Annotated in this window: 49 protein-coding genes and 2 pseudogenes (2 of these 51 running past the window's edge); 26 read left to right on the top strand and 25 right to left on the bottom strand. The window is 66.4% G+C overall.

Annotation, left to right across the window (positions count from 1 at the left end):
• The 4 genes and pseudogenes from ACIP1U_RS17210 to ACIP1U_RS17195 all read left to right on the top strand — a co-directional run.
• Window positions 1-73, top strand: partial view of an NAD(P)/FAD-dependent oxidoreductase gene (locus ACIP1U_RS17210; protein ID WP_400316954.1) — the 3' end only. It extends 1,370 nt beyond the left edge of the window; the window shows 73 of its 1,443 coding nt (coding positions 1,371-1,443); its start codon lies off the left edge, out of view; its stop codon occupies window positions 71-73.
• 302 nt (window positions 74-375) lie between these two features.
• Window positions 376-1,521: a ligase-associated DNA damage response exonuclease gene (locus ACIP1U_RS17205; protein ID WP_400317026.1), complete on the top strand. Its 1,146-nt coding sequence runs from the start codon at window positions 376-378 to the stop codon at window positions 1,519-1,521.
• A complete protein-coding gene (locus tag ACIP1U_RS17200; protein WP_400316952.1) occupies window positions 1,518-3,200 on the top strand; it encodes an ATP-dependent DNA ligase in 1,683 nt (560 codons plus the stop codon). Before ACIP1U_RS17205 ends, ACIP1U_RS17200 begins: the two co-directional genes overlap by 4 nt.
• A 167-nt stretch (window positions 3,201-3,367) precedes the next feature.
• Window positions 3,368-3,622, top strand: a pseudogene (locus ACIP1U_RS17195) (hypothetical protein); the annotation flags it as partial.
• A 116-nt stretch (window positions 3,623-3,738) separates the two neighbouring features.
• Here the strand turns inward: ACIP1U_RS17195 and ACIP1U_RS17190 are convergent.
• Window positions 3,739-4,509 (bottom strand): SDR family NAD(P)-dependent oxidoreductase, encoded by a 771-nt coding sequence (locus tag ACIP1U_RS17190; RefSeq protein ID WP_400316950.1) that lies wholly within the window; start codon window positions 4,507-4,509, stop codon window positions 3,739-3,741.
• Between the two features lie 294 nt (window positions 4,510-4,803).
• On the opposite strand from ACIP1U_RS17190, the gene tauA reads away from it, so the two are divergent.
• The 4 genes from tauA (at window position 4,804) to fusA (ending at window position 9,914) form a co-directional block, all read left to right on the top strand.
• Window positions 4,804-5,802, top strand: coding sequence for a taurine ABC transporter substrate-binding protein (gene tauA, locus ACIP1U_RS17185; protein WP_400316949.1), 999 nt, complete (start codon window positions 4,804-4,806; stop codon window positions 5,800-5,802).
• A gap of 41 nt (window positions 5,803-5,843) precedes the next feature.
• A complete protein-coding gene (locus tag ACIP1U_RS17180) occupies window positions 5,844-6,620 on the top strand; it encodes a taurine ABC transporter ATP-binding protein (protein ID WP_400316947.1) in 777 nt (258 codons plus the stop codon).
• 10 nt (window positions 6,621-6,630) lie between these two features.
• Complete coding sequence (locus ACIP1U_RS17175) at window positions 6,631-7,503, top strand: ABC transporter permease subunit (protein ID WP_400316945.1); 873 nt, start codon at window positions 6,631-6,633, stop codon at window positions 7,501-7,503.
• Between the two features lie 347 nt (window positions 7,504-7,850).
• Complete coding sequence (gene fusA / locus ACIP1U_RS17170) at window positions 7,851-9,914, top strand: elongation factor G (protein WP_400316943.1); 2,064 nt, start codon at window positions 7,851-7,853, stop codon at window positions 9,912-9,914.
• A gap of 12 nt (window positions 9,915-9,926) precedes the next feature.
• Here the strand turns inward: fusA and ACIP1U_RS17165 are convergent, their stop codons facing one another.
• From ACIP1U_RS17165 to paaA, 9 genes are all read right to left on the bottom strand, one after another.
• Complete coding sequence (locus tag ACIP1U_RS17165; protein ID WP_400316941.1) at window positions 9,927-11,591, bottom strand: cation acetate symporter; 1,665 nt, start codon at window positions 11,589-11,591, stop codon at window positions 9,927-9,929.
• On the bottom strand, window positions 11,588-11,896 hold the full coding sequence (locus tag ACIP1U_RS17160) for a DUF485 domain-containing protein (RefSeq protein ID WP_400316940.1): 309 nt from the start codon (window positions 11,894-11,896) through the stop codon (window positions 11,588-11,590). Before ACIP1U_RS17160 ends, ACIP1U_RS17165 begins: the two co-directional genes overlap by 4 nt.
• 612 nt (window positions 11,897-12,508) lie before the next feature.
• Entirely contained in the window at window positions 12,509-13,858 is a 1,350-nt protein-coding gene (paaK, locus tag ACIP1U_RS17155; RefSeq protein WP_400316938.1) for a phenylacetate--CoA ligase PaaK, read from the bottom strand.
• 72 nt (window positions 13,859-13,930) lie between these two features.
• Window positions 13,931-15,595 (bottom strand): phenylacetic acid degradation protein PaaN, encoded by a 1,665-nt coding sequence (paaN, locus tag ACIP1U_RS17150; RefSeq protein WP_400316937.1) that lies wholly within the window; start codon window positions 15,593-15,595, stop codon window positions 13,931-13,933.
• A gap of 70 nt (window positions 15,596-15,665) precedes the next feature.
• Complete coding sequence (gene paaE / locus ACIP1U_RS17145) at window positions 15,666-16,742, bottom strand: 1,2-phenylacetyl-CoA epoxidase subunit PaaE (RefSeq protein ID WP_400316935.1); 1,077 nt, start codon at window positions 16,740-16,742, stop codon at window positions 15,666-15,668.
• 18 nt (window positions 16,743-16,760) lie between these two features.
• On the bottom strand, window positions 16,761-17,294 hold the full coding sequence (gene paaD, locus ACIP1U_RS17140) for a 1,2-phenylacetyl-CoA epoxidase subunit PaaD (RefSeq protein WP_400316933.1): 534 nt from the start codon (window positions 17,292-17,294) through the stop codon (window positions 16,761-16,763).
• Window positions 17,291-18,055, bottom strand: a complete 765-nt coding sequence (paaC, locus tag ACIP1U_RS17135; protein WP_400316931.1) for a 1,2-phenylacetyl-CoA epoxidase subunit PaaC — start codon at window positions 18,053-18,055, stop codon at window positions 17,291-17,293. Before paaC ends, paaD begins: the two co-directional genes overlap by 4 nt.
• A gap of 13 nt (window positions 18,056-18,068) precedes the next feature.
• The gene (gene paaB, locus ACIP1U_RS17130; protein ID WP_400316930.1) at window positions 18,069-18,350 is read right to left on the bottom strand and encodes a 1,2-phenylacetyl-CoA epoxidase subunit PaaB; all 282 of its coding nucleotides are present in this window, start codon (window positions 18,348-18,350) and stop codon (window positions 18,069-18,071) included.
• A 56-nt stretch (window positions 18,351-18,406) separates the two neighbouring features.
• Window positions 18,407-19,402 (bottom strand): 1,2-phenylacetyl-CoA epoxidase subunit PaaA, encoded by a 996-nt coding sequence (gene paaA / locus ACIP1U_RS17125; RefSeq protein WP_400316928.1) that lies wholly within the window; start codon window positions 19,400-19,402, stop codon window positions 18,407-18,409.
• Window positions 19,403-19,517: 115 nt separating this feature from the next.
• Here paaA and paaX point away from each other — a divergent pair, with 115 nt between their 5' ends.
• A complete protein-coding gene (paaX, locus tag ACIP1U_RS17120; RefSeq protein ID WP_400317024.1) occupies window positions 19,518-20,441 on the top strand; it encodes a phenylacetic acid degradation operon negative regulatory protein PaaX in 924 nt (307 codons plus the stop codon).
• 190 nt (window positions 20,442-20,631) lie between these two features.
• Here paaX and boxA read toward each other — a convergent pair whose 3' ends face one another.
• The 4 genes from boxA to ACIP1U_RS17100 form a co-directional block, all read right to left on the bottom strand.
• On the bottom strand, window positions 20,632-21,912 hold the full coding sequence (gene boxA, locus ACIP1U_RS17115) for a benzoyl-CoA 2,3-epoxidase subunit BoxA (protein ID WP_400316926.1): 1,281 nt from the start codon (window positions 21,910-21,912) through the stop codon (window positions 20,632-20,634).
• 226 nt (window positions 21,913-22,138) lie between these two features.
• Window positions 22,139-23,566 carry a benzoyl-CoA 2,3-epoxidase subunit BoxB gene (gene boxB / locus ACIP1U_RS17110; RefSeq protein WP_400316924.1) on the bottom strand — a complete coding sequence of 476 codons (1,428 nt, stop codon included), beginning with the start codon at window positions 23,564-23,566 and terminating at the stop codon, window positions 22,139-22,141.
• A 50-nt stretch (window positions 23,567-23,616) separates the two neighbouring features.
• Window positions 23,617-25,275, bottom strand: coding sequence for a 2,3-epoxybenzoyl-CoA dihydrolase (gene boxC, locus ACIP1U_RS17105; RefSeq protein ID WP_400316923.1), 1,659 nt, complete (start codon window positions 25,273-25,275; stop codon window positions 23,617-23,619).
• 226 nt (window positions 25,276-25,501) lie between these two features.
• Window positions 25,502-26,464: a helix-turn-helix transcriptional regulator gene (locus ACIP1U_RS17100; protein WP_400316921.1), complete on the bottom strand. Its 963-nt coding sequence runs from the start codon at window positions 26,462-26,464 to the stop codon at window positions 25,502-25,504.
• An 86-nt stretch (window positions 26,465-26,550) separates the two neighbouring features.
• Between ACIP1U_RS17100 and ACIP1U_RS17095 the strand changes: the two genes are divergently transcribed.
• From ACIP1U_RS17095 to ACIP1U_RS17080, 4 genes are all read left to right on the top strand, one after another.
• A complete protein-coding gene (locus ACIP1U_RS17095) occupies window positions 26,551-27,027 on the top strand; it encodes a DUF4863 family protein (protein WP_400316919.1) in 477 nt (158 codons plus the stop codon).
• 8 nt (window positions 27,028-27,035) lie between these two features.
• Window positions 27,036-28,592: a 3,4-dehydroadipyl-CoA semialdehyde dehydrogenase gene (locus tag ACIP1U_RS17090; RefSeq protein WP_400316917.1), complete on the top strand. Its 1,557-nt coding sequence runs from the start codon at window positions 27,036-27,038 to the stop codon at window positions 28,590-28,592.
• Window positions 28,593-28,692: 100 nt separating this feature from the next.
• A complete protein-coding gene (locus ACIP1U_RS17085) occupies window positions 28,693-30,297 on the top strand; it encodes a benzoate-CoA ligase family protein (protein WP_400316915.1) in 1,605 nt (534 codons plus the stop codon).
• Between the two features lie 32 nt (window positions 30,298-30,329).
• A complete protein-coding gene (locus ACIP1U_RS17080) occupies window positions 30,330-31,688 on the top strand; it encodes an MFS transporter (protein WP_400316913.1) in 1,359 nt (452 codons plus the stop codon).
• A gap of 122 nt (window positions 31,689-31,810) precedes the next feature.
• Here the strand turns inward: ACIP1U_RS17080 and ycaC are convergent, their stop codons facing one another.
• Window positions 31,811-32,437, bottom strand: coding sequence for an isochorismate family cysteine hydrolase YcaC (ycaC, locus tag ACIP1U_RS17075; RefSeq protein WP_400316912.1), 627 nt, complete (start codon window positions 32,435-32,437; stop codon window positions 31,811-31,813).
• A 192-nt stretch (window positions 32,438-32,629) separates the two neighbouring features.
• Here ycaC and ACIP1U_RS17070 point away from each other — a divergent pair, with 192 nt between their 5' ends.
• From ACIP1U_RS17070 to ACIP1U_RS17055, 4 genes are all read left to right on the top strand, one after another.
• Window positions 32,630-33,538 carry a LysR family transcriptional regulator gene (locus ACIP1U_RS17070; protein ID WP_400316910.1) on the top strand — a complete coding sequence of 303 codons (909 nt, stop codon included), beginning with the start codon at window positions 32,630-32,632 and terminating at the stop codon, window positions 33,536-33,538.
• Window positions 33,539-33,955: 417 nt separating this feature from the next.
• Window positions 33,956-34,216 carry an isochorismatase gene (locus ACIP1U_RS17065; RefSeq protein WP_400316908.1) on the top strand — a complete coding sequence of 87 codons (261 nt, stop codon included), beginning with the start codon at window positions 33,956-33,958 and terminating at the stop codon, window positions 34,214-34,216.
• A gap of 72 nt (window positions 34,217-34,288) precedes the next feature.
• Window positions 34,289-34,510 (top strand): translation initiation factor IF-1, encoded by a 222-nt coding sequence (infA, locus tag ACIP1U_RS17060; protein WP_008646230.1) that lies wholly within the window; start codon window positions 34,289-34,291, stop codon window positions 34,508-34,510.
• Between the two features lie 81 nt (window positions 34,511-34,591).
• Window positions 34,592-34,846, top strand: coding sequence for a translation initiation factor 1 (locus ACIP1U_RS17055; protein ID WP_342916990.1), 255 nt, complete (start codon window positions 34,592-34,594; stop codon window positions 34,844-34,846).
• Between the two features lie 54 nt (window positions 34,847-34,900).
• Here ACIP1U_RS17055 and ACIP1U_RS17050 read toward each other — a convergent pair whose 3' ends face one another.
• The 3 genes from ACIP1U_RS17050 to ACIP1U_RS17040 form a co-directional block, all read right to left on the bottom strand.
• Window positions 34,901-35,275, bottom strand: coding sequence for a hypothetical protein (locus ACIP1U_RS17050; RefSeq protein ID WP_400316904.1), 375 nt, complete (start codon window positions 35,273-35,275; stop codon window positions 34,901-34,903).
• A gap of 85 nt (window positions 35,276-35,360) precedes the next feature.
• Window positions 35,361-35,648, bottom strand: coding sequence for a hypothetical protein (locus ACIP1U_RS17045; protein WP_400316902.1), 288 nt, complete (start codon window positions 35,646-35,648; stop codon window positions 35,361-35,363).
• Window positions 35,649-35,825: 177 nt separating this feature from the next.
• Window positions 35,826-36,029 (bottom strand): cold-shock protein, encoded by a 204-nt coding sequence (locus ACIP1U_RS17040; protein ID WP_020202065.1) that lies wholly within the window; start codon window positions 36,027-36,029, stop codon window positions 35,826-35,828.
• A gap of 282 nt (window positions 36,030-36,311) precedes the next feature.
• On the opposite strand from ACIP1U_RS17040, the gene ACIP1U_RS17035 reads away from it, so the two are divergent.
• Complete coding sequence (locus ACIP1U_RS17035) at window positions 36,312-36,530, top strand: hypothetical protein (RefSeq protein ID WP_400316900.1); 219 nt, start codon at window positions 36,312-36,314, stop codon at window positions 36,528-36,530.
• Between the two features lie 82 nt (window positions 36,531-36,612).
• On the opposite strand, the gene ACIP1U_RS17030 is transcribed toward ACIP1U_RS17035, so the two are convergent.
• Window positions 36,613-38,850 (bottom strand): NADP-dependent isocitrate dehydrogenase, encoded by a 2,238-nt coding sequence (locus tag ACIP1U_RS17030; RefSeq protein WP_400316898.1) that lies wholly within the window; start codon window positions 38,848-38,850, stop codon window positions 36,613-36,615.
• A gap of 346 nt (window positions 38,851-39,196) precedes the next feature.
• On the opposite strand from ACIP1U_RS17030, the pseudogene ACIP1U_RS17025 reads away from it, so the two are divergent.
• Window positions 39,197-40,557 (top strand): annotated as a pseudogene (locus tag ACIP1U_RS17025) (esterase-like activity of phytase family protein).
• Between the two features lie 368 nt (window positions 40,558-40,925).
• On the opposite strand, the gene ACIP1U_RS17020 reads toward ACIP1U_RS17025, so the two are convergent.
• A complete protein-coding gene (locus ACIP1U_RS17020; RefSeq protein ID WP_400316896.1) occupies window positions 40,926-42,467 on the bottom strand; it encodes a methyl-accepting chemotaxis protein in 1,542 nt (513 codons plus the stop codon).
• 273 nt (window positions 42,468-42,740) lie between these two features.
• On the opposite strand from ACIP1U_RS17020, the gene ACIP1U_RS17015 reads away from it, so the two are divergent.
• Both ACIP1U_RS17015 and ACIP1U_RS17010 read left to right on the top strand, forming a co-directional pair.
• Window positions 42,741-43,172, top strand: coding sequence for a phasin family protein (locus ACIP1U_RS17015; protein WP_400316894.1), 432 nt, complete (start codon window positions 42,741-42,743; stop codon window positions 43,170-43,172).
• Window positions 43,173-43,196: 24 nt separating this feature from the next.
• Complete coding sequence (locus ACIP1U_RS17010; RefSeq protein WP_400316892.1) at window positions 43,197-44,954, top strand: SulP family inorganic anion transporter; 1,758 nt, start codon at window positions 43,197-43,199, stop codon at window positions 44,952-44,954.
• Between the two features lie 42 nt (window positions 44,955-44,996).
• On the opposite strand, the gene gdhA is transcribed toward ACIP1U_RS17010, so the two are convergent.
• The 5 genes from gdhA to ACIP1U_RS16985 form a co-directional block, all read right to left on the bottom strand.
• Window positions 44,997-46,340, bottom strand: coding sequence for an NADP-specific glutamate dehydrogenase (gene gdhA, locus ACIP1U_RS17005; protein ID WP_400316890.1), 1,344 nt, complete (start codon window positions 46,338-46,340; stop codon window positions 44,997-44,999).
• A gap of 290 nt (window positions 46,341-46,630) precedes the next feature.
• On the bottom strand, window positions 46,631-47,386 hold the full coding sequence (locus tag ACIP1U_RS17000; protein WP_400316888.1) for a DeoR/GlpR family DNA-binding transcription regulator: 756 nt from the start codon (window positions 47,384-47,386) through the stop codon (window positions 46,631-46,633).
• A 265-nt stretch (window positions 47,387-47,651) separates the two neighbouring features.
• Window positions 47,652-49,115: a phosphonoacetaldehyde dehydrogenase gene (gene phnY / locus ACIP1U_RS16995; protein ID WP_400316886.1), complete on the bottom strand. Its 1,464-nt coding sequence runs from the start codon at window positions 49,113-49,115 to the stop codon at window positions 47,652-47,654.
• Between the two features lie 82 nt (window positions 49,116-49,197).
• Window positions 49,198-50,466, bottom strand: coding sequence for a phosphonoacetate hydrolase (gene phnA / locus ACIP1U_RS16990; protein ID WP_400316884.1), 1,269 nt, complete (start codon window positions 50,464-50,466; stop codon window positions 49,198-49,200).
• Between the two features lie 68 nt (window positions 50,467-50,534).
• A complete protein-coding gene (locus ACIP1U_RS16985) occupies window positions 50,535-51,239 on the bottom strand; it encodes a phosphonate utilization associated transcriptional regulator (RefSeq protein WP_400316882.1) in 705 nt (234 codons plus the stop codon).
• Window positions 51,240-51,506: 267 nt separating this feature from the next.
• On the opposite strand from ACIP1U_RS16985, the gene ACIP1U_RS16980 reads away from it, so the two are divergent.
• The 5 genes from ACIP1U_RS16980 to ACIP1U_RS16960 all read left to right on the top strand — a co-directional run.
• Complete coding sequence (locus ACIP1U_RS16980; protein ID WP_400316881.1) at window positions 51,507-52,538, top strand: putative 2-aminoethylphosphonate ABC transporter substrate-binding protein; 1,032 nt, start codon at window positions 51,507-51,509, stop codon at window positions 52,536-52,538.
• 73 nt (window positions 52,539-52,611) lie between these two features.
• Window positions 52,612-53,724 (top strand): putative 2-aminoethylphosphonate ABC transporter ATP-binding protein, encoded by a 1,113-nt coding sequence (locus ACIP1U_RS16975; protein WP_400316879.1) that lies wholly within the window; start codon window positions 52,612-52,614, stop codon window positions 53,722-53,724.
• Complete coding sequence (locus ACIP1U_RS16970) at window positions 53,715-55,523, top strand: putative 2-aminoethylphosphonate ABC transporter permease subunit (protein WP_400316877.1); 1,809 nt, start codon at window positions 53,715-53,717, stop codon at window positions 55,521-55,523. The genes ACIP1U_RS16975 and ACIP1U_RS16970 overlap by 10 nt, the downstream gene beginning before the upstream one ends.
• 55 nt (window positions 55,524-55,578) lie before the next feature.
• The gene (locus ACIP1U_RS16965; protein WP_400316875.1) at window positions 55,579-56,712 is read left to right on the top strand and encodes a 2-aminoethylphosphonate--pyruvate transaminase; all 1,134 of its coding nucleotides are present in this window, start codon (window positions 55,579-55,581) and stop codon (window positions 56,710-56,712) included.
• Window positions 56,713-56,818: 106 nt separating this feature from the next.
• Window positions 56,819-56,921: the 5' portion of an EamA family transporter gene (locus ACIP1U_RS16960; protein WP_400316873.1), read on the top strand. The gene runs 749 nt beyond the window's last position; 103 of the gene's 852 nt are visible here — the first part of the coding sequence; the start codon lies at window positions 56,819-56,821; its stop codon lies beyond the right edge, outside the window.

Below are 56,921 nucleotides of genomic sequence, written 5' to 3'. Positions count from 1 at the left end.
GTTCGCGCCGTTCCGCCGGATGGGGCAGCGGGTGCTGTATCACTGGTATCACTGGAAGGATGATGTGTTTTGAGGTGGCTGCCGCGGCATCGATGACGCCGGTTTGCTCCCCTCTCCCGCTTGCGGGAGAGGGGCTGGGGGAGAGGGCCGGCGTGTGGCAAGCATGATGACCTTTCACTTCGTGGAGACGCCTGCCCTCTCCCCCGCCCCTCTCCCATAAATGGGAGAGGGGAGACAACCGACCCGCAGTGCATCGCGTGTCGGCCCCCCACCGACACCCAAACCGGACCCCGCCGCCTCCTCACCGCGCGCGCCGCCGCAGTATGATGCCCAAGTCTCCCGCCCCGGGAGCATCGCGGCCGCATGCCGGCCGCACTGCATCAGGAGGCACGCTTGGACCAACCCCGGCCGTTCCCGTCCGAACCCGCGCGCCCCGGCGACCTCGTCGTCGCCCGGCCTGAAGGCTTGTACTGCCCGCCCGGCGACTTCTATATCGATCCGTGGCGCCCGGTCGAGCGCGCCGTCATTACCCACGCCCACTCCGACCACGCCCGCTTCGGACACGCGCACTACCTCTGTTCGGAACCCGGCCGCGGCGTGCTGCTGGCACGCCTGCCCGGCATCCACCTGAACACCCTGCCCTACGGCGAACGAATCACCCATCACGGCGTCACGCTGAGCCTGCACCCGGCGGGGCACGTGCTCGGTTCGTCCCAGGTACGGCTGGAATACGGCGGCCAGGTCTGGGTCGCCTCCGGCGATTACAAGCTGGAGGCCGACGGCACCTGTGACCCGTTCGAGCCGGTGCCGTGCGATACCTTCATCACCGAAAGCACTTTCGGCCTGCCGATCTACCGCTGGCCGTCGCAGGCAACGCTGATGGCGGAAATCTTCCACTGGTGGCATGCCAATGCGCAGGCCGGCCGCGCCAGCGTGGTCTATGCCTACAGCTTCGGCAAGGCGCAGCGCATCCTGCATGGCCTGCTGCACCATGCCGGCATCGATGGCCTGCCCGGCCCGGTGATTGTGCACGGCGCGCTGACCACGCTCAACGCGGCCTACGCCGACGCCGGCGTGGCGCTGCCGCCGATGGCGCTCGCGTCCGAGCTGCCGCCGCGCAGTCCGCTGCTGCGCCAGGCGCTGGTGGTGGCGCCGCCGTCGGCGCAACGCTCGCCCTGGCTGCGGCGCTTCGGCGATGCGTCCGACGCGTTTGCCAGCGGCTGGATGCAGCTGCGCGGCACGCGCCGGCGTCGCGGGGTCGATCGCGGCTTTGCGCTCTCCGACCATGCCGACTGGCCGGGGCTGCTGCAGGCAATCAGTGCCACGGGCGCCGGCCGCGTCATCGTGACCCACGGCAACGTGCCGGTGATGGTGCGCTACCTGAACGAACGCGGCTGGCAGGCGCAGGCATTCGAGACCGAGTACGGCGACGACGATGAATCGGTGCGCGCCGAGGCGCAGACGGCTGAGTCCGGTGGCGAATCCCGCGGCGAAGCCAGCGAAGAAAAGGCCGCTCCATGAAAGCCTTCGCCGACCTCTACGCCGCGCTCGACGGCACCACGTCGACTAACGCCCGGCTGGCCGCACTGGTCGGCTACCTGCGCGTCGCGCCGCCGCAGGACGCCGCGTGGGCCGTGTACTTCCTGGCCGGCGGCAAGCCACGGCAGATCGTCCCGGTGTCGGTACTGCGAGAACTCGCACGCGAAGCCGCCGGCCTGCCCGACTGGCTGTTCGAGGAGAGCTACCAGGCCGTCGGCGACCTCGCCGAAACCATCGCCCTGCTGCTGCCCGAACCCATGGACGCCGACCATGCCGGCCTGGCCGAATGGGTCGAGCAGCGCCTGCTGCCGCTGCGCGGGTTGCCGCCGGAAGACCTGATGCCGCGGCTCGATGCGCTGTGGCGGCCACTCGACGCGCATGGCCGGCTGGTGCTGTTCAAGCTGATCACCGGCGCCTTTCGCGTCGGCGTGTCGCGCCTGCTGGTCACGCGCGCGCTGGGCGAGGTGGCTGGCATCGATCCCAAGCGCGTGGCCGAGCGCATGGTCGGCTACATGGACCTGTCGGCGCGTCCCGATGCCGCGCGCCTTCTCGCCCTGCTGGCGCCGGAGAGCGACGACGACCGCCAGCTGCGCGCCGGCGGCCAGCCCTACCCGTTCTTCCTCGCGCATCCGCTGCAGGCACCCGTCGAGCAGTTCGGCGACGTGCTCGGCGCCCCTGGCGGCTGGCTGGTCGAATGGAAATGGGACGGCATCCGCGCGCAGCTGGTACGGCGCGGCGGGCAGACCTGGCTGTGGTCGCGCGGCGAGGAGCTGATCACCGAGCGCTTCCCGGAGATCATCGACGCCGCGGCGGCGCTGCCCGATGGTACCGTGCTCGACGGCGAGATCGTGATCTGGCAGCACGGCAGCGTGCAGCCGTTCGCGCTGCTGCAGCAGCGCATCGGCCGCAAGACACTGAGCGCCAGGCTGCTGCGCGATGCCCCGGCGATCCTGATGGCGTACGACCTGCTCGAATGGCAGGGCGAGGACTGGCGCACCCGGCCGCAGGCGGAACGCCGGGCGCGGCTGGAACAGGTGGTCGCCGGCCACGTCCATCCCGCGCTGGAACTGAGCCCTCTGGTCGACGCCGACAGCTGGGCGCACTACGCGCGGCTGCGCGATGCCTCGCGCGACCTTGGCGTGGAAGGCTTCATGCTGAAGGCCGCGGATGCGGCCTACGGCGCGGGCCGCACCAAGGACGTGGGCGTCTGGTGGAAATGGAAGATCGACCCCTATTCGGTCGATGCGGTGCTGATCTACGCGCAGCGCGGACATGGCCGCCGCGCCAGCCTCTATACCGACTTCACCTTCGCGGTGTGGAACGCGCCGCAGGGTACGCCGGGCCGTACGCTCGTGCCGTTCGCCAAGGCCTATTCCGGGCTGACCGACCAGGAGATGCGCGCGGTCGATGCGATCATCCGCCGCACCACCGTCGAGAAATTCGGCCCGGTGCGCAGCGTCGAGCCCACGCAGGTGTTCGAGCTGGGCTTCGAAGGCATCGCCCGCAGCGGCCGCCACAAGAGCGGCATCGCGGTGCGCTTCCCGCGCATGCTGCGCTGGCGCACCGACAAGCCCATCGAAGAAGCCGACACCCTGGCCGCGCTGGAAGCCATGCTGCCTGGCGCTCAGGGAGCGACGCCGGCGCGGGAGGATGCCGCATGACCCCGCCGCGTGCCGCGCGCAAGCCGGCGGATGACGCCACCGGGCCGCTGACCGTCGCGCAGGGCCTGCAGGCGCTGTTCGATGCGCGCGGCTGGCAGCCGTTCGCGTTCCAGCGCGAAGTCTGGACCGCGATCGCACGCGGCCAGAGCGGCCTGCTGCATGCCACCCGTCGCGCAATACCCGACGAGGAAGGCGTCTGGCGCGTGCCCGACGTGGGGCTGGCGCGGCGCCACCGCATGATCGTGGGCACCATCGTCAGCGAAGCCACCATGCAGGTGCGCTAATGGCGCCGCGCCGGCAGCGGCGGCGCCTCGCTGGGATCGGTCGAGGAAGGCTTTATCGCGCGGCTGGCGCCGGGCGACTGCTTCCTGTTCGGCGGCCGCCTGCTGGAACTGGTGCGCGTGCAGGAGATGACCGCCTTCAGCGCCTTCAGCGCCTTCACCGGCCACGCCACAGTGCGGCCGCAGCCGGACGAACGCGTCTACGTCGTCGGCGGCGGCCGCGTCTGGCCGGTTGGCCACGCGCCTCAGAACAGCGCTCAGAACAGGGTATAGCCGCCGTCGATGACGAAGGTGTCGCCGGTGTGGTAGGCCGACGCCGGGCTCATCAGGTAGACCGCAATGCCGGCAAAGTCGCTGCCTTCGCCCCAGCGGCGCATCGGCACGCGCTTGTGCACCATCTCCTGGAAGGCATCGTTGGCCTGCGCAGCGCCAGTCATCTCGGTCTTGATCCAGCCCGGCAGGATCGAATGCGCGCGGATGCCCTTGCGCGCATATTCGACAGCCAGGCCGCGCATCATCGAGATCACGCCGCCCTTGGTCGCGGCATAGTGCTCGGTCCGCGGCGCGCCTTCGATGGCCGCGACCGAAGCGGTGCTGCACAGCACGCCGCCATCGCCCTGCACCAGCATCTGCCGCACCGCCGCGCGCAGCGTGAAGAAGGCGCCATCCAGGTTGACGCGCATGGTCTTGCGCCAGACCTCCGCCGTCATCGCATCGAACGGCGCCTTGTTGCCGCCGATGCCGGCGTTGGCAAAGCAGCCATCGATCCGGCCCAGCGCCGCCACGGTTCGTTGCATCGCAGCATCGACCGCCTGCTCGTCGCCCACGTCGCACACCTCGGTGTGCACGCGCCGGCCATGCTGCGCCAGCCGGTCGACGGCGGCGGCGTTCTTGTCCGCGTTGGTGCCCCAGATCGCGATATCCGCGCCGGCCGCGGCCAGGCCCTCGGCAATGCCCAGTCCGATGCCGCCGTTGCCGCCGGTCACCAGGGCCACTTTTCCTGCCAGGTCGAAGGGGTGCTTGCTCATGTCTGTCTCCTCGGATGGTGGGTCGCTGCCTCGACCGGACATTGTTGACTCGTCACGGCACAAAGCTCGTCGTCGGAACCGATGAGTTTGGATGCGTGCGGGCGCACTTTCGGGCCGCTAAGGATTTCCATGATTGACGCTTGCCCTTGCCACCGCTCCGCCCGGCCTGTCGCCATTTCCCGCCCCGCGACGAGGCTGGCCCCAGCGAATCCGGCCAACTGGCCCTATAGCGCCGGATCGGCGCTCACCTATAAAGCCGTGACCTTCAACCCTTTCCTTTCGAGGAGCAGAACCATGCGGTGGATCAAGCGACTTGCGACGTATTTCGCCCTGGCAGCAGCACTGGTGCCAGCCGCCCACGCGCAAAGCAAGGATGTAGTCATTGCTTACCAGGACATGGTGGTGCCCTGGCGTTATGCGCAAGACATGAAGGAGCTGGAGAAGCAGACCGGCTACAAGGTGTCGTTCCGCCAGTTCGGCGGCGGCGGCGACGTGATCCGCGCGATGGCATCGGGCCAGATCGCCATCGGCGAGGCGGGCACTTCGCCGATCGCCTCGGCGCTGTCGCAAGGGCTGGACGTGGAGCTGTTCTGGATCCTGGATGACATCAATGCGGCCGAGGCCATGGTCGCGCGCAACGGCAGCAAGATCGCCAGCATCGCAGACCTGAGGGGCAAGCGCGTGGGCGTGCCGTTCGTGTCGACCACGCACTATCACACGCTGGTCGCGCTGGAGCGCGCCAAGGTCAATCCCAAGGACGTGCGCATCGTCAACATGCGCCCGCCGGAAGTCGCCGCCGCGTGGGAGCGGGGCGACATCGACGCGACCTTTATCTGGGATCCGGTGCTGGCCAAGCTCAAGCAGTCGGGCACGGTGCTGACGACCTCGGGGCAGATCGCCGCCGATACCGGCAAGGCAACCTTCGACGGGATGATCGCCAACAAGAAGTTCGCGCGGGAAAACCCGGAATTCATGGTCAAGCTGGTGCGCGTGCTGGCTGCCGCGGATGACAACTACCGCAAGAACAAGGCGTCATGGACCCCCGACTCTCCGATGGTCAAGGCGGTGGCCAAGGTCTCCGGCGCCAAGGCCGAGACGGTGCCCGCCAGCATGGCGCTGTATGCCTTCCCGACGCTGGAAGAACAGGTCTCGGAGCGCTGGCTCGGTGGCGGCGCGGCGCGCGCGCTGCAGTCGGCGGCGCAGTTCCTGAAGGAGCAAGGGACGATCCAGACGGTGTTGCCGGACTACGGCAAGGGCGTCAATGCGGAATGGGCCAAACGTGCGCTGCGGTAACGCGCGCTGTGTGTGGAACGGCAAGAGCAGCGGAAATCGTCATGAACAAACTTGAAATCGATAACCTCAGCGTGAACTACGGCGCCGCCGGCGGCGCCCGCACGCTGGCCCTGTCGCAGGTCAATCTCACCATGGAGCGCGGCGATTTCGTGGTCGCGCTGGGGGCCTCGGGCTGCGGCAAGACCACGCTGCTGTCGTGCATCGCCGGCTTCATGGAGCCCTCGGAAGGCGAGATCCGGCTGAACGGCAAGGCAGTGCGCGGGCCCGGTGCCGAGCGCGGCGTGGTGTTCCAGAAGCACGCGCTGATGCCGTGGCTGAGCGTGGCCGACAACGTGGCGCTGGGCCTGCGCCTGCGCGGCGTGCCGCGCGCCGAACGCCTGCGCATCGCGCACGAAAAGCTGGCCGCGGTGGGACTGGAAGCGGCGGCGGCCAAGCCCGTCTACCAGCTCTCCGGCGGCATGCAGCAGCGCGTGGGGATCGCGCGCGCGCTGGCGTGCGATCCGGCAGTGATGTTGATGGACGAACCGCTCGGCGCGCTCGACGCACTGACGCGCGAGTCGATCCAGGCGCTGATCCTCAGGCTGTGGGCGAAGGAGCAGAAGATCGTATTCTTCATCACCCACAGCGTGGAAGAGGCGCTGTTCCTGGCGACGCGGCTGATCGTGATGACGCCCTCGCCGGGCCGCATCGCGCATACCTATGAACTGCCCTTCGCGCGCCGCTTCATCGAATGCGGCGATGCCCGCCAGGTCAAGTCCGACCCGGAGTTCATCCGCTACCGCGAAGAGATCGTCGACCTGATCCATGCCACCGCCTGAGGAATTCAAGATGCCCGCTTCCGCTCAACGCATCGAACCCGCGCCGCGCGCCGCGCCTGCCGCCGCGCCTGCCAGCAAGCCGATGAAAGCCGTCTCCGGCTACCGTCTGCCCGGCGAGGGATCAAGCTCGCGCATCTCCACCGTGACCGTGGTAAGCCTGCTGGCGCTGTGGTGGATCGCCAGCCACCTGCGCTGGCTGCCGCCGCTGTTCCTGCCCACGCCGGAGTCGATCGTCACCGCCTTCATCGATGCCTGGCAGGGCAACCTGCAAGGCGGCCAGCCGCTCACCGAGCATTTCGCCGCGAGCATGGTGCGCGTGTTCGGCGCGTTCGGGCTGGCGGTGGTCACGGCGGTGCCGATCGGCGTGCTGATGGGCGTGTCGCGCATCGCGCGCGGCATCTTCGATCCGCCCATCGAGTTCTATCGCCCGCTGCCGCCGCTGGCCTACCTGCCGCTAATCGTGATCTGGTTCGGCATCGACGAGACCTCGAAGGTGCTGCTGATCTTCCTGGCGTGCTTCGCCCCGCTGGCGATGTCGGCGCAGGCTGGGGTGCGCTCGGTGACCATCGAGCAGATCAACGCCGCCTACTCGATGGGCGCCACGCCGTGGCAGGTGGTGCGCCACGTGGTGCTGCCCGCCGCGCTGCCTGACATCCTGACCGGCATGCGCATTGCGATCGGCTTCGGCTGGACCACGCTGGTGGCCGCGGAGATGGTGGCGGCGACAGCCGGCCTGGGGCAGATGGTGCTGAACGCTTCCAACTTCCTGCGTACCGACGTGGTGATCATGGGGATCGTGCTGATCGGGCTGATTGCGTATGTGTTTGATCTGCTGATGCGCAAGATGGCCAAGTGGCTGGTGCCCTGGAAGGGAAGGATGTAAGGCCACCGCGCGGGTTGCACTTCTGCCTAAAAACTGCCGAAGTGCAGGCGCGTCGTTGTCCCGCCGATAGACGCACTCCACATCAACGATGCCAGGTGTTGCGTCAGAGAGAGCCGAACTGATAGTTCGGCTCTCGGTCAGCCGGCCCCTGTTGCAGCGCAACAGTACGCGTATTGCTGCGCTGCAGCCAAGCGTGAAGGAGACTTGTCGGCCGGCCAAGCGCCGGCCGAACCACTTTGCGTGGGCGCAAACGCAAGCTTTGTCACGACGCCGACGCTGGCATATGTCGCTTCCCGCGAATTTCGCCAATAATGCCCTGACAGCCATTGCCGGACGAGAGAGCCACCATGCACGACAGTCCCGATGCCATCCGCACCGTTGCCCTGCTCGGGCATGCAGGTTGCGGCAAGACCTCGCTGGTTGAAGCGCTGCTGCACAAGGGAGGTGCGCTGCACACCCCAGGCAGCGTGGAGCGCGGCTCCACGGTCAGCGACAGCGATCCCCTGGAGCGCAAGTACAAGCGCTCGCTCAGTTCCGCCATCACCCACGTCGACTTCCGCGACACACGCATCTACCTGCTGGACACACCGGGCTACCCCGACTTCTCCGGGCTTGCGATCAGCGCGCTGGCAGCGGTCGAGACCGCCGCCATCGTCATCAATGCGCAGAACGGAATCGAGATGACCACGCGCCGTGCGATGGCGTGGGCGCAGTCCCGGCAGCTATGCCGGATGATCATCATCAACGGCATCGACGGCGAGAAGGTCAACCTGCCGGGGCTGCTGGCCGATATCCAGGAGGCGTTCGGCAAGGAGTGCTTGCCCATCAACCTGCCGGCCGGCAACGGCGGCAAGGTCGTAGACTGCTTCTTCAATCCGGCCGGCGAGTCGGATTTTTTATCGGTGGCGTCGGCGCATGAAGCGCTGATCGACCAGGTCATCGAGATCGATCCGCAGTTGATGGAGCTGTACCTGGAGCAAGGCGAAGCCATCACGCCCGAGCAATTGCACGCCCCGTTCGAGCGCGCACTGCGCGAGGGCCACCTGGTCCCGATCTGCTTTACCTCTGCCGCCACCGGGGCTGGCATCGAGGAACTGCTCGATGTCTTCGTGCGGCTGCTGCCCAATCCCACCGAAGGCAACCCGCCGCTGTACTACCGCGCCACCGGCCAGGACGCCGAAGGCACTGAAAAACGCAAGGCGGTGCGCGCCGAGCCGGTGCCGGACAAGCACGTACTGGCGCATGTGTTCAAGGTGGTGATCGATCCCTATGTCGGCAAGCTGGCGGTGTTCCGCATCCACCAGGGCACGGTTACGCGCGACAGCCAGCTTTATATCGGCGAAGGCCGCCAGCCGTTCAAGGTGGCGCACCTGCTGTTGCTGCAGGGCAAAGAGACGCAGGAAGTGCCGCGCGCCGGCCCGGGCAATATCTGCGCGGTGGCCAAGATCGATGAACTGGGTTTCGACGCGGTGCTGCACGACGCCACCGAGGATGGCGACATCCACCTGACGCCGCTGGAATTCCCTACCCCAATCTACGGCCTGGCGATCGAGCCGGCGCGGCGCGGCAACGAGCAGCGGCTGGCCGAGGTGCTGCACAAGCTGAGCGCCGAAGACCCCTGCCTGCGCGTCGAGCATCCCGCCGGCACCAACGAGACCGTGGTGTTCGGACTGGGCGAGTTCCACCTGCGTTGCGCGCTGGAGCGGCTGACCGAGCAGTACAAGCTGGAAGTCGCCACGCGGCCGCCGAAGATCGCGTATCGCGAGACCATCGCCGGCAAGGCCGAAGGCCACCACCGCCACAAGAAGCAGACCGGCGGCGCCGGCCAGTTCGGCGAAGTGATGCTGCGCGTGGAACCGCTGCCGCGGGGCGCGGGCTTCGATTTTGTCGATGCGGTCAAGGGCGGCGCGATTCCCGGCCAGTTCATTCCCGCGGTGGAAAAAGGCATCCGGCAGGTGCTGGAAAGCGGGCCGCTGGCCGGCTTTGCGATGCAGGACGTGCGCGTGACCGTGTACGACGGCAAGAGCCATCCGGTCGATTCCAAGGAAGTCGCGTTCGCGGCCGCGGGGCGCAAGGCCTTCGTCGACGCGGTGATGAAGGCGCGCCCCAGCGTGCTGGAGCCGATCGTCGATATCGAGGTCACGGTGCCGGGCACCGCGATGGGCGACGTCATCGGCGACCTGTCCGCCAAGCGCGGCCAGGTGCATGGCACCCGCACCGGCGCCGGCAACAGCGTGATCGTTGCCGGCCAGGTGCCGCTGTCGGAGCTGAACGACTACCAGTCGCGGCTGAACAGCATGACCGGCGGACACGGCAGCTACACCATCCAGTTCAGCCACTACGACAACGTGCCGCCGGGGCAGCAAGAGAAGATGGCGTCCCGCCACAAGGCGCAGCAGGACACCGACTGAGCGCGTGCTGGCTCAGTGCTGGCTGGCACCGGCCGCGCCGATGCCGGTCATGGCGCGCACGAACTGCGCGCCGTAGCGCTGGCGTTCGGCGCTCGCCTGCGCCGAACGGTCCAGCACCGACACCAGCCAGGCGGCGGCAAAGGCCAGCGTCATCGAGAACAGCGCGGGGTTGGCATACGGGAAGATCGCCTGCTGGTGCTTGAGGATCCCCACCCACACGGTCGGGCCCAGCACCAGCAGCACCACCGCCGATACCAGCCCCGCCAGGCTGCCGGCCACCGCGCCACGCGTGGTCAGCCCCTTCCAGAACATCGACAGGAACAGCACGGGGAAATTGACCGACGCGGCGATCGCCAGCACCAGCCCGGACAGGAAGGCGATGTTCTGCTTCTCGAACATGACGCCCAGCACCATCGCCAGCAGGCCGATCACCAGCGTGGCGATCTTCGACACACGGATTTCGTCCTTCTCGCTGGCCTGGCCACGGCGGAACACGTTGGCGTAGAGGTCATGCGACACCGCCGAGGCGCCGGACAGCGCCAGGCCCGCCACCACCGCGAGGATGGTCGCGAACGCCACCGCCGAGATAAAGCCGAGGAACAGGTCACCGCCGATCACATGCGACAGGTGCACGGCTACCATGTTGCTGCCGCCAATCAGCTTGCCCGCTGCGTCGCGATAGGCCGGTTCCGCGCCCACCATCACGATCGCGCCGAAGCCCACCACCAGGATCAACACGTAGAAGTAGCCGATGAAGCCGGTGGCGTAGAGCACGGACTTGCGCGCTTCCCTCGCATCCGCCACGGTGAAGAAGCGCATCAGGATGTGCGGCAGGCCGGCGGTGCCGAACATCATGCCGACGCCCAGCGAGATCGCATCGATCGGGTTGGACACCAGCCCGCCCGGCGACAGGATCGCGGCGCCCTTGTCATGCACCTTCGCCGCGCTGGCAAACATGGCCTCGGGGCTGAAGCCGAAATAGGCCAGCACCATCACCGCCATGAAGGTCACGCCGCCAAGCAACAGCAGCGCCTTGATGATCTGCACCCAGGTCGTCGCCAGCATACCGCCGAACATCACATACAGCACCATCAGCGCACCGACGATGACCACCGCCGATTCATAGCTGGTGCCGAACAGCAGCTCGATCAGCTTGCCGGCGCCAACCATCTGCGCGACGAGGTACATGATGACCACGGTCAGCGTGCCGCAGGCGGCGGTGATGCGCACCGGCTTTTGCGCCAGCCGGTACGAGACCACGTCGGCAAACGTGTAGCGGCCCAGGTTGCGCAGGCGTTCGGCGACGATGAACAGGATGATCGGCCAGCCCGCCACCACGCCGAGCGCGTAGATCAGGCCGTCGTAGCCCTTGTCGAACATCATGGCCGAGATGCCGAGGAACGACGCCGCAGACACCATGTCTCCGGCGATTGCCAGGCCGTTCTGGAAGCCGGTGAGACCGCCGCCGGCCGCATAGAAGTCCGACGCCGAGCGCGTGCGCCGCGCGGCCCAGCGCGTGATGCCGAGCGTGAGCAGGACGAACAGCATGAACATCACGATGGCGCTCCAGTTCAGCGGCCGCTGCGCGGCCTCTCCCTGGATTGCGGGGGCCGCGGTGGCGGCGGTGCTGGCGAGCGCGCAGAGGGCCGCGCAGAGGAAACGGTGTACCGGCTTCATGCTTCGCACTCCTTGCGCACGCGTTCGTTGAGCGGGTCCAGGTCGCGGTTGGCGCGGTGGACGTAGATGGCGGTCAGCAGCACGGCGGCGAAGATCACCGCAATGCCGACGGGAATGCCAATCGTCATGACACCTCCGGCGATCGGCGTGCCGAGCGTGGCGGGCGAGAAGGCCAGCAGCAGGATGAAGCCGAAGTAGATCGCCAGCATGACCAGCGTCAGCGACCAGCCCAGGCGCGTGCGGCCGTGGATCAGGCGGATGAAGTCGGGGTGGTTCTGGATGGCTTCCAGTTGTCGCGCGTCCATGGTGTCTCCTTTGGCGCAGGGGGGTGTGGCGGCTCTGGGTGGCCGCCATCGGTTGAGTTTCGTTCGTTACGTCTTAAATGACGCCGGTTTGCTCCCCTCTACCGCTCGCGGGAGAGGGGCCGGGGGTGAGGGCCGGCGTGTGGCAAGCACGATGCGACTACACTTCGTGGAAATTCCCGCCCTCTCCCCCACCCCTCTCCCGCAGGAGGGAGAGGGGAGCGTTTGCCAGGGGCGTTGGTACTGAGCACCGCTGAGCTCCACCGTGCCGGCGGTTTGCTCCCCTCTCCCGCTTGCGGGAGAGGGGAGCGTTTGCCAGGGGCGTTGGTACTAAGCACCGCTGAGCTCCACCATGCCGGCGGTTTGCTCCCCTCTCCCGCTTGCGGGAGAGGGGAGCGTTTGCCAGGGGCGTTGGTACTAAGCACCACAGAGCTCCACCATGCCGGCGGTTTGCTCCCCTCTCCCGCTTGCGGGAGAGGGGCCGGGGGAGAGGGCAGGCCTGTGGCAAGCACGATGCCGTGTCACGCCGTGGATACTCCGGCCCTCTCCCCCACCCCTCTCCCGCGCGCGGGAGAGGGGTGCCTATGCTGGCGATGGTAGTGAAGCGCAGCGCTGTCAGATCGCGCCCACCGGCTGCTCGTGCACGACCTTCGGCCGCATATCCAGCACGCGCCGTGCCTTGCCAACCGTCGTGCGCTCGATCCCCTCGGCCGCCACCACCTGCACCCGCGTGGTCACGCCGACATAGGTCTTGATCTGGTCCTTCAGGTCACGCTCCAGCGCCGCCCGGTCATCCGCCGACAGCGATGCGGACCGCTCCGGCCGCGCCTCGACCCGCACCTCCAGCTTGTCGAGGTGCCCGTCGCGAGTCACCACCAGCTGGTACTGCGGCGCCAGCGCCGGCGCCTTCAGGATCAGTTCCTCGATCTGCGACGGGAACACGTTGACGCCACGGATGATCAGCATGTCATCCGAGCGCCCGGTGATCTTGCCGATGCGGCGCATCGAACGCGAAGTCGGCGGCAGCAGACGCGTCAGGTCGCGCGTGCGGTAGCGGATCACCGGCAGCGCTTCCTTGGTCAGCGAGGTGAACACCAGCTCGCCCTCGGAGCCATCGGGCAACACTTCGCCAGTCACCGGGTCGATGATCTCGGCATAGAAATGGTCTTCCCAGATCACCGGGCCGTCCTTGCTCTCGATGCATTCGCAAGCCACGCCCGGCCCCATCACCTCTGACAGCCCGTAGATGTCCACCGCGTCGATGCCCGCACGCGCCTCGATCTCCGCGCGCATCGCGTCGGTCCAGGGCTCGGCGCCGAAGATGCCGATTTTCAGCGAGCTTTCCGACGGGTCCATCCCCTGGCGCTCCATCTCCTCGATCAGGTTCAGCATGTATGACGGCGTCACCATGATGATATTGGGCTGGAACTCGCGGATCAGCTGTACCTGCTTTTCGGTCTGGCCGCCCGACATCGGGATCACCGTGCAGCCCGCCTTCTCCGCGCCGTAGTGCGCGCCCAGCCCGCCGGTGAACAGCCCGTAGCCATAGCTGACATGGACCAGGTCGCCGGCGCGCCCGCCCGCGGCGCGGATCGATCGCGCCACCACGCTTGCCCAGGTATCGATGTCCTTCGCCGTATAGCCGACCACGGTCGGCTTGCCCGTGGTGCCGCTCGACGCATGCACGCGCGCCACCTGCTCGCGCGGCACCGCGAACATGCCGAACGGATAGTTGTCGCGCAGGTCCTGCTTGGTCAGGAACGGGAATTTCGACAGGTCGGACAGCGACTTCAGGTCGTCCGGATGCCCCCCCGCCGCCTGGAACGCCTTGCGGTAATGCGGCACGTTGTCATAGGCATGGCGCACGCTCCATTTGAGCCGTTGCAACTGCAGCGCCTGCAGTTCGTCGCGGCTGGCGCGCTCGATCGGCTCCAGCTCATTGGGTTGGGGGTTGCGTTGCACCATTGTCTACTCCATCTCGTTATGATGGCGCCGCGTGCGAGGGGGGCTGGCGCCGGGGTACTGCAAGCCTTGCGATCAGATATGCGAACGGCTCTGGACGACGCGGAAGCGGTTGGCAACGAACGCGGCGTCCGACAGCGAGGCATTCGCGGCCGGGTTGGCGCCCGTGGCATGGAAATCGCTGAACGCCGCCGACTGGTTGACGAAGACGCCGCCGGTCAGGTTGAGCGACAGCGCCACCCCGGCGTCTTCCGCGGCATCGCGGATGCTTTCGGTCACGCCGGCATCGGTGGTGTAGGCCGACAGCGTCAGCGCACCGTGCGTCTTCGCGCCGCGGTGCGCCAGTTCAATGCTGTGCGCGGTGCTGTCGGTCGCCACGACGAAGGAGATCGGGCCGAACAGTTCCTGCATGAGCTTCGCTTCGTCGCTGGCATCGACCTTCAGCACCAGCGGCGTGCGGATGCGCGCGCCAGGAAACTCGGGATGCGCCAGCGCGCGGCTGTCGGCAACGATCTCTCCCAGCGCGCGCGACGCTTCGATCCGTTCCACCACGCCGTCGTTCTGGATCGCACCGATCAGTTCCACCGCCTTGGCGGGATCGCCGGTCAGCTTGCTGACGGCTTCGCCGACCGCCGCGGCCACCTGGTCGAAGCTGACGTGCCCTTCCGGCGTATCGATGCCGTCCTTCGGCACGTAGATGTTCTGCGGCGCGGTACACATCTGGCCCGAGTACAGCGACAGCGAGAAGGCGATATTGCGCACCATGCCCTTGAAGTCGGCGGTTGAGTCGATCACGATCTGGTTGACGCCGGCCTTCTCCGTGTACACCTGCGCCTGGTGCGCGTTGCGCTCCAGCCAGTCGCCGTTGGCAGTGCTACCGGTGAAGTCGATCAGGCGCACTTCCGGGCGCAGTGCCAGCTTCGACGCCATGCGCTCGCTTGGGTCGTTGGCCACCAGCGTGACGATATTCGGATCGAAGCCGGCTTCTTCCAGCACTTCACGCGCCACCTCGACGGTGATCGCCAGCGGCAGGATCGCGCCCGGGTGCGGCTTGACCACCACCGCATTGCCGGTCGCCAGGCTGGCGAACAGGCCGGGATATCCGTTCCAGGTCGGGAAGGTGCAGCAGCCGATCACCAGGCCCACGCCGCGCGGAACCACGCTGTAGCGCTTTTCCATGCGCAGCGGTTCATTCTTGCCTTGCGGCTTCTCCCACGTGGCATTCTTGGGGATGCGACGCAGTTCGTCCCAGGCGTAGGCCACGGCTTCCAGGCCGCGGTCCTGCGCGTGCGGGCCGCCAGCCTGGAAGGCCATCATGAAGGCCTGGCCGGTGGTGTGCATGACGGCGTGGGCGATCTCGAAGCTGCGGCGGTTCAGGCGCTGCAGGATTTCCAGCGACACGCCGACCCACGCTTCCGGGCCTGCCTTGCGCCAGGCGGGCATGCCCTTGGCAACGCCGGCAAAGAGCCGGTCGAGGTCAGGCCTGGGATAGGTGACGCCAAGTTCCGGGCCGTACGGCGAGACTTCCTTGCCAGCCTGGCCAATGGTGCCCGGCTGCGACAGCGCAAACGGATGGTTCAGGCGCGCCTCAAAAGCAGCCTTGCCGTCGGTGTTGGCGGATTCGCCATAGACCTTCGGGCTCGGCATTTCCGCGAACGGACTCCAATAGCCGCGCGTGGCGATGGCTTGGGTGGCTTGTTCCAGCAGCGCCTGATGGCGTTCGAAAAACGGATGGGACACGGCTTGCTCCGGGGGCGAGAGTGAATCTGGGTAGTTTGGGTGGCAGGAAGCTTCAGGTGCTTCAGGTGCTTCAGGTTTCCTGGTCGAAATCGATCACCAGCTTGTCGCTGACGGCGTAGCTCTGGCAGCTCAGGATGAAGCCGCGCGCGATTTCGTAGTCTTCCAGCGCGAAGTTGACGTCCATGTCGACCTCGCCTTCGATGCGCTTGCAGCGGCAGGTCGAGCAGACGCCGCCCTTGCATGAGTACGGCAGTTCAATGCCCTGCGCCAGCGCGGCGTCGAGCACGGTTTCCTTGTTCTTTTCCAGCGTGAAGGACCGAGTGCGGCCGTCCTGGATCACGGTCACTTCGCACTGCTGCTGGCCGATCTGCTTGTGCGCATGCGCGGCGGGCCGCGCCGATGGGATGCTGGTGGCGAACAGCTCGCGCTTGATGCGGGTTTTGTCGACGCCGTGGTCGAGCAGCGCCTGCGAGACCTCTTCCATCATCGAGTGCGGGCCGCAGATAAAGGCGACGTCGATGTCCTGCGGCCTGACCCAGTGCTTCAGCAGCGCGTTGACCTTCTCGCCGTCGATGCGGCCATTGAACAGGTCGATGTCGAGCTGCTCGCGGCTGAGTACAAACACCAGGTTGAAGCGCTGCAGGTAGGTGTCCTTCAGGTCTTCCAGTTCTTCCTTGAACAACACCGACGACGACGCACGGTTGCCGTAGAACAGCGTGAAGCGGCTATCCGGCTCCGCCTGCAACGTGGTCTTGATGATCGACAGCATCGGCGTGATGCCGCTGCCGGCGGCGAACGCGACGTAGTGCTTCGCGTGCGTGGCGGACAGCGGCACGTGGAAATGGCCGGATGGCGGCATCACTTCCAGCTTCATGCCCGGCCGCAGTTGCTCGTTGGCCCAGTTGGAGAACAGCCCGCCGTCGACGCGCTTGATCGCCACGCGCAGCTGCGCGTCCTGCACCGCCGAGCAGATCGAATACGAGCGGCGCACGTCCTCGCCATCGATGCCGGTGCGCAGCGTCAGGTGCTGGCCCTGCACGTAGCGGTAGGCGTCGGCCAGTTCGTCGGGCACTGCGAAAGTCACGGCGACCGCATCGCGGGTTTCACGCGTGACCGAGGCTACCGTCAGTTCATGGAATTTGCTCATCTCCCCACCTTCTCTTTCTCAGTGAGCCTTGAAGTAGTCGAACGGCTCCTTGCAGTCGCCGCAGCGGTACAGCGCCTTGCACGCGGTCGAGCCGAACTGGCTGACCAGCCGCGTATGACGCGAGCCGCAGTGTGGGCAGGCCACCACCAGCGCCGCCGGTCCCCTGCCTGCCTTGCGGCTGATGCCGCTGATGTCGATCACCTGCTGCGCCGGCGGCGCGATGCCGTAGCCAGTGAGGCTGGCCTTGCCGCTCGGGGTCATCCAGTCCGTGGTCCATGCGGGCGCCAGCTGGGTCTGCACGCGCACCTTGGCCACGCCCCGCGCGGCGAGCGCGCTTTCAATACCCTCGCGGATCACGGTCATGGCCGGGCAGCCGGAATAGGTCGGCGTGATCGTGACGACGCAGGCGTCACCATCCCATGCAACGTCGCGCACGATGCCAAGATCCACCACGGAAATCACGGGGATTTCCGGGTCCGGCACCGTGTCGAGCCAGGTCCAGACTTGCTCCACTGCGGGACGGTCCAACGCTTGCGCGGTCAAGATGCTCACCACTGCGCGCCGGGATAGGCGCGCTGCAGGAACTGCATCTCGGCCAACAGGCAGCCGAGGTGTTCGGTATGACGGCCGTGGCGGCCGCCGCTCTGCGCCCACTGGTTCGCAGGCACGCGCAACGTGGCTTCTTCCAGCACCTCGCCGACATGGCGCTGCCAGGGCTCGGCGAGCGTCGCGGGATCGGGGATCACGCCTTCGCGTGCCAGCGCGGCCTCGGCCGCATCGGCTTCAAACAGTTCGCCGGTGAACATCCACAGGTCGTCGAACGCATCCTGCATGCGGCGGTGGCTTTCCTCGCTGCCATCGCCCAGGCGCACCACTAGGTCGGCGCTGCGGCGCACGTGGTAGGTCACTTCCTTTAGCGACTTGGCGGCGATTTCAGCAATGCGCGCATCGGTGGAGCGCTGCAGCGCTTCGAGCTGGAAGTAGTGCCACGTATCGAACAGGAACTGGCGCGCCAGCGTATCGGCATAGCTGCCGTTGGGCTGTTCCACCAGCAGCAGGTTGCGGAACTGGTGCGCGTCGCGCAGGAAGGCGAGCTGGTCGGCGGTGCGGCCGGCGCCCTCCACTTCCGCGGCATAGCCCAGCCACAGGCGGGTCTGGCCGACCAGGTCGAGCGCGACGTTGGTCAGCGCGATGTCCTCTTCCAGCGCAGGGCCGCGGCCACACCATTCCGACAGGCGCTGGCCGAGCACCAGCGTGGAATCGCCCAGGCGCAGCAAGGCCTCGTGAAGATGAGCGAGCTTGTGGTTGTCCATGATCCGCGCCGCCTCAGATGTGCTTGACGGCTTCCGGCATCGGGAAGAACGTCGGGTGGCGGTAGACCTTGCTGTTGGCGGGCTCGAACAGCGGACCCTTGTCGCCAGGGCTGCTGGCCATCACGTCGCAGGCCCTGACCACCCACACGCTGACGCCCTCATTACGGCGCGTGTAGACATCGCGAGCGTTGTTGATCGCCATTTCGCCGTCCGGCGCGTGCAGGCTGCCCACGTGCTTGTGGGCCAGGCCGTGCTGGCTGCGGATAAAGATCTCCCAAAGCGGCCACTCTTTCATGGCAACCTCCTGTGTAAAGCGATTCGATGTGGGGGCGGCGCGCCGCGCCGCGGGGATCAGGCGGCGGCTTGCTGCGCCTGCGGGTCTTGCTTTTGGGCGTGGGCGACCAGTGCGTCGCGGAACCACGCGCCGTCATCCCAGGCCTTCACGCGAGTGCGCAGGCGGTCGCGGTTGCACGGGCCGTTGCCCTGAATCACGTTGTAGAACTCGGACCAGTCGATCTCGCCGAAGTCATAGTGGCCGCGTTCCTCGTTCCACTTCAGTTCGGGATCGGGAATGGTCAGGCCCAGGTACTCGGCCTGCGGCACGGTCTGGTCGACCATCTTCTGACGCAGCTCGTCGTTGGAGAACAGCTTGATGCGCCATTGCATCGACTGCGCGCTGTTGGGCGAATCGCCGTCGGATGGGCCGAACATCATCAGCGCGGGCCACCACCAGCGGTTGAGCGCGTCCTGCGCCATCTGCTTCTGCCCGGGCGTGCCGTTGCACAGCTTCAGCAGGATGTCGTAGCCCTGGCGCTGGTGGAACGACTCTTCCTTGCACACGCGCACCATGGCGCGCGCATACGGACCGTACGAGCAGCGGCACAGCGGCACCTGGTTGATGATGGCCGAGCCGTCGACCAGCCAGCCGATCATGCCGATATCGGCCCAGGACAGCGTGGGGTAGTTGAAGATGCTGGAATACTTGGCCTTGCCCGAATGCAGGTCGCCCAGCATCTGGTCGCGCGATACGCCCAGCGTTTCGGCGGCGCTGTACAGGTACAGGCCGTGGCCGGCTTCATCCTGGATCTTGGCCAGCAATACCGCCTTGCGCTCCAGCGTGGGCGCGCGGGTGACCCAGTTGCCTTCCGGCAACTGCCCGACGATTTCCGAGTGCGCGTGCTGCGAGATCTGGCGGACCAGGGTCTTGCGGTAAGCCTCGGGCATCCAGTCCTTGGCCTCGATCTTGATGCCGTCATCCACGCGGGACTGGAACGCGCGCTCCTGCGGGTCCATCTCTTCCATCGCGCGGAGCCTTGTTGCTCCTGTCTCCACCAGCTGTGCGTACATGCCTGCTCCGCTTTTGTTAGGGCTTGATCTGCATCAAGCTCGTCAGTTGCAATGGATGGTAGTGATACAATTTGATTCAAGCAATCAACGTTTGTGTATCACTTTGAGGACCGCGATGGCGACTTCCCGCGACGCAGAACTGCCCTCTGCGCGCATTACCCGGCTGGCGCGCGGGCTCAAGCTGGGCGCCAACTCCCTGCTGGTGACGCTGTACGGCGACGTGGTGGCGCCGCGGCCACAGGCGGTGTGGCTGGGGAGCCTGATCCGCCTCGCGGCACCGTTCGGCATCAATGACCGGCTGGTTCGCACGGCCACGTTCCGGCTGACTGCCGACGATTGGCTGAGCACCACCAGGATCGGACGGCGCAGCTACTACGGGCTGTCTGAAGCCGGCCTGCAACGCGTGCTGCATGCAGGCAAGCGCATCTATGCGGGCGAAGCGCAGGAATGGGATGGCCGCTGGACCCTCGTGATGGTGCGCGGTGACGTACGCGCCACGGTGCGGCAGAAGCTGAAGCGGGAATTGCTGTGGGAGGGCTTCGGCGCGATCGCGCCGGGGGTGATGGCGCATCCCAATGCGGACCTTGGGTCGCTGCGCGAGATCATCGGCGCAGCGCGTGCGCAGGAGTACGTGGCGGTGATGGAGGCAAGCAGCCTGGAAGCGTTCTCGATCCGGCCGTTGCAGGCACTGATGCACCAAACCTTCAAGCTGGGCGATGTGGCGGACGCGTGGCAGGCGCTGCTGCGGCGCTTTTCACCGCTGGCGGAAGAAGCGGCGAAACTACCGCCGGCCGATGCCTATTTCGTCCGGACACTGCTGGTACATGAATACCGGCGCGTGCTGCTGCGCGATCCCAACCTGCCGGAAGCGCTACTGCCGCAGGACTGGCCCGGGCGCACGGCGCGGAAGATGTGCAGCGCGATGTATGGTGCGCTGTTGGCGGCGAGCGAGGATTACCTGCAGCGCACGGTGGAGGTGGCGGAGGGGAAATTGGTGGATGCGGGGAAGGTGTTGCGCAGGCGGTTTGCGCATGGCTGAGCGTTTCGCCTCGCGCCTGTTTGCTCCCCTCTCCCGCTAGCGGGAGAGGGGCCGGGGGAGAGGGCCGGCGTACGTCAAGCACGATGCCGCGCCACTTCGTGGAGATTCCGGCCCTCTCCCCCACCCCTCTCCCGCGCGCGGGCGAGGGGAGCCTGTGCCAGCGGCGATGGCACTGATTGCAGCATCGCGTTTAATACGTCTCCAAATGCAGCCGCCCGTCTCGCTTCAACCCTTCCGCCAGCGTCTCCCAATTCAGTCCCGCCTGCTGCGCCACGTCCCGCAACGCCAGCACCACGCCCTCCTCCATGCTCTTCAGCCCGCAGACATAGAAGTACGTATCCGGTGAAGCCAGCAGCGCCGCCAGGTCCGCCGCGCGCTCGCGCATCAGGTCCTGCACGTACCGCTTGGGCTGCCCCGGCGTGCGCGAAAACGCCAGGTTGATGTCGATGAAATCCTTCGGCAGGTTCTGCAGCGGCCCGAAGTACGGCAGCTCTTCCTTGCTGCGCGCGCCGAAGAACAGCATCAGCTTGCCGCCATCGAACTTGCCGGCCTTGCGCAGCCGCCGGCGCCATTCCGTCATTGCCCGCATCGGTGCGCTGCCGGTGCCCGTGCAGATCATCACGATATTCGAGCGCGGGTGGTTGGGCATCAGGAAGCTGGCGCCAAACGGTCCGATGACTTCCACCTTGTCGCCAACCTTCAGGTCGCACATGTAGTTCGAGCCAACGCCACGCACGGGATTGCCGTCGTGGTCCTGCAGCACGCGCTTGATCGTCAGCGACAGGTTGTTGTAGCCCGGCCGCTCGCCGTTGCGCGCGCTGGCGATGGAGTACTGGCGCGCGTGGTGCGGGCGGCCGCTGGTGTCGGTGCCCGGCGGCACGATGCCGATCGACTGGCCTTCGAGCACCGGGAATGGCGTCGTGCCGAAGTCCAGCACGATGTGGTGCGTGTCGTATTCACGTCCGACATCGGTCACGCGCACATTGCCGGTCACCGTGGCGGTGATGGTCTTGTGCGCGGACTTGGCGCCATAGACGTTGGTGTAGGCATGCGCGGCGGACCAGGGCGGCACGGTGGCGCCGTAGCGCGCGCTGTTGAAGGTCTCTTCGCCGGTGCCGGCGAGCGGTGACGTGGCTGGAATCTCCGGCGCGGCGGTCTGCGTCCCGGCGCCGGGCGCCAGGTCGGCCAGCTGCGCGGGCGAGAGTTCTTCTGGCAGCGTGTCCCAGGTCAGTTGCTCTTCAACGCTGTAGGCGCGCAGTTTCGGCATGTCGCGCCAGTTGTCGATCGAGCCGGTCGGACACGGGGAAATGCAGGCCATGCACAGGTTGCACTTGTCGGCATCGACCACGTAGTTGCGTGAGTCGTGCGTGATCGCGCCAACCGGGCAGGTGGCTTCGCAGGTGTTGCAGCGGATGCAGATCTCGGGATCGATCAGGTGCTGCTTGATGACTTGAATTTCTGCCATGTCCATGGCGGTCTCCAGAATCAGAGTGCTTCGCGGGCACTGCGCTTGAGCTTGCCGAGGCCCGTCGCGGACGCTCCCCTCTCCCGCGCAGTGGGAGAGGGGTGGGGGAGAGGGCCGGAGCTTCAATGAAGTGCAACTCGCCGGTATGCCGGCCACCGCCTGCCCTCTCCCCCGGCCCCTCTCCCGCAAGCGGGAGAGGGGAGCAAACCGGCAGCGTTCGACAGGCAGACGATCAGTTAAACCGCACGTACTCGAAATCCACCGGCTGGCGGTTGATGCCCATGACCGGGGGCGCGATCCAGTTGGCGAACTTGCCCGGCTCGACCACGCGGCCCATCAGGCTGGCGACGAAGGCGCGGTCGCCTTCGGTGGGCAGCCACTGGTCGCGGAAGTCGCGCCATTCGGCGTCAGAGACTACGCGGCCGTCGGGCGATACCTTCACGCCGGCCAGTGCGCCGATATTGCGGTGGAAGGCCTTGTGCGGCACCTTCAGGCGGAACGGGATGCCGGCCTTCTCGATGACCTTGTTCCAGCGCTCGACGCCGCCCATGCTGTCCTTGATGTAGTCGTCGCGCAGCACTTCGTTGAGCGCGTTGAGCATCGGCACTTCCTTCTCGGTCAGCTGGCCGTTCTGCGCCTGCAGGATGCGGTAGGTCTGGCCCTTGAGCACGTGGTCGTCCATGCGCTTGCCTTCTTCATAGCGGCCCTTCAGGCCGGTGCTGTAGAAGGTGGCGGCGTTGCTCGACTCATCGGCGCCGAACAGGTCGATGGTGACGCTGTAGTGGAAGTTCAGGTAGCGCTGCAGGGTCGGCAGGTCGATCACGCCGGCCGCGCGCAGCTTCGCCGGATCTTCGGTCTTCAGTTCGTTCATCACCTGGCAGGTGCGCTGGATCACGCGCGACACGCCGGACTCGCCCACGAACATGTGGTGCGCCTCCTCGGTCAGCATGAACCTGGTGGTGCGTGCCAGCGGATCGAAGGCGCTTTCCGCCAGCGCGCACAGCTGGAACTTGCCGTCGCGGTCGGTGAAGTAGGTGAACATGAAGAACGACAACCAGTCCGGCGTCTGCTCGTTGAACGCCTGCAGGATGCGGGGATTGTCCTCCTGGCCGCTGCGGCGCTCCAGCAGCGCCTCGCCTTCTTCGCGGCCGTCGCGGCCGAAGTACTTGTGCAGCAGGTACACCATCGCCCACAGGTGGCGGCCCTCTTCCACGTTCACCTGAAACAGGTTGCGCAGGTCGTACATGCTGGGCGCGGTCAGGCCCAGGTGGCGCTGCTGCTCCACCGATGCCGGCTCGGTATCGCCCTGGGTCACGATGATGCGGCGCAGGTTGGCGCGATATTCCCCGGGAATGTCCTGCCACGCGTCCTCGCCCTTGTGGTCGCCGAAGTGGATCTTGCGGTTGGCCTCGGCCGGGTTCAGGAAGATGCCCCAGCGGTAGTCCGGCATCTTGACGTGGCCGAAGTGGGCCCAGCCCTGCGGATCGACGCTGATCGCGGTGCGCAGGTAGATGTCATGGGTGTGCGAGCCTTCCGGGCCCATGTCGTTCCACCAGCTCAGGTAGTTGGGCTGCCACTGCTCGAGCGCGCGCTGCAGGGTGCGGTCTTCGCTCAGGTTGACGTTGTTGGGGATCTTGTCGCTGTAGTTGATGCCGGACATGGTGGTCTCCTTCGGGGGACAATTCGGTTGTCGTTTGACGTGGTGGCGGATCAGACGCGGTTCCAGTCGAAGGCGGCCTTGTCGCCCTTGCCGTAGACCTTGAGCGCACCCTTGTCGCCGACGGCGTTGGGGCGCTGGAAGATCCAGTTCTGCCACGCGGTCAGGCGGCCGAAAATGCGGGTGAACATGTTTTCCTGGCCGTTGAAGCGCAGGTTGGCTTCCATGCCGGTGAGCGCGTCGGGCGACATCGCCACGCGTTCTTCCAGCGCGATGCGGACTTCGTCGGTCCAGTCGATATCGTCCGGGTTGGCGGTGACCAGGCCCAGCGCATAGGCGGCATCGGCATCGAGCGGTTGGCCTGCCCTGGCGCGCACCGCATCCAGCGCGGGCTGCTCGTCGTAGAAGCGGCGGCCCAGGCGGCTCTGGCCGGTGGCCATCGGGTACAGGCCGAAGTTGACTTCCGCCACGGTGATCTTCGGCGCGCGCGCCTCGTCGTCGGGCAGCGCCAGGTGGTAGCTGCGGTCGCACGCCAGCGCCAGTTCCAGGAAGGTGCCGGCAAAGCAGGAGTCCGGCTCGATCAGCGCGAACAGGCTGCGCGAGGACACGTCCAGTCGGCTCAGCGTGCGGCGCAGCAGGCCGATGGTCTCGCGCACTAACCAGTGGTCCTTGTGCGCCAGCAGCGTAGCATCGGTGGCCAGCACCGCGGCGGCGTCGCCGCTGGTCTTGATCAGCCAGGTGCCGATATCCAGCTCGTTGGTGCGCATCGACAGGATCGCGTCCTCCAGTTCGCGCGCCAGTTGCAGCGGGTACCAGTTGGCGCCGGCTTGCACGATATCTTCCATGTTCTGCGGCTGCGTGCCCGTCGGCGCCTTCACCGTGAAGGTAGCGGTGCGGCCAGCACGGTCGATTTCCACCGTCACATGCGTGTAGCGCAGCGCATCCGCTTCGAGGGTCCGCTCGATCGGCGCGAGCGCCACGCCCTGTGCATCGGCCGGCCGGTCGCTCTGCGCGGCCAGCGCCAGCGCGCGCTCCTGCACCTTCTGCGCGAACACGGCCGGCTTGGCGATATCGTCGACCAGGCGCCAGTCCTTGGCGCGCTGGCCGCGCACGCCTTCGGTGGTGGTGCAGAAGATGTCGGCCAGGTCATGGCGCACATGGCGCTTGTCGGTCACGCGGGTCAGGCCGCCTGTGCCCGGCAGCACGCCCAGCAGCGGCACTTCCGGCAGGCTCACCGCGGATGAGCGGTCGTCTACCAGCAGGATCTCGTCGCAGGCCAGCGCCAGTTCATAGCCGCCGCCGGCGCAGGCGCCGTTGACCGCGGCCAGGAACTTCAGGCCGCTGTGCTGCGAAGAGTCCTCGATGCCATTGCGGGTCTCGTTGGTGAACTTGCAGAAGTTGACCTTCCACGCGTGGCTGCTGACGCCGAGCATGAAGATATTGGCGCCCGAGCAGAACACCTTGTCCTTGCCGCTGGTGACGACCACGGTACGCACTTCCGGGTGTTCGAAGCGAATGCGGTTGAGCGCATCGTTCAGCTCGATATCGACGCCGAGATCGTAGCTGTTCAGCTTGAGCTTGTAGCCGGGACGCAGGCCGGCGTTCTCGTCGATATCCACCGCCAGCGTGGCGACAGGGCCTTCGAACTTCAGCTTCAGGTGCTTGTACTGGGCGGGGGTGGTCTGGTATTCGACGCGGGGGGCGGTGGTCACGGCGGTGTCTCCTCGATGGAACTGCACCATAGTGCATGAGCTGGAATCTGCTGAAACGAACTATAGTTCATAAAACAGATTTGTATCAAGCATTATTGTGCAGATTTTTGAGGATGCGGCGATCCCATCGCCTTTCCAGTTCATGCGGCGCCTTTGGCGCCATCTGGCAAATGAAAACGGCGGCACCGGAGTGCCGCCGCAGGCGGGAGACTCGGATCAGGCCGGCTCAGCCTTGCATCTGCAGCGCCGTGCGCACCAGCTCGCGCAGCGCCGCGAAGGTTGGCTCCAGCGGCTGCGCACTGGTATTCAGCGAGAACTCCGCCTTGGAATAGAAGGCGGCGCGGCCGGCCAGGATATGGCGCAGGTCTTCCATCGCCTCCTTGCTGGCCGCCATCGGGCGGAAGTCGCCCTGGGCGCGCACCCGCTCCATATGGTCTTCAGCATCGGCCTGCAACCAGACCGTGGTGCAATGGGCCAGCAGCAGGTTGAAGGTGGCGGGGTCGGACACCAGGCCGCCAGGCGTGGCAATGACGGCTTCGGGATAGATCTGGATAGCCTCTTCCACTGCCCGGCGCTCGTAGCGGCGATACGCATTCATGCCGTACAGGCCCTGGATCTCGGCAATGCTGCAGCCGGCGAACTTCTCGATTTCCCGGCTCAGCTCGACGAACGGGAAATCCAGGTCCTCCGCCAGCATGCCGCCCAGCGTGGTCTTGCCGGCGCCGCGCAGGCCGATCAGCGCCACGCGCGGGCTGCGCGCCGCCTGCGCGGCATTCTCGCCGCCGGTGCCGAGCATCTCGCCCACGGCAATGCGCACGCGCCGCAGCGAGGCTTCGTCGCGGTGCTCCAGCAGCTCGCGCAGCAGGACCCATTCCGGCGACGACGTGGTGACGTCGCCCAGCAGCCCGGCCAGCGAACACTGCAGCGCGTCGGCAATGTGCTGCAGCACCAGGATCGAGGCGTTGCCGCTGCCATATTCCAGGTTGGCCAGGTGCCGCTCCGATACCCCGGCGGCCTGCGCCGCGGCCTTGCGGGTCAGGCCACGGCGTGCGCGCAGGTCGCGCACGCGCTCGCCCAGCGCCACCAGGAAGGGGTTCTTTTCCGCGCCGTTGGCGGCGGCCACGCCTGAATCATCTTGCAGGCGCTCATCCCGGGTTAACCCAGATTCATGCAATATAGTGCTTGACATGATTTCCCGGTGGTCCTATTTTTCATACATGCACAATAATGCATGAAGCCTTCGATAGCAATGGCTGAATCAGACGGAGCCCCTGGATGTCCCCCACCCTGTCCCCAATGCAGTTCCGCGAGCAGATTGCGCAACTTACCGCCCAACTTGCCGGCCGGCCGCTCGATGCCGCACTGGACGCCTGGCTCAATGCCGAGCATGGCCCCGGCGGCCCCACCTACCAACAACTGAAGGCAAGCTGCCAGGCTGGCGTGGCCGAAGGCTGGCTGTGCGACCGCGAAGGCGGCGGCATCCGTTACGGCCGCATCCTCAAGCCCGCCGTCGACCTGCACGGCTTTTCGGTCGACGTGGTCGACATGCAGGACATTGCCGGTCCGCACCATACGCATCCCAACGGCGAGATCGACCTGATCATGCCGCTGGATGGCGACGCGCAATTCGATGGCCGCCCTGCCGGCTGGCTGGTCTGCCCGCCGGGCAGCGCGCACCGGCCCACCGTCAGCAACGGCCGCGCGCTGGTGCTCTACCTGCTGCCGGAAGGCCGCATCGACTTCACCCGCTGAGGACTGCCATGACCGAACTGCTTTCCAACTACCTCGGCGGCAAGTGGCAGGCCGGCAGCGGTGCCGGCACGCCGCTGTTCGATCCCGTACTGGGCGATGAACTCGTGCGTGTCGATGCGACCGGCATGGACCTCGCCGCCGGCTTTGCCTTCGCGCGCGAACAGGGCGGCGCCGCGCTGCGCGCGCTCACCTATCGCCAGCGTGCCGCGCTGCTTGGTGAAATCGTCAAGGTGCTGCAGGCCAACCGCGATGCCTATTACGAAATCGCGACCGCGAACAGCGGCACCGTGAAAAATGACTCTGCCGTCGATATCGATGGCGGCATCTTTACGCTCGGCACGTATGCGAAGCTGGGCGATTCGCTCGGCGATCGCCGCTACCTCCTCGACGGCGAGGCCGCGCGGCTGGGCAAGGACCCGCTGTTCCAGTCGCAGCATGTGCTGGTGCCGACGCGCGGCGTGGCGCTGTTCATCAATGCCTTCAACTTCCCGAGCTGGGGACTGTGGGAGAAGGCTGCCCCTGCGCTGCTGGCGGGCGTGCCGGTCATCGTCAAACCCGCCACCGCCACGGCCTGGCTGACCCAGCGCATGGTGCGCAACGTGATCGAGGCCGGCGTGCTGCCGGCGGGCGCGCTGTCCGTCATCTGCGGCAGTTCGGCGGGATTGCTGGATCAGCTGCAGCCATTCGACGTGGTGTCGTTCACCGGCTCGGCCGATACCGCGGCGGTGATCCGCTCGCATGCGGCCATCGCGCAACGCTCGGTGCGCGTGAATATCGAAGCGGACAGCATCAACAGCGCGTTGCTGCTGCCGCAGGCGGGGCCCGACTCCGCCGCGTTCGACCTGCTGGTGAAGGAAGTGGTGCGCGAAATGACGGTCAAGTCCGGGCAGAAATGCACCGCGATCCGCCGCGTGTTCGTGCCCGAGGCGCTCTACGGGCAGGCCGCCGAAGCGATCGGCGCACGGCTGTCCAAAATCACTGTCGGCAATCCGCGCAACGACTCCGTGCGCATGGGCGCGCTGGTCAGCCGCGCGCAGTTCGATGCGGTCACCGAAGGGCTTGCGGCATTGCGCCGGCACGCGCAGGTGCTGCACGACGGCACGCAGCAGCCGCTGGTCGACGCCGATCCGGCCGTGGCCTGCTGCATCGGGCCGACGCTGCTCGGCGTCAGCGATGCCGATGCCGCCGCGTCGGTGCACGACACCGAGGTGTTCGGCCCCGTGGCAACGCTGCTGCCTTACCGCCCGGACGACAATTGCGAGCACGCCCTGGCGCTGGTGCGCCGCGGCCAGGGTTCGCTGGTGACTTCGCTCTATGGCAGCGATGCCGCCGCGCTCGGCGCCGCCGCGATCGAACTGGCCGACAGTCACGGCCGCGTCCACGTGATCTCTCCCGACGTCGCGCAGCTGCACACCGGCCACGGCAACGTCATGCCGCAATCGCTGCATGGCGGCCCAGGCCGCGCCGGCGGCGGCGAGGAACTGGGCGGCCTGCGCGCGCTGCATTTTTACCATCGCCGCAGCGCGGTCCAGGCCAGCACCGAGGTACTCGGCACGCTGGCCTGACTGCCGGCCGCTCCGGCCGCTCCGGTCGATTCGCACTTACCGCGCCGCCCTCGCATGGACGGCGCGCAGCACACCGTACACCAGTCACGGGGAGACAAGCATGACCGCCACCACCACAGACGTCCCGGTGCAGCCGCCGGGCGCGTCCTTCAACTTTGCCGCGCACCTGCTGGCGTGCAATGCCGGGCGCCCGGACAAGATCGCTTATATCGATGACGATGGCCGCCTCACCTACGGCGAGCTGGCACAGCAGGCGCGGCGCGTGGCCGCCGCGCTGCTCGGCGCCGGCGTGCGCCGCGAGGAACGCGTGCTGCTGCTGATGCACGATTGCACCGACTGGCCAGTGAGTTTCCTGGGTGCGATGTACGCCGGCATCGTGCCGGTGGCCGTCAACACGCTGCTGACCACGGATGACTACGTCTACATGCTGCAGCACAGCCGCGCGCAGGCGGTGCTGGTGTCGGCAGCGCTGCTGCCGGTGCTGCAGGACGCGCTCGCGCGGCCCGGGCATGAGGTGGGCAAGGTGTTCGTGTCGCGCACGCAAGGCCCGTTGCCTGAAGGCATGGTGTCGCTCGATACGGTGCTCGCCGCGCAAACCCCGCTCGCCGTGCCCGCCGCAACCGGTTGCGACGATCCGGGCTTCTGGCTGTATTCGTCAGGCTCGACCGGACAGCCCAAGGGCGTGGTGCACAGCCACGGCAACCCGTACTGGACCGCCGCGCTCTACGCCGGTCCGGTGCTGGGCCTGCGCGAGGACGACATCTGCTTCTCCGCGGCCAAGCTGTACTTCGCCTACGGTCTCGGCAATGGCCTGAGCTTTCCGTTGAGCGTTGGCGCAACGGTGGTGCTGATGGCCGAGCGGCCCACGCCCGAGGCCACCTTCCGCCGCTGGCTGGATCACAAACCCACGGTGTTCTTCGGTGCGCCCACCGGCTACGCCGGCATGCTCGCCAATCCTGCACTGCCCGCGCGCGCGGACGTGGCGCTGCGGCTGTGCTCGTCGGCCGGCGAAGCGTTGCCCGCCGAGATCGGCCAGCGCTTCACCGCGCATTTCGGCTGCGAGATCATCGACGGCATCGGCTCCACCGAAATGCTGCATATCTTCCTCTCCAACCGCCCCGGCCAGGTGCGCTACGGCACCACGGGCTGGCCGGTGCCGGGCTACTCGATTGAGTTGCGCGACGAATCCGGCCAGCCCGTTCGCGACGGCGAGATCGGCGACCTCTATATCCAGGGCCCAAGCGCCGCCATGATGTACTGGGCCAACCGCGAGAAATCGCGCGAGACCTTCCGCGGTGGCTGGACCAAGAGCGGCGACAAGTACGTACGCAACGCGGACGGCACCTACAGCTACGCCGGGCGCAGCGACGACATGCTCAAGGTGAGCGGCATCTATGTCTCGCCGTTCGAGGTCGAGGCCACGCTGGTGCAGCATCCCGCCGTGCTGGAAGCAGCGGTGGTCGGCGTGCCGGACCAGGAGGGACTGGTCAAGACCAAGGCCTTCGTGGTGCTGAAGTCCGGCGCGCACCTGGGCGACGCCGAGCTGAAGGCCTTCGTCAAGGAGCGGCTGGCCGCGTACAAATACCCGCGTGCGATCGAGTTCGTCGACACGCTGCCCAAGACCGCCACGGGCAAGATCCAGCGCTTCGTGCTGCGCGAGCGCGAACTGAAGGCCGCCGCAGAGCGCGCCGTTGCAGTGGCGTAAGCACGCGCCATCCCACCCTACCGGAGACAACCATGCGTCAGATCGATGTCCACCAGCTGGCCGACGAGGCCCGCTTCAACCGCTTCCATGCGCAGATCCTGTTCTGGTGCGCCCTGATCATCATCTTCGACGGCTACGATCTGGCCGTCGCTGGCATCGCGCTGCCGTCGATCATGAAGGAGATGGGCGTGACCGCCACCAGCGCGGGCTTCATGGTCAGTTCGGCGCTGTTCGGCATGATGTTCGGCGCGATCTTCCTTGGCACCGTGGCCGACCGCATCGGCCGCCGGCGCGCCATCGCCATCTGCATCGGGCTGTTTAGCGTGTTCACGGCGGCGGCTGGTTTTACCAGCGATCCGGTCACGTTCAGCGTCACGCGCTTCCTGGCAGGGCTGGGCATCGGCGGCGTAATGCCCAACGTGGTGGCACAGATGACCGAGTACTCGCCGCGCAAGCTGCGCGGCACGCTGGTGACGTTGATGTTCAGCGGCTATTCGGTCGGCGGCATGCTGGCGGCGCTGCTGGGCAAGGGCCTGATCGAGAGCTACGGGTGGCAGTCGGTGTTCCTGGCCGCCGGGTTGCCGGTGCTGCTGATCCCGCTGGTGCTGCGCGCGCTGCCGGAATCGATGCCCTATCTCATTCGCACCAATCAGACCGCCACGCTGCAGGCCGTGGTATCGCGGCTGGTGCCGTCGCACCGCCCGCAGGCCGGCGACCTTTTCATGCTGCCCGCCGACGACAAAGCCGGAAGCGCGCCGATCCGCCGCCTGTTCCAGGACGGCCGCGGCTTCAGCACCGCCATGTTCTGGGTCGCGTTCTTCATGTGCCTGTTTATGGTGTATGCGCTCAGCTCGTGGCTGACCAAGCTGATGGCCGCCGCCGGCTACAGCCTGGGCTCCGCGCTGACCTTCGTGCTGGTGCTGAACTTCGGCGCGATGATCGGCGCCGTCGGCGGCGGCTGGCTGGCTGACCGCCTGCCGATCAAGCATGTGCTGATCGGCATGTACACGCTGGCCGCGATCTCGATCACGCTGCTGGGCTACCCGATGCCGACCGCCGCGCTGTTCGTGGTGGTGGGGCTGGCCGGCGCCTCGACCATCGGCACGCAGATCGTCACCTATGCCTACGCTGGCCAGTTCTACCCGATGGCGGTGCGCGGCACCGGCATCGGCTGGGCCTCGGGCGTGGGCCGCAGCGGCGCGATCCTGGCGCCGATCGTGATCGGCGTGCTGGTGGGGATGTCGCTGCCGCTGCAGCAGAACTTCATGGCCATGGCGATCCCCGCGGTGGTCGCGGTGCTGGCGGTGTCGCTGATCAACCACCGCCGGTCGGCCTCGGCGCAGGGCGAGGTTGAGCGGGCGGCTGTGGGGGCTGCGGTCAAGCAGGCTTGAGTTTGCTTTCGCTCGCCGGCATAACCACGCCTTGCCCTCTCTCCCTGCCCCTCTCCCGCAAACGGGAGAGGGGCGCAAACCGAGGGAAGCAAGCCGTCGGCACGCCCGGCGTGCATTGCGGATTATTTCCCGCCCTTCACCGTCGTATATGCCGTAATCAGGTTGCGGTAATCCGGGATATGGTTCGAGAACAGCGTCCCCAGCCCTTCGATATCGTTGCGCCAGTCGCGGTGCAGCTCGCATGCCACGCCGAACCACGTCATCAGTTGCGCACCGGCCTCTGACATGCGGCGCCACGCGGAATCGCGGGTGATTTCGTTGAAGGTGCCGGAAGCATCGGTCACGACAAAGACCTCGAAGCCTTCTTCGATCGCCGACAGCGCCGGGAATGCCACGCAGACTTCGGTGACCACGCCCGCGATCAGCAACTGCTTCTTGCCGGTGGCGCGCACCGCCGCAACAAAGTCTTCGTTGTCCCAGGCATTGATCTGGCCCGGCCGCGGGATGAACGGCGCGTCGGGAAACATCTGCTTCAGCTCAGGCACCAGCGGACCGTTGGGGCCGTCTTCGAAGCTGGTGGTCAGGATGGTCGGCAGTTTGAAATACTTGGCCAGGTCCGCCAATGCCAGCACGTTGTTCTTGAACTTGTCGGGCTCGATATCCCGGACCAGCGACAGCAGGCCAGCCTGGTGGTCGACCATCAGGACGGCTGCCTGGTTCTTGTCCAGGCGCTTGTAGGTCTTGCTCATGGCGTGCTCCTGTGAAAACGGGCACGGCCGGAGGATTGCTCACGGCCGTTCCCAGGGTTGAAAAGCCCTTAGCCGTGGCGCCAGCGCCGCGGACCCCAACTGTGTGGCAAAAGCATAGGTCTTGGCAGATGGCCCCGGTAGGCTCGAAAATCTGCCCTCAGCGTCCTATTGGCAGGACGACAGGAGCCGCCGTTGCATCCAGACCTCAATGACCTGTACTACTTCGCGCAGGTAGTCGACCACCAGGGCTTTGCGCCAGCGGGGCGCGTGCTCGGCATCCCCAAGTCCAAGCTGAGCCGGCGCGTGGCCGTGCTGGAGGAGCGGCTGGGCGTGCGCCTGATCCAGCGCTCGACGCGCCGCTTTTCCGTGACCGAACTCGGCCAGACCTACTACGCGCACTGCAAGGCGATGCTGGTCGAAGCGGAGGCAGCCGAGAGCGCGATCGAGCGCACGCGCGCCGAACCCAGCGGCCTGGTGCGCATGACTTGCCCGGTGGCGTTGCTGCATGCCCGCGTGGGCGAAATGCTTGCGGATTTCATGGCCGCCAACCCGAAGGTCACGGTGCACCTGGAGGCCACCAACCGCCGCGTGGACGTGGTCGCCGAAGGCGTGGACCTGGCCATCCGCGTGCGCGTGCCACCGCTGGAAGACAGTGACCTGGTGATGCGCGTGCTGGCCGAGCGTGCGTGGTGCATCGTGGCCAGCCCCAGGCTGCTGGAGGGCCGGCCGCCGCTGTTGACGCCGCCCGACCTGAACCCGCTGCCGACGCTGGACCTGGGCCCGCCGCGTCCCACGCATGTGTGGGCGCTGCACGGCCCCGACGGCGCCAGTGCCGAACTGCACCACAAGCCCCGGCTGGTCACCGACGACATGATCATGCTGCGCACCGCCGCGGTGGCCGGCGCCGGGCTGGTGCAACTGCCGGTGATGATGCTCGGCGACGAACTGCGCAGCGGCCGCCTGGTCAGGGTGCTGCCCGGCTGGTCGATCAAGGGCGGCGTGATCCACGCGGTGTTTCCGTCGCGGCGGGGATTGCTTCCGTCAGTGCGGGAGCTGATCGACTTCCTGTCGCAGCGCTTCGCGCAGATCAGCGAAACCTGAGCGTCGGAGCGGCTTCCACGGGGTGCTCTGCCCGGCATGCGGGCAGGACCGGCGCAGAAGTGGTATCATCCGGGTTCCTACGCATGGATCGGGCAACGCCCGAGGCCAGTGCGCCCGCCGCAAGACAATCCCACAAGAAGCATATCGGCGGCGGTCCGGGCTTGATCCCGGCATTCCCTGGGCGGCATCGCCCATCACCCTACCCGACCGGCGGCACGTCCGCTCCGCAACCACTGCGCCCCTTGTAGCGCGCCGGCTTGCGCAGGCATGGTCCACTTCCCGCCAGACTCCCCGCTTGCGCCGTGCGCGAGCCCCGACGCTGGCCTACAGCAACGGCGAACGGTCGCCACCCTGCGCCGCCTGCATCGCACCGATGCACCGCGCCGCCCGCGGCCGCGCCTCATGAACAGGCACACATTGAAGCAAAGCAACCACAACCACCATCAACGCCAGGACAACAGCCGCATCCACAACCCGTACACCGTTTCGGTCTACCCGATCCAGCAGGAACCGGGCCTCTGGTTCGCGACCTACATGATCGCCGAATACCGCAACGGGGCCGAGCGCATCGTCGCCAACGTGGCCATGCGCCACGACACGCATCGCTCGGAAGCCCGCGCGCGCCAGTCAGCCCGCCGCGCGGGCGAGCGCGCCGCGGCGCGGCTGCGCCTGCAGTAACGCCTAACCCCCGGCCGCAGGGCCGTCACAACAGCGTGCGCCTTGCCGGCGCCGCTCACGCAAGGAGCCTCCTTGGCTAAAGAAGAACTGGTGGAATTTGGCGGCAAGGTATCGGAAGTCCTGCCGGACAACCGTTTCCGAGTGATCCTGGAAAACGGGTTCGAAGTCTGGGCCTATTCGTCCGGCCGCCTGAAGAAAAACCGCATCCGCGTGTTGGCGGGCGACCGCGTCACGCTGGAAATGTCGCCATACGACCTGACCAAGGGCCGTATCAACTATCGACACAAGTCGTAGTCGGCATGCTTCGCCACGGCACGCGCCGCAGCGGCGCATGCCGTCCCGCAATGATCAACCTCACCGCAAGGAGAACCGACCATGTCGATCATCGAAGAATGGGAATTGCTGCACCTGACGCCGGACGGCTGGCAGGCAGGCACGTACCGGCATACCCCGTGGCAGGAGGTACAGATCGAGCCGCCGGCGGCCGGCGTACTGACAGTGAGGCGCCACGTCACGGCCACTTATTGCGGCCCGTCGCGCGCGGTTGAAGACCGTACCCCCGAAATCACCGATATGGCACTGATCGAAGCACTGCTGGAGCGCCACGGCGCCCCGGTGTTCAAGATCTGACTGAAGTCCTGCCGCGTGCCGGCACGAACGGCCTGAGCGCCTCCGAGCGCCGCCTCAGCCCACCACGCGCACATGCGGCCGTCCCGTCCGGACGCCGCTGCCGACCGGCCTCAGTTCGCCGTCCCATGGCACGGCGCCGAGGTCCAGCACATAGTCGCCCTCTCGCGTCTTGTCATGCAGATGGTCGCGCACCACCTGGCCGATGGCCAGCCGGCACAGCGCTTCGCCGCTGGCGGCAAGCTTGCCCTGCAATGCATCTGCTTCGGCCAGCACGGCAAAGGCGCGCCGCCCGGCGCCGACAAAGCTGGTGAAGAGCACGCCGGTGGGCCGCTCCGCATCGATGAAGCAGACTGCGACGTGGTAGGTGATGCCCTTGCCCTCGCCGGGCAACGTGCAAAGAAAACCGGATGATCCCGAACGCATGTCCATGAACGAATTCCCTGCTGGCTGACGGATGCTGTCGCGCTCGGCGGCGCCAGGCGGCATCGTGCCGCGTTGATGGGGAGAAATATTCCTATTGCGCCGTGACCAGCGACACGCCCGGCACGGCGCCGTTGATGATCTCTTCCGCATAGCGCAGTGCGCCGCGGCGCGCGCCGCCCACGTTGTCCCAGGGCGCAGCATCCAGGCGGAACGTGCGTGCCTGCGCGCCATCGGGCGATTCGCCGGCCAGGCAGATCACCACGGCGGCATCGAACGAACGGTCGGGTCTGGGCTCTGGCCACACCCGCGCGACAGCATGCTTGTACACCAGGGGATAGACGTCATATCCCTTGTAAGTCGCAGCTGGATAAACATCCATGACAGCCTCCGCCGGTTTGGTGGTGTTGCCCTCACTCTACGCCTGTTGCAGGGTCAGCAGTGGCTTTATTTCACGCCGGTGGAAAAGCCGCCCCAGAAAACAAAAAAGCTCCGCGCTGGCGGAGCTTTTTGACTGAACTGGCGCCGGAGCGCTCAGTGCAATGCGGGTCGGCTAGACTCAGATCGGCTCGATCTTGGTCGCGGCCGGGCCCTTCTGGCCAACACCGGCGACGTAGCGAACCTTCTGGCCTTCTTGCAGCGACTTGAAACCGCTGCCCTGAATTTCGGAGAAGTGCGCGAACAGGTCGTTGCCGCCTGCGTCAGGGGTAATGAAGCCAAAACCCTTAGAATCGTTGAACCACTTGACGGTACCGGTTTCCATGTTGAATTCCTCAATAGGTATTTCTTGCCAGGCAAAAGCGCCGGCAAGGCATGACGATCAAGGAAGTAACTTGGAGAAAAAGTGGCGCCGTGTGGGCAAGCACCTGGACTTCGAGATTGCTGCTTGATAGATCCTGCATCCGCATTTATACAGGTGCCCCTGCTCCTAGTCAACGGACTTCGGCAGTTCAGCAGGAAATTGCGGCAATAAGCGGCGCACGCGCTTGTTGCGGGCCGCACTGCCCGTGCGTGCTAAAGTGCCGCATCGAACGGACAAGACCGGATGACACTCTGCACTGCCTGCCAGGCCATCGAACGCCACCGGCGCGGCGCCCCCGGGCACGCCGCGCTGCGTATTACCGATACGCAACGCATCAAGCCACCCGGGTCAGCCGCGGTGACCATCAGTACCTTTGTGTGCCAGGACTGCGGCGCGCTATGGACCTACCGGGACCAGAAAAGCGGCACGGAACAAGGTTGGGACGTGCAGCGGGAAACTTAGCCCGGCCCGGAAAAGAAAAAACCCCGGGGAGCTTGTCCCCGGGGTTGCGATCCTGCCGGCCCGCCACGCGGGCCGGCGCCGATCAGGCTGCGACGGACGCCAGCGCGGCGTTCAGCGTCTGGCTCGGGCGCATCGCTGCGCTGAGCTTCGCCGTGTCCGGCTGGTAGTAGCCACCGATGTCGACCGGCTTGCCTTGCACCGCAGCCAGCTCGGCCACGATGTTCTGCTCGTTGTCGGTCAGCGTCTTGGCCAGCGGCGCGAACTTGGCGGCCAGTTCCGCGTCGTCCGACTGGGCGGCCAGTTCCTGGGCCCAGTACATCGCCAGGTAGAACTGGCTGCCGCGGTTGTCCAGCTGGCCGGTCTTGGGCGACGGGCTCTTGTTGTTGTCGAGCAGCTTGCCAGTGGCGGCATCCAGCGTCTTGGCCAGGATCTTGGCGCGGGCATTGCCGGTCTTGATGCCGACGTCTTCCAGCGACACCGCCAGCGCCAGGAACTCGCCCAGCGAATCCCAGCGCAGGTGGTTTTCTTCCACCAGCTGCTTGACGTGCTTCGGTGCCGAGCCGCCGGCGCCGGTTTCATACATGCCGCCGCCGGCCATCAGCGGAACGATCGACAGCATCTTGGCGCTGGTGCCCAGTTCCATGATCGGGAACAGGTCGGTCAGGTAATCGCGCAGGATGTTGCCGGTCACCGAGATGGTGTCCAGGCCGCGGATCACGCGTTCCAGCGTGTAGCGCATGGCGCGCACCTGCGACATGATCTGGATGTCCAGGCCGTTGGTGTCGTAGTCCTTCAGGTAGGCCTCGACCTTCTTGATCAGCTCGGCCTCGTGCGGACGGTACGGGTCCAGCCAGAACACGGCCGGCATGCCCGAGTTGCGCGCGCGCGTGACGGCCAGCTTGACCCAGTCGCGGATCGGTGCGTCCTTGACCTGGCACATGCGCCAGATGTCGCCCTGCTCGACATTCTGCGTCAGCAGCACTTCACCGGTGGCCAGGTCGACGATGTTGGCAACGCCGTCTTCGGAGATCTCGAAGGTCTTGTCGTGCGAGCCGTATTCCTCGGCCTTCTGTGCCATCAGGCCGACGTTCGGCACCGTGCCCATGGTGGTCGGGTCGAAGTTGCCGTTGGTCTTGCAGAAGTTGATGATCTCTTGATAGATCCGGGCAAAGGTGCTTTCCGGGATCACGGCCTTGGTGTCCTTCGGACGGCCGTCAGCGCCCCACATCTTGCCGCCGATGCGGATCATGGCCGGCATCGACGCATCGACGATCACGTCGTTCGGTGCGTGCAGGTTCGAGATGCCCTTGGCCGAATCCACCATCGCCAGTTCCGGGCGATGCTCGTGGCAGGCGTGCAGGTCGCGGATGATCTCTTCGCGCTTGGAGCTCGGCAGCGACTCGATCTTCTCGTACAGGTTGACCAGGCCGTTGTTGACGTTCACGCCCAGTTCGTCGAACAGCGCGCCGTGCTTGGCGAAGGCTTCCTTGTAGAAGATCTTGACGGCGTGGCCGAACACGATCGGGTGCGACACCTTCATCATGGTCGCCTTGACGTGCAGCGACAGCATCACGCCGGTGGCGCGGGCATCTTCGAACTGCTCTTCATAGAAGGCGCACAGGGCCTTCTTGCTCATGAACATGCTGTCGATGATCTCGCCGTCCTGCAGCGCGACCTTGGGCTTGAGCACGATGGTCTTGCCGCTCTTGGTGATCAGCTCCATCTTGACGTCGCGCGCGCGGTCCAGCGTCAGCGATTTCTCGCCATGGTAGAAGTCGCCGTGCTTCATGTGGGCCACGTGCGTGCGCGAGGCCATGCTCCACTCGCCCATGCTGTGCGGGTGCTTGCGCGCGTAGTTCTTGACCGCGGCCGGGGCGCGGCGGTCGGAGTTGCCTTCGCGCAGGACCGGGTTCACGGCCGAGCCCAGGCACTTGGAATAGCGCTTCTGGATGGCCTTCTCTTCGTCGGTCTTCGGGTCTTCCGGATAGTCCGGCACCTTGTAGCCCTTGCCCTGCAGCTCGCGGATGGCGCTGACCAGCTGGTGCACCGAGGCGCTGATGTTGGGCAGCTTGATGATGTTGGTTTCCGGCAGCTGCGTCAGCTTGCCCAGTTCGGCCAGGTTGTCCGGCACGCGCTGTGCTTCGGTCAGGAATTCGGGGAACTCGCCCAGGATACGGCCCGCCACCGAGATGTCGCTGGTGGTGACGTTGATGCCGGCCGGCTTGGTGAAGGTCTGGATGATCGGGAGGAACGCACTGGTCGCCAGCAGCGGAGCTTCGTCGGTCAGCGTGTAGATGATGGTGGGTTGCTGGTTACTCATTGCTTCTCTCAGATCCTCTATCGGTGGGTGGGATATCTGCCTGCCGGGTCACAGCAGGGCAACAAACTAGGCGAAAGATAGAATTTTGCCTCAGTTTGCTTTCAGGAGTCTGAAAACCACCGTTTTTTGCGCGGCAATCGGGCAGAAAATCGGGCCCGCGCCCGGCCTGTGGCGCCCGGTTTCGTCCGTTGCACCCGAACGGTGCCGCTCAGGCACTCAAATTTACATTTCGGGACAAAGTGTCTTCGGGCCGCCAATCCTCGAAGTGCGCCCGACGTATCACAGAGTTGTCAAACTTGGCCCCGACAATGTCCGCTTTTGTCCTTTCAACGCCAAGGAACCGATCATGTCCCGACCTTTGCCTGCCCTGCCGCTGGCCCGGCTTGCCGTGGCCGCCGCGCTGCTGGGCGCCCTGCCGGCGTGGGCCGATGCGCCCGAAGCCTTCCCCGCCACGCTCGCCGGCCATGCGGTGCTGCCCGCGCAAACCCTGCTGGCCGCGCCCAAGGATGCTCCGGCAGACTTGCAGGTCAGCGGCAAGTTCACCACCGCGCAGCGCACCGAGGCGCCGGGCACGATCGAAGGCAAGTCCAACGGCCGGCCGACCGGCGTCTCGCTGCCGTTCCGCGGCCAGCCGGCGCAGGGGCATTCCGGCATCAAGCGCATGGCCGACGGCAGCTTCTGGCTGCTGACCGACAACGGCGCGGGCGCCAAGGCCAACTCGCCTGACTTCATGCTGTACCTGAACCAGTACAAGGTGGATTTCGGCACCGGCCAGTTCCGGCGGCTGAAGACGATCTTCCTGCACGATCCGGACAAGAAGGTGCCGTTCCGCATCGTTCATGAGGGCACGAAGCAGCGCTACCTGACGGGTTCGGACTTCGATACAGAGAGCTTCCAGTTCGCGGGTGGCGCCATCTGGATCGGCGACGAGTTCGGTCCGTTCCTGATCAAGGCCGACATGAACGGCAAGGTGCTGGCGGTGTTCGAAGCCATGGTCGACGGCAAGGTGGTGCGCTCGCCCGACCATCCGGCGGTGACCACCCCCGGCGCGCCGGACGCTGGCATCAAGTTCCAGGTAAAGCGTTCGAAGGGCTTCGAGGGCATGGCCGCGTCGCCCGATGGCAGCAAGCTGTATGCATTGCTGGAAGGCGCGCTGTGGAACGAGGCCTCCAGAGCGAAGGCGGCAAACCCTACCTGCGCGTGCTGGAATTCGACGTGAAGCAGCAGGCCTGGACCGGTCGCCACTGGAAGTACGTGCTGGAAGGCCCGAGCCACGCCATCGGCGACTTCAACATGATCGACGCCAGCAACGGCCTGATCATCGAACGCGACAACGGCGAGGGCACGCCGGACAAGGCCTGCCCGGCCGGGCAGAAGCGGCCGGACTGCTTCGATGATGTGGCGAAGTTCAAGCGGGTCTACAAGGTCGAAATGACCGACGCCAATGCCGGCGGGCCGGTGCGCAAAATCGGCTATGTCGACCTGCTCCGTATTGCCGACCCGGGCAAGCTGGCGCGCAAGCCTCTGACCGATGGTGTGCTGGCGTTCCCGTTCTTTACCATCGAGAATGTCGAGGTGGTCGACGCCACGCATATCGTGGTCGGCAACGACAACAACCTGCCATTCAGCAGCAGCCGCGAACCGAATCGCGCGGATGACAATGAGCTGGTGTTGCTGGAGGTGGGGGAGTTTTTGAAGGCGCGGTAAGGCCGTCCGAACGCTGACGCACTGAGGGCGTTCTCCCCTCTCCCGCATGCGGGAGAGGGGTTGGGGGAGAGGGCCGGCGCGTGGCAAGCACGACGCCGCGTCACTTCGTGGAAACGCTGCCCTCTCCCCTGCCCCTCTCCCTGAGGGAGAGGGGAGAAAACCAGCGGCTCGCCGTCAGGCCGCCAGCCTGAACGTCGCCACCACCTCCTTCGCAAGCATGACACCGCATCACTTCGTGGAAACGCTGCCCTCTCCCCCGCCCCTCTCCCGGGGGGAGAGGGGAGAAAACCAGGGCGGTAGCTTCCGCTCAGGTTGGTGAACTCCCCTCTCCCGCTTGCGGGAGAGGGGAGAAATCCAGCGGCTCGCGATCAAGCCGCCAGCCTGAACGTCGCCACCGCCTCCTTCAACCGCTGCGCCTGCTCCTCCAGCGAACCCGCCGCCGCGGCCGCCTCTTCCACCAGCGCCGCGTTCTGCTGCGTCACCGTATCCATCTGCGTCACCGCCTGGTTCACCTGCTCGATCCCCGAACTCTGCTCGACCGACGCAGCGCTGATCTCGCCCATGATGTCGGTCACGCGCTTGACCGCCGCGACGATCTCTTCCATGGTCTGGCCCGACTGCGTCACCAGCATGGAGCCCTTCTCGACGCGATCCACCGAATCCCCGATCAGCGCCTTGATCTCCTTGGCCGCGGTCGCGCTGCGCTGCGCCAGGCTGCGCACTTCGCCCGCCACCACGGCAAAGCCCCGGCCCTGCTCGCCGGCGCGCGCCGCTTCCACCGCCGCGTTCAGCGCCAGGATATTGGTCTGGAAGGCAATGCCTTCGATCACGGCGATGATGTCGACCACCTTCTTCGACGCGCCGTTGATCTCTTCCATGGTCTCGGCCACCTTGCCCGCGACTTCGCCGCCCTTCTCGGCGATATCCGAAGCATTGACCGCCAGCGTGCTGGCCTGGCGCGCATTGTCAGCGTTCTGGCGCACGATGCTGGTCAGTTCTTCCATGCTGGCCGCGGTCTGCTGCAGCGACGAGGCCTGCTCCTCGGTACGCTGCGACAGGTCGGTGTTGCCGGCCGCGATCTGGCTGGTGCCCGATACGATCGACTCGGTACCCGCGCGCACCTGGCGCACGATGCGCAGGATATTGGCGTTCATGTCGGCCAATGCCTGCAGCAACTGACCAGTCTCGTCACGACTGCCGACTTCGATGCGGCTGGTGAGGTCGCCGGAAGCCACGGTGCGGGCCACCGCCACGGCGCGATGCAGCGGGCGCGTGATGCCGCTGGTCAGCCAGACCGAGAAGGCAATGCCGATGCCCAGCACCACCACGCCCAGCCCGATCAGGCTGTTGCGCGCATTCACGTAGATGCCGTTGATTTCGCGCGCGGTGGCGTCGATGCTGGCGCGCTGGATGTCGAGCAGCTTCTGGATCTCGGCCAGGTAGGCGTCGCCGGCGGGGACGAACTCTTTCTCCAGCACCTGGTTGGCTTCTTCGGTCAGGCCTTCCTGCTTGAGCCTGGTGATCTTGTCGCGGCCGTTGTTGTACGGGTCGCGCACACTCAGGATTTTCTGGAACGCGGCCTTTTCCTGCTCGGAGGTGAGCATTGGCTGCAGCTTGTCACGCAGTTGCGCGATGCCTTCGATCGACGCCTTGGTCTCGGCGGCAAAGAACTGCCCCAGCGACGGATCGGCGCTGCGCGCCACCGCGGTGGTGCGGCGCACGCTGGTATGCATGAGCCGGTACCAGTCGCTGACCAGCCGTTCCTTGGTAAGCGGCTGCTGCATCATCGCATCGGTGCGCTCTGCCACCTGCTGCAGGCGCATCATGCCGAATGCCGTCATGAGCGCCGACAGCAGCAATACCACCCCAAAACCAATGCCGAGGCGAACCCCGATTCCCAGATTCTTCATATCTTCTACCTGATTAGGACTGGTTACGGCGAAGTGCCGGCGCTCGGTGGGCGCCGCTTCTCCGCTCTTGTCGTCCGCGGGCGGGCCCGATGGGCCGGCGCAAGTGCGGGCTATGGATGGCATCGGCATGGAGGGGCCGAAACTTTAGGGTCTTCCTCGATTGACGGCGAGAACTGTGCGGATACGGGCTATAGTGGAGTGGTTCCCGGCGCAGGGGCCGTCCAGCCGGCTCGCGCCTTTGTTGCTCACGCTTTCCCCACCTGGAGATTCAGCATGGCCACGCCTCCCAATCCTTTTGCCGATTTCACCACGCTGATGGAACAGTTCCGCGTGCCGGGCCTCGACATGAACGCCGTGATCGAGGCGCGCCGCAAGGATATCGAGGCCCTGACCGAGGCCAACAAGCTGGCCTACGAGGGCATGCAGGCGGTAATGCAGAAGCAGCAGGAAATCTTTATGCAGACCATGCAGCAACTGCAGGCCGCGGCGCAGCAGTACGGCACCGCGAGCAATCCGGCCGAGGCCATGGCCAAACATGGCGAGCTGGTGCAGCGGGCCCTGCACCAGGCATTCGAGAACATGCGCGAGCTGGCCGAAACCGCGCAGAAGGCGCAGGCCGAGGCGCTGGCCGTGATCGGCAAGCGCGCCGAGCAGAACGTCAAGGAGGCCGGCGAACTGTTCCCGCAGCCGGGGAAAAAGAGCTAGCGATCGGCCGTGGTATCGAACGGCTTGCCGGCGCGTTCGCGAAACCTGCTGCGCGCCACGCTGGCGCGCCTGATGCCCGGCGCCGCCGAGCTGCTGCACTACCGCCGGGCCGATTTCGGCGTGGACCTGCAGGCCGGCATCTCGGTGGCCGCTGTCAGCCTGCCGATCAGCGTGGCCTATGCCCAGCTTGCCGGCTTCAGCCCGGTGGTGGGCCTGTACAGCGTGGTATTGCCGATGCTGGCTTATGCGCTGTTCGGCTCGTCCCGCCAGATGATCGTCGGGCCCGACGCCGCCACCTGCGCCATGATCGCGGCGACGCTGTCGCCTCTGGCGCTGCAAGACAGCGAGGCCTACCGGGCGCTGTCGGTTTCGCTGACCTTGCTGACCGGCGTGTTCTGCGTGCTCGCCGGCAAGTTCAGGCTCGGGTTCCTTGCCGATTTCCTGTCGGTGCCGATCCTGGCCGGCCTGCTCAACGGCGTGGCCATCAATATCGCCTTCAGCCAGCTCGGCAAGGTCACCGGACTGGCGCTCGCAGGCCGCGATGTGATCGGCCAGGCGGAGTCGCTGCTGCGGCAGCTCGGCAGCATTCACTGGCCCACCGCCGCGCTGGCCGCGCTGACGCTGGCGCTGTACTTCGGCGCCCGGGCCTGGCAGCCGCGCGCGCCGGGTGCATTGTTCGCGCTCGCGGTAGCGACCTTTGTCACGTGGATGCTGGGATTGCAGGGGCTAGGGGTGCAAGTGGTCGGCCCGGTGCCCGCCGGCCTGCCGCCGCTGATCGCGCCCTCGATGCCGCACGAGCTGTTCGGCACGCTGGTCCCGGCTGCTGCCGCGCTGGCGCTGGTGTCGCTCAGCAGTGGCCTGCTGACCAGCCGCAGCTTCGCCGCGCGCAACGGCTACAGTGTCGATGCCAGCCAGGAATTCATTGGCATCGGCGCGGCCAGCATCGCCAGCGCCCTCAGCCAGGGTTTTGCGGTCAGCGGTTCGAGTTCGCGCACCGCCATCAACGAGGCCGCCGGGGGGCGCACGCGCATGGTGTCGGTGATCGGCGCCCTGACCGTGCTGCTGGTGCTGCTGTTTCTCACTGACCTGCTGGCCGCACTGCCCGCAGCGGCGCTCGGCGCAATCCTGATCGCTTCGGCATTCAGCCTGTTCGACTTCGGCGGCCTGATGGCGCTGCGCCGCTACAGCCGCAGCGAACACGGCATTGCGCTGGTAACGGTGGCGGGCGTGGTGCTGCTGGGCGTGATGTCGGGCATCCTGCTGGCGGTGGCCATTGCCTTGCTGCGCTTCCTGGCGCAGATGGCGCGGCCTGGCGAGCAGCAGCTTGGCCGGTGGAGCGGACACGATGGCTTCTACGAGCTGGCCCACTACCCCGAGGCCAAGGCAGTGCCGGGGCTGCTGATCTATCGCATCGAATCACCGCTGACGTACTTCAACGCGGATTTCGTGCGCCAGCGCGTGCTCGCGCTGGCGGCGTTGCACGAAGCGCGCTGGGTGGTGATCGATGCCATCTCGATCGCGCACGTTGACCTGACCGGAGCCACCATGATGCGCGACCTGCGGGCACAACTCGCGGACCGCGGATCGCAGCTAGTGATCGCCGGCCGTATGGCGCAGCTGACCGCATGGCTGAACCAGCGCGGCATCGCGCCGGACAGCACCGGGATCCTGTTCTATCCGTCCAAGCAGGCGGCGTTGGAGGCGTACCAGGCTGTGGGACCGCGTAGCGGCATCACCTCGCACGTTCCCGCAGGCCCGACGGCAGGAGATTCGGCTGCGTAACGACTTGCCGCTCCGATCCGATCGATCAGTTCCCACCCCGCGTCAGATCACCCCTTGCGCCAACATGGCATCCGCCACCTTGACGAAGCCGGCAATATTCGCGCCTTCCACATAGTTGATATACCCACCCGCCTTCTGCCCGTGGTGGATGCAGTTCTGGTGGATGTCCTTCATGATCGCGTGCAGCTTCTCGTCAACCTCGGCGTGGTGCCACGACAGGCGCATCGCGTTCTGCGACATCTCCAGGCCGGAGGTCGCCACGCCGCCGGCGTTGCTGGCCTTGCCTGGCGCGTAGAGGATTTTCGCGTCGACGAAGCGGTCGACGGCTTCCAGCGTCGACGGCATGTTGGCGCCTTCAGCCACGCAGATCACGCCGTTGCCGAGCAGGGTTTCCGCATCGTTGCCGTCCAGTTCGTTCTGCGTTGCGCACGGCAGCGCCACGTCGGCGGGCACATGCCACGGGGTGCGGCCGGCCTCGAAACTCATGTCGTGGCGCGCGGCAAAGTCGACCAGGCGGCCGCGCTCGTCGTTCTTGAAGCCCATGACTTCAGCCAGCTGCTCGGTGGTCATGCCTTGCGGGTAGTGCAGCACGCCGCCGGAGTCCGACAGGGTCAGCACCTTGGCGCCCAGCTCGATCGCCTTCTCGGCAGCGTATTGCGCCACGTTGCCCGAGCCGGAGATCAGCACGCGCAGGCCGTCGAATGCGCGGCCGCGACGGTGCAGCATTTCCTGGGCGAAGTAGACGGTGCCGTAGCCGGTGGCTTCCGGGCGCATCAGGCTGCCGCCGTAGGCCAGGCCCTTGCCGGTAAAGACGCAGGCGGACTGGTTCGACAGCTTCTTCATCATGCCGGCCATGAAGCCGACTTCACGCGCACCCACGCCGATGTCGCCGGCCGGGATATCGGTGTCGGGGCCGAGGTGGCGGTACAGCTCGGTCACCAGCGCCTGGCAGAAGCGCATCACTTCGCCGTCGGACTTGCCTTTGGGATCGAAGTCAGAGCCGCCCTTGCCGCCGCCCATGGGCAGCGTGGTCAGCGCGTTCTTGAAGGTCTGCTCGAAACCCAGGAACTTCAGCACCGACAGGTTCACGGTCGGGTGGAAGCGCATACCGCCCTTGTACGGGCCAATCGCCGAGCTGTGCTGCACGCGGAACGCGCGGTTGACCTGCACCTGGTTGCGGTCATCGGTCCAGGCCACGCGGAACTGGATCACGCGCTCGGGCTCGACCAGCCGTTCGAGCAGGGCCTGGTCGGCGTAGCGCGGGTTGCGCTCGACGAACGGCCAGAGCGTCATCATCACTTCCTTCACGGCCTGGAGGAATTCAGGTTGATTGGGGTCGCGGCGGGCGACCCCCGCCAGGAATGCGTCGAGGGAAGGAGCGTTCACGATGTCTCTGCTGTGCTGGTGCTGTGTCTGGATCTGACGGCCTTGCCGGCTGGGCCGGTCGTTGAAGCCGCTTGGCGTTGCGCCGAGGGGAAGGTGGGTGGCCTCCGGTTGTCCAGACAAACGCGGGATGCCGCGCCTGTCTGGCAACCCGAAACTGTAGCACCAGCATGGGGCATGTGGCAGTCAAAACACCTGTGACTGCCACGCGAAGGCTACATTTTGGTGCGAACAGCGGGGCCTTTTGTGCGATCAGCGCACAAATGCGCCGCAAATCCGACATGCGGACCCAGCTAGGCAATCAGCAGCTTGGCGCCGCGTTCCTTCAGTGCCGCGCCCAGTTCCGGGTCAGGCGCCATGTCCGTGATCAGCCAGGCGGCCAGGTCGAAATGCTTGATGGTTACGCCGGTGTTGCGGCCGAACTTGGTGTGGTCCGCCACCACGCAGGCGGTGTCGGCGGCCATCAGCATGCGGCTGCGCAACTCGGCCGCTGCGCGCGAAAAGTCGCAGATCTCGCCGCGCGGGGTGACGCCGCCGATGCCGATAAAGGCAAAGTCGGTGTGGTAGCGCGACAGCTGCTCGATGGTGTCCCAGCCGTGGGTCGCGTCTTCGTTGTCCTGCAGCTCGCCGCCGAGCACGATCACGCGGTTGCCGTTGCGCCGGCCCAGCAGTTGGGCGATGGCGAGGTCGTTGGTGTAGACCAGCAGGTTGTGGTGGCTGTGCAGGGCCTGCGCCACCGCGTGGGTGGTGGTGCCGTAGTCCAGGATCAGCGATGCACCATCGCGCACCAGTTCCGCGGCGCGCATGCCGATGGCGCGCTTGCCCTCGGCATTGACGGCGGCGCGGGTCTGGGTGTCGGGTTCGGTGCGGTCGGAGGCCAGCGCGCCGCCGTGGGTCAGCACCAGCAGGCCGCGGCCGGCAAGCGTGTTCAGGTCGCGCCGGATGGTCTCGCGCGAGACGTCGAGCTCGGTCACCAGTTCGCTGATGGCCAGCGCGCCGGTGGCGGAGAGCTGGTCGAGGATATATTTCTGCCGCTGTTCGGCGAGCACGGGGACTCCGGGAGCGTCGGGGGATGGGCGATGATTCTATCGCAGCGGGGTCGCCCCAGGCGACCTGGCGCAGACTGCAATAGCCCTTCCAATGACCGACTGTGTGCTCCCTCTCCCGCTTGCGGGAGAGGGTTGGGGAGAGGGCCGGAGCGCCGACGAAGTGATGCGCCACCGTGCTTGCCGCAGGCCTGCCCTCTCCCCCGGCCCCTCTCCCGCGCGCGGGAGAGGGGAGCAAACCGGCGGCAGTTTCAAAGCACGACTGACCTCACGCCCACGGCAACGTCACCGTCTTCAGGTTGGTAAAGCTCTTGGCCGCCTCCTGCACGCCTTCCTTGTACCCCAGGCCCGAATCCTTGATGCCGCCGAACGGCGTCAGCTCGATGCGGTAGCCCGGCACCTCCCACAGGTTCACCGTGCCGACATGCAGCGAGTTGGCGATCTTCGTGAACGCCTCGACATCGTTGGTACAGACACCCGACGACAAACCAAACGCCGTGCCGTTGGAAATCCGGATCGCATCCTCGACATCGCGGAACGTGATGATGGGCGATACCGGTCCGAAGGTCTCCTCGCGCACCACCGTCATCGCGGGATCGACGCGGTCGAGCACCGTAGGCGCGTAGCTGGCGCCATTGCGCTGGTTGCCGACCAGCAGCCGTGCGCCCTGTGCCACCGCCTCGTTGACGCGCGCCTCGAACAGCATGGCGGCCTCTTCGTCGATCACCGTGCCCATGTCGACGCCACGGTCCATCGGGTCGCCGTACTTCCACGCGCGGGTCTTTTCCACCACCAGTTCGGTGAAGCGCGCCGCCACCGCCTGGTGCACCAGCATGCGCTTGACCGCGGTGCAGCGCTGGCCCGAGTTCTTGTACGAGCCCTGAACCGCGAGGTCGGAGGCGCGATCGAGATCGGCATCGGCCAGCACGATCAGCGGATCGTTGCCACCCAGCTCCAGCACCACGCGCTTGTAGCCGGCCTTGCTGGCGATGTACTTGCCGATCGCCACGCCGCCGGTGAAGGTGACGAGGTCGACGGAGGGATGGGTGATCAGCTCGTCGGCGATCTCGCGCGGGTCGCCCGTGACGACCTGCAGCATCTGCGGCGGCAGGCCGGCCTCGTACAGCAGGTCGGCAAGGTAGTACGCCGACAGCGGCACCTTTTCCGATGGCTTGAGCACCATGCGGTTGTTGGTGGCGATCGACGGCGCCACCTTGTGCGCCACCTGGTTCATCGGGTGGTTGAACGGCGTGATGGCGCAGATCACGCCGAGCAGCGGCTCGCGCTGCGTCATCACGCGGCGCTTCTTGCCGTGCGGGGTCAGGTCGCAGGAGAACAGCTGGCCGTCGTCGCGCAACGCCTCGGTGGCAGCGAAGCCAAGCACGTCGGCCACGCGGCCGATCTCGTACAGCGAGTCCTTCTTGGACAGCCCGGACTCCAGCGTGATCAGGTCCGACGCTTCCTCGGTGCGCTCGCGCAGCAGCGCGGCGGCGCGGTTCAGGATGGCGGCGCGCTCGTAGCGCGTCAGCGTGGAACGGTACGCCTGCGCCACGTCGAAGGCGCGGCGCACGTCGTCGAGCGTGGCCTTGGGCACGGTGCCCACCAGCGTGCCGTCATACGGGTTGCGCACCTCAATCACGCGCTCGCGCACGATCTTCTGGCCATCGACGCGCAGCGCCTCGGCGCGGAAGTGCGGGCTGACGGTGCCTGCAGGAAATTGGGGGGCGTTCATGGGATTCCTCCGGTCAGTACGGGTGCAGCGGCCCGCTGCGGGCCACAGTGCAGGGTCTCAGTGCAGGGTCTCGGTGCAGGTCTCAGTGCAGGTGATTGAGCGCCACGTCGAAGATGTCGAAATTGCGCATCACGGGCTTGCCCGGGATGCCGGCGGTCGGGCGGTTGAACACCAGCGGCACGGTCTGCTCCGAGACGCCGCCGTGCGAGCGCAGCGGCGCATCGAGCCCCGACAGGTCATGGCGGCTACGGCTGGTGCCCAGTACCACATGCTTGTCGCCGGTCACCACCAGGTCGCCCACGCGATCGGACGGCAGCTCGAAGCGCGCGCAGGCTTCGGCGTTGTCCAGCACGCTTTCCACACCCGGCAGGTCGGACAGCCGTGCCTTGAGCGCTTCGCGGTCAGCGTCTTCCGGCAGGTAGACGGTGGCGTACGAGCCAAGCGCGCCGTGGTGGACCACGTAGGGATCGGTGATCGGCAGGATCACGCGTGCGCCGCCCGCTTCCACGCCGCGGCCAAGCCATGCATCCAGATGGTCCTGCAGGTAGATCACGTTGGGCGCCTTGGTGGCATCGTCGTGCTTGGCGTTCATGCCGTGGTCGGCGGTCAGCGCCACCACGCAGCCGAGTTCGTCCAGGCGCGCCAGGTACTTGTCCATCATCGCGTAGAAGGCGTTGGCGCCGTCCGAGCCGGGCGCGAACTTGTGCTGGATGTAGTCGGTGGTGGACAGGTACATCAGGTCGGGGCGGCGCGTTTCCATCAGCCGCACGCCGGCGGCAAAGACAAACTCGGACAGCTCCGCGCTGTAGACATCGGGCACCGGCATGCCGACCAGTTCCAGCACGCCGTCAATGCCGTTCTCTGCCACCGTGGCCTGGTCGGCCTTCTCGGACGAGAAGCAGATGCCGCGCATGCCATGGCCGAGCAGGCGGCGCAGCTTGTCCTTGGCCGTCACGACCGCGACGCTGGCGCCGGCGTCGGCGAACGCGGCAAGGATGGTGCCCGCGCGCAGGTACTTGGGGTCGTTCATCATCACTTCCTCGCCGCGGCCCTCATTGGCACTGCGGTCGAAGAAATAGTTGCCGCAGATGCCATGCACGGCCGGCGGCGCGCCGGTGACGATGGAAAGGTTGTTCGGGTTGGTGAAGGTGGGTACCACGCACGCGCCCCGGAAAGTCGAGCCGCTGGCGAGCAGCCGCTTGAGATAAGGCGCGCGGCCGCTGGCGGCGGCGGCTTCCAGGTAGTCGAACTCGCAGCCGTCGACACAGACCACCACGACGGGCTGCTGCATCCAGCGGTAGCTGCGCTGATTGACGGTAATCGTGCGGGCGGGATCGTTGGTATCGGGCATGGTGGCGGTCCAGTGTGTGCGTTGTTCGGGAATCGATGGGTGTGGTCAGTGGCGGGGAGGCGTCGATGTCAGGCAGCCACGCCGGCGTTGCCGGGATCGACTGCGGCATGCATGCGCGCACGACCGCGCTCGACATGCTCGCGCATCAGCCGCGCAGCCAGTTCGCCGTCGCGCGCGGCAATGGCCGAGACGATGGCGCGGTGCTCGCGGGTGGAATCGGGCATGGCCGCGTTGCTGCCGGACAGCGCCTCGCGCCGGAACAGCGTCAGCTCCTTGACCAGGCGACGGTAGGTGTCGAGCAGCTTGCCGTTGCCGGCCAGCTCGACCATGCGGTCGTGGAAGGCGAAGTTCAGGCGCGTGTATTCGTCCAGGTCGCGGGCGGCGCTGGCGGCGCCCAGCGCCTCGACCAGTACGCGCAACTCGCGCAACCCCTCCGCCGTGATGCGGGCCGCCAGTTGGCGGCCGACGAATTCATCGAGCACGGCGCGCAGTGCATAGATCTCGTCGGCTTCCTGCACCGAGATGGCCCGCACGAACACGCCGCGATTCTTTTCGGTGCGCAGCAGGCCGGCCTGCTCCAGCGCGCGGAACGCTTCGCGTACCGGCCCCCGCGAGACGTTGAGCTGGCCCGCGACTTCGATCTCGTTGAGCTTGGCGCCCGGCGGCAGCTCGCCGGACATGATCCGCAGTTCCAGTTCGCGCTGAACCAGCGTGGTCAGGGATTGGCTCTGCAGGATGGTGATTTCGCTCGCCAGCGGTGCTTGGCGTGACATGAAAACTCCCGTTTGTGACGGATTCAGCAATATCGAAAATCCTTATTGCGATTAAAGCAAGCGGTTTGTATATTGTCAACAATCAAGACATCGGCGGCGCTGACAGGGGTGACGCAAGGGCCATGAAAACTCAGGCACATGTCTTGCAAGTGTTGTAGAACAAGGGTTTCAAGGTGATCCAAGGTTGCGCAACGCATCGCCACACGTTGCAACATATTCACCAAATTGACACATATCTCCACCTACAATGCCGGAAAAGGAGGCCCCATGAAACTGTCCATCACATCCACCCTGCACACCGCCGCCGCCCTGCTTGCACTGGGCGCCGCCAGCACCGCGCTGGCCCAGAAAACCACCCTGACGGTCTACACCGCGTGGGAGATCGAAACGCTGAAGCCATACGCCGAAGGCTTCGCCAAGGTCGCGCCAGACATCGAGTTGAAGTACGTGCGCGATTCCACCGGCGTTATCACCGCCAAGGCGCTTGCCGAAAAGGCCAACCCACAGGCTGACGTAATCGCTGGCCTGGCCGCATCGAGCCTGGAGCTGCTCAAGCAGGAAGGCATGCTGGCGCCCTACACCCCCAAGGGCTTCGAGAAACTGACGCGCGACTACAGCGACAAGACAACGCCGCCGTCATGGGTAGGGCTGGATGTCTGGGGCGCCACCGTCTGCTTCAACACGGTCGAAGCCAAGAAGCGCAACCTGCCCCGCCCCGAGAGCTGGAAGGACCTGGCCAAGCCGGTCTACAAGGGCGCCATCGTGATGCCCAACCCGGCCTCTTCCGGCACCGGCTTCCTCGACGTGACCGCCTGGCTGCAGCTGTTCGGCGAGCAGGAGGGCTGGAAGTACATGGACGCGCTGCACGAGAACATCGCCCAGTACACGCACAGCGGCTCCAAGCCGTGCAAGCAGGCAGGCTCGGGCGAGTTCCCGATCGGCATCTCGTTCGAGCTGCGCGCACACAAGACGCTGGCCTCGGGCGCACCGATCGAGATGATTTTCCCCAAGGAGGGCCTGGGCTATGACATCGAGGCCGCCGGCATCGTCAAGGGGACGAAGAAGCAGGAGGCCGCGCAGCGCTACATGGACTGGCTGGCGAGCAAGGAAGCCGCGCAGCTGTTCGCCAAGGACTGGGCCATCGTGACCTACCCCGGCGTGGCCCGGAAGGTCGAGACCATCCCCGCCAACTATGAGCAGATGCTGGTCAAGAACGATTTCAGCTACATCGCCAGGAACCGCGAGCGCGTGCTGAACGAATGGCAGAAGCGCTACGCCAGCAAGTCGGAGAAGCAGTAATCCGGGAACGCCTTGGCCCGGCGCGCAAAGCGCCGGACCACCACCACGACAACATCGCCGAGGACCCCACGCCATGCCATCCCCCACTTCCACGGCCGAGACCTACCTCAGCCTGAAAGGCATCCACAAGCGCTTCGGCGGCGGCGCAAGCCCGTTCGTCGCGCTGCACCACATCGATCTCGACGTACGCCAGGGCGAGCTGCTGTGTTTCCTGGGACCGTCGGGCTGCGGCAAGACCACGCTGCTGCGCATCATCGCCGGGCTGGAGTCGCAGAACGCCGGCACCATCCACCAGGGCGGGCGCGATATCTCCACGCTGCCGCCGATGGAGCGCGACTACGGCATCGTGTTCCAGTCCTATGCCTTGTTCCCCAACCTGACGGTGGCGGACAACGTCGCCTACGGCCTGGTCAACCGGCGCATGCCGCGCGACCAGCGCCGCGCGCGCGTGGATGAACTGCTGACGCTGGTGGGCCTGCCCGACCGCGGCAACCAGTACCCCGCGCAGCTCTCCGGCGGCCAGCAGCAGCGCGTCGCGATCGCGCGAGCGCTGGCGACTTCGCCCGGCCTGCTGTTGCTGGACGAACCCCTGTCCGCACTCGACGCACGCGTGCGCGTGCGGCTGCGCGGCGAGATCCGCGCACTGCAGCAGCGCCTCAACATCACCACCATCCTGGTCACGCACGACCAGGAAGAAGCACTGTCGATGGCCGACCGCATCGTGGTCATGAACCAGGGCGTGATCGAGCAGGTAGGCACGCCGGCGCAGGTCTACCAGCGTCCGTCCACGCCGTTCGCCGCGGACTTCGTCGGCAAGACCAATATGCTGGGCGCGCGCGTGGGCAGCGACGGCTCGCTGCATCTGGGCGGCGTGCGCATGCACTGCAATGCACCGGCCGGCTGCAGCGCGGAGGAAGCGGTGCAGGTGTTCTTCCGGCCGGAAGACGTCTGCGTGCGCGGCATCGAGCAGCACGGGCCCAATGTGCTGGAAGCCACCGTGGACAAGATCGAGTTCCTGGGCGCGTTCTCGCGCCTGACGCTGCGGCTGCCCGATACCGCGTCGGGCACACTGTGCGCCGACCTCTCGCTCAATGACCTGCACGAGCTGCGCCCGCACACCGGCGACCGCCTGCGCCTGGCCATTCCCGCTGACCGCCTCCGTATCTTCCGCCACGCATGCGCCTGAGCCTCTCGACGGCGCCGGCCAATGCGCCGGCTACCGATACCGCCCCGGGCGCCGTGCCGGCCGGGATCCCCGATTCCGGCGCGAAGCCTTCCCTGCCGGCGCCACCCGCGTTCGTTGCCACCTCGGTGCGCGCGCACTGGACCGACCGGCTCGCGCACTTGCTGCTGGCACTGGCCGCGGTCGCCCTGATCTGCTTCGTGCTGGCCCCGATCGTGATGATCCTGGCCAAGAGCGTGCAGAACCGCGACGGCACGCTGGCCGGCATTGCGCACTTCCGCGCGTACTTTGAATCGCCGGCGCTGCTGCGCTCGGTATGGAACAGCCTGTGGGTCTCCGCGCTGGCCACCTGCATCACCGTGCCGCTGGCCTTTACCTTTGCCTACGCGCTGACGCGCAGCCGCATCGCCTGCAAGGGGCTGCTGCGCAACCTGGCGCTGGTCCCGTTGCTGGCGCCGTCGCTGCTGGCAGCCATTTCCTTTATCTTCTGGTTCGGCAACCAGGGGTTGTTCAAGCCGTGGATGGGCGGCGCGCAGATCTACGGGCCGCTGGGAATCGTCGCCTCGCTGGTGTTCGCCACCTTCCCGCATGCGCTGATGATCCTGGTCACGGCGCTGTCGCTGACCGATGCGCGGCTGTACGAGGCGGCCGATGCGCTGGGCACCTCCACCACCCGCAAGTTCTTCACCATCACCGTGCCGGGGGCGCGCTATGGCCTGGTCAGTGCGGCGATGGTGGTGTTCACCTATGCGATCTCCGACTTCGGCATTCCCAAGGTGATCGGCGGCAACTTCCACATGCTGGCCACCGACATCTACAAGCTGGTGATCGGCATGCAGGACTTCTCGCAGGGCGCGGTGGTGTCGCTGATGCTGCTGGTGCCGGTGGCGGTCACCTACTGCGTCGACGCGCGCGTGCAGAAGCGCCAGATGGCGCTGATGTCGGCGCGCTCGGTGCCCTACGTGCCGCGCCGCAGCCCCCGCTTCGACCTGGCCATGGCGGTGTTCTGCTGGCTGATGGCGGCGCTGATGGTGGCGGTGATGGGCATGGCGATCTATGCGTCCTTCGTCAAGCTGTGGCCATACAACTTTTCGCTGTCGCTGAACCACTACCGTGTCGGGCTGGTCGAGGGCGGCGTGGTCGATTCCTACCTGAACAGCCTGCGCATGGCCGCGCTGGCCGCGGTGATCGGCCCGGTGTTTATCTTTGCCACCGCCTACCTGCTGGAGAAGACGCGCGGGCTGGACTGGCTGCGCGGCTTTGTGCGGTTGATGGCAGTGCTGCCGATGGGCGTGCCGGGGCTGGTGCTGGGTCTGGGCTACATCTTCTTCTTCGTGCCGCAGGCCAATCCGCTGCACGGCCTGTACCAGACGCTGGGCATCCTGGTGCTGGTGACGATCGTGCATTACTACGCGTCGTGCCACCTGACCGCGGTGACCGCGCTCAAGCAACTCGACAGCGAGTTCGAGGCCGTGTCCGCGTCACTGAAGGTGCCCTTCTACAAGACCTTCTTCAAGGTCACTGTGCCGGCCTGCCTGCCCGCCATCCTGGAGATCTCGCGCTACCTGTTCATCAACGCCATGACCACGGTGTCGGCGGTGGTATTCCTCTACGGCGCCGACACCAAGCTGGCCTCGGTCGAGATCGTCAACCTGGACGAGTCTGGCGACATCGGCCCGGCGGCGGCCATGGCCACGCTGGTGGTGGTGACCTCCGCGCTGGCGTGCCTGCTCTATTACCTGCTGCAGCGCGTGCTCGACCGCAAAACCCAGGCATGGCGCCAGGGCCAGGCAAGCGACTGAAATCCCCCCAATACGCAATCTCCTTCCCGATCGCCTTCCCAACGAGGAGCTCACCATGATTCGCGGCAACGACCCGATCCTTCTGACCCCCGGCCCCCTGACCACCTCGCTCGCGACCAAGCAGGCCATGCTGCGCGACTGGGGGTCGTGGGATGCATCCTTCAACGCCATCACGCGCAGCCTGTGCGATGACCTCGTGCGCATCGTCCACGGCGAAGGCACCCATGTGTGTGTGCCGATGCAGGGCAGCGGCACCTTCTCGGTGGAAGCGGCCATCGCCAACGTGGTGCCCCGCGACGGCAAGGTACTGGTGCCGCAGAACGGCGCATACTGCCAGCGCATCCTGAAGATCTGCAAGGTGCTGGGCCGCGCCTGCGTTGAGCTGCCGATCCCCGAAGACCAGCCGGCCACGGCCGCGCTGATCGAGCAGGCGCTGGCGCGCGACCCGTCGATCACGCACGTGGCGCAGGTGCATTGCGAGACCGGTGCCGGCGTGCTGAACCCGCTGCCGGAGATCGCCGCGCTGTGCCAGCGGCTGGGCAAGGGACTGATCGTCGATGCGATGAGTTCGTTTGGTGCGATCGAGATCGATGCGCGCACCATGCCGTTCGATGCGCTGGTGGCTGCCACCGGCAAGTGCATCGAGGGCGTGCCGGGCATGGGTTTCGTGCTGGTGCGCAAGGACGTGCTGGAGGCCAGCCAGGGCAACAGCCATTCGCTGGCGCTGGATCTGTACGACCAGTATGTCTATATGCAGAAGACCACGCAGTGGCGCTTCACGCCGCCCACGCATGTGGTGGCGGCGTTCCGCGCGGCGCTGGACCAGTTCCTGGAAGAAGGCGGACAGCCGGTGCGCGGCGCGCGCTATCGCAAGAATTGCGATGCGTTGATCCAGGGCATGGGCGAACTCGGCTTCCGGCCATTCCTGCCGGCAGCGGTGCAGGCGCCGATCATCATCACCTTCCATGCGCCGGCGGATGCGCGCTACGACTTCCAGACGTTCTATGGCAAGGTGCGCGAGCGGGGGTACATCCTGTATCCGGGCAAGCTGACGCAGGTGGAGACGTTCCGCGTGGGGTGCATTGGGGCGATTGACGATAACGAAATGCGCAATGTGGTGACGGCGGTTGGCGAGGTGCTGCGGGAGATGGGGATAAAGATGCAGGCGCCGCTGGCGGAGGCGGCGTAGTCACGATTGGCTACCGGCTCTTGCAGAAGGCTCCCCTCTCCCGCAAGCGGGAGAGGGGAGAAAACAAGCGGGTTCGAGAAACGCGACGGTCATATCCCCACCCCCCATGCCCCTCCCCTCCGACTTCCACGGCCTAGCCTTCGCCGCCGTGATGCTGTCCGCGCTGATGCACGCCTCCTGGAATGCCATCGTCAAGATCGGCGGCGACC

Source organism: Cupriavidus sp. NPDC089707, from assembly GCF_044748965.1.
Taxonomy (GTDB): Bacteria; Pseudomonadota; Gammaproteobacteria; order Burkholderiales; family Burkholderiaceae; genus Cupriavidus.
This window is presented reverse-complemented; position numbering and strand designations above follow the sequence as displayed.

Bases quoted from the DNA above. Each gene is read 5' to 3' on its own strand.
- ycaC (WP_400316912.1), bottom strand. From the start codon at position 32,437: ATGAGCAAGACCTACAAGCGCCTGGACAAGAACCAGGCAGCCGTCCTG.
- fusA (WP_400316943.1), top strand. From the start codon at position 7,851: ATGCACGACAGTCCCGATGCCATCCGCACCGTTGCCCTGCTCGGGCAT.
- ACIP1U_RS17040 (WP_020202065.1), bottom strand. From the start codon at position 36,029: ATGGAAACCGGTACCGTCAAGTGGTTCAACGATTCTAAGGGTTTTGGC.
- paaB (WP_400316930.1), bottom strand. From the start codon at position 18,350: ATGAAAGAGTGGCCGCTTTGGGAGATCTTTATCCGCAGCCAGCACGGC.
- paaE (WP_400316935.1), bottom strand. From the start codon at position 16,742: ATGAGCAAATTCCATGAACTGACGGTAGCCTCGGTCACGCGTGAAACC.
- ACIP1U_RS17085 (WP_400316915.1), top strand. From the start codon at position 28,693: ATGACCGCCACCACCACAGACGTCCCGGTGCAGCCGCCGGGCGCGTCC.
- ACIP1U_RS17030 (WP_400316898.1), bottom strand. From the start codon at position 38,850: ATGAGTAACCAGCAACCCACCATCATCTACACGCTGACCGACGAAGCT.
- ACIP1U_RS17190 (WP_400316950.1), bottom strand. From the start codon at position 4,509: ATGAGCAAGCACCCCTTCGACCTGGCAGGAAAAGTGGCCCTGGTGACC.
- paaA (WP_400316928.1), bottom strand. From the start codon at position 19,402: ATGTACGCACAGCTGGTGGAGACAGGAGCAACAAGGCTCCGCGCGATG.
- ACIP1U_RS17035 (WP_400316900.1), top strand. From the start codon at position 36,312: ATGACACTCTGCACTGCCTGCCAGGCCATCGAACGCCACCGGCGCGGC.
- ACIP1U_RS16985 (WP_400316882.1), bottom strand. From the start codon at position 51,239: ATGTCACGCCAAGCACCGCTGGCGAGCGAAATCACCATCCTGCAGAGC.
- ACIP1U_RS17090 (WP_400316917.1), top strand. From the start codon at position 27,036: ATGACCGAACTGCTTTCCAACTACCTCGGCGGCAAGTGGCAGGCCGGC.
- paaC (WP_400316931.1), bottom strand. From the start codon at position 18,055: ATGGACAACCACAAGCTCGCTCATCTTCACGAGGCCTTGCTGCGCCTG.
- ACIP1U_RS16980 (WP_400316881.1), top strand. From the start codon at position 51,507: ATGAAACTGTCCATCACATCCACCCTGCACACCGCCGCCGCCCTGCTT.
- ACIP1U_RS17160 (WP_400316940.1), bottom strand. From the start codon at position 11,896: ATGGACGCGCGACAACTGGAAGCCATCCAGAACCACCCCGACTTCATC.
- boxB (WP_400316924.1), bottom strand. From the start codon at position 23,566: ATGTCCGGCATCAACTACAGCGACAAGATCCCCAACAACGTCAACCTG.
- paaK (WP_400316938.1), bottom strand. From the start codon at position 13,858: ATGGTGCAACGCAACCCCCAACCCAATGAGCTGGAGCCGATCGAGCGC.
- phnA (WP_400316884.1), bottom strand. From the start codon at position 50,466: ATGCCCGATACCAACGATCCCGCCCGCACGATTACCGTCAATCAGCGC.
- ACIP1U_RS17045 (WP_400316902.1), bottom strand. From the start codon at position 35,648: ATGGATGTTTATCCAGCTGCGACTTACAAGGGATATGACGTCTATCCC.
- paaX (WP_400317024.1), top strand. From the start codon at position 19,518: ATGGCGACTTCCCGCGACGCAGAACTGCCCTCTGCGCGCATTACCCGG.
- ACIP1U_RS16975 (WP_400316879.1), top strand. From the start codon at position 52,612: ATGCCATCCCCCACTTCCACGGCCGAGACCTACCTCAGCCTGAAAGGC.
- ACIP1U_RS17165 (WP_400316941.1), bottom strand. From the start codon at position 11,591: ATGAAGCCGGTACACCGTTTCCTCTGCGCGGCCCTCTGCGCGCTCGCC.
- ACIP1U_RS17095 (WP_400316919.1), top strand. From the start codon at position 26,551: ATGTCCCCCACCCTGTCCCCAATGCAGTTCCGCGAGCAGATTGCGCAA.
- ACIP1U_RS17175 (WP_400316945.1), top strand. From the start codon at position 6,631: ATGCCCGCTTCCGCTCAACGCATCGAACCCGCGCCGCGCGCCGCGCCT.
- phnY (WP_400316886.1), bottom strand. From the start codon at position 49,115: ATGAACGCCCCCCAATTTCCTGCAGGCACCGTCAGCCCGCACTTCCGC.
- ACIP1U_RS17100 (WP_400316921.1), bottom strand. From the start codon at position 26,464: ATGTCAAGCACTATATTGCATGAATCTGGGTTAACCCGGGATGAGCGC.
- ACIP1U_RS17020 (WP_400316896.1), bottom strand. From the start codon at position 42,467: ATGAAGAATCTGGGAATCGGGGTTCGCCTCGGCATTGGTTTTGGGGTG.
- ACIP1U_RS17050 (WP_400316904.1), bottom strand. From the start codon at position 35,275: ATGGACATGCGTTCGGGATCATCCGGTTTTCTTTGCACGTTGCCCGGC.
- ACIP1U_RS17055 (WP_342916990.1), top strand. From the start codon at position 34,592: ATGTCGATCATCGAAGAATGGGAATTGCTGCACCTGACGCCGGACGGC.
- ACIP1U_RS17180 (WP_400316947.1), top strand. From the start codon at position 5,844: ATGAACAAACTTGAAATCGATAACCTCAGCGTGAACTACGGCGCCGCC.
- ACIP1U_RS16970 (WP_400316877.1), top strand. From the start codon at position 53,715: ATGCGCCTGAGCCTCTCGACGGCGCCGGCCAATGCGCCGGCTACCGAT.
- ACIP1U_RS17080 (WP_400316913.1), top strand. From the start codon at position 30,330: ATGCGTCAGATCGATGTCCACCAGCTGGCCGACGAGGCCCGCTTCAAC.
- ACIP1U_RS16965 (WP_400316875.1), top strand. From the start codon at position 55,579: ATGATTCGCGGCAACGACCCGATCCTTCTGACCCCCGGCCCCCTGACC.
- boxA (WP_400316926.1), bottom strand. From the start codon at position 21,912: ATGGACATGGCAGAAATTCAAGTCATCAAGCAGCACCTGATCGATCCC.
- tauA (WP_400316949.1), top strand. From the start codon at position 4,804: ATGCGGTGGATCAAGCGACTTGCGACGTATTTCGCCCTGGCAGCAGCA.
- ACIP1U_RS17200 (WP_400316952.1), top strand. From the start codon at position 1,518: ATGAAAGCCTTCGCCGACCTCTACGCCGCGCTCGACGGCACCACGTCG.
- ACIP1U_RS17015 (WP_400316894.1), top strand. From the start codon at position 42,741: ATGGCCACGCCTCCCAATCCTTTTGCCGATTTCACCACGCTGATGGAA.